We start from the raw sequence: 57,671 nt of genomic DNA on the forward strand, positions 1-57,671 counted from the left end.
TGAGTCGCCCGAGACGACCTTCGTCGTTTGCGAAGCGACCGGTGACTACGAACGAACTCTTGTCAGGGCACTGCAGAACGCCGGCATTTCCGTCTGCGTTGCCAATCCCTGCCAGGTGCGACAGTTCGGCAAGGGACTCGGCCTGCTGGAGAAGACCGATCCGATTGATGCAAGGCTGCTGCGGACATTCGGCGAAACCGTCGATCTCATGCCCACGCTTCCCAAAACAGAAGCTCAGGAGGCTCACGAAGCGCTGGTGCGTCGCCGCGAGCAACTGCTGCATCTGATCAATCAGGAAGAAAACCGCCGACAGCAGGCATGGGACAAGACCAGCCGCAGATCGATCGACAGCGTTATCAAAATGCTGAAAAAACAACAGGATATGATCGAACAGAAGATCCGCGAATTTCTGAAGCAGGAAGCCGAAACGAATCCGGCGGTTGAGATTATTCAAAGCGTTCCCGGAGTCGGTGTCGTCACAACGTCGACACTGCTGTGCGATCTGCCGGAACTCGGAACGCTCAATCGTCGTCAGATTTCGAAACTGGCCGGTGTTGCGCCGATCGTCAGACAGTCGGGGAATCAGGACAAACAGCGTTCCGTCTTCGGAGGCCGCAGAAATATCCGACGAGTCCTCTACATGGCTGCCCTGGTGGCAACACGGAGTAACCCCACCATCCAGACGTTCTACAAACGCCTTCTGGATCGCGGCAAAGCAAAGAAAGTTGCACTGGTGGCCTGCATGCGAAAACTGCTCACGATCCTCAACACCATGGTCCGAACAGGTCAGCCCTGGAGAATCAGTGAAAAGGTGGTAACCGGCACGCAAACGTAACCGGTTACCACGCGTGCTCGATGCATCCGTCGACACACCGGCGATTCGACTATCCCTCAGGAAGTTGCGTCCCCGCAGAGCTTCCGTCTGTTTCATCGAACTCTCTGACAATATCAACGTCACTACCCCAAAATCCATCGAACACCGGCGCCATGCCTCAGAAAATCCACACCCCGGAAGCCCCCGACTCGATTCACTATCGAGTCTCAGCATTTCAAAACGTTTCTCTCAACAAACCCTTGAACCATTTCAAGACCGTCGCTCCCGCTGTGCTGGAGGGTAAATTCTCATCTGCCGCTGACCTAAGGGCGTAGTGTTTTTGAAGCCGACGGAATCAGAGTTGGAAATTCTGCGAGTCCTGTGGACGAACGGACCGGCGACGGTGCGCGATGTTCATGAGGTGCTCCGCCGCACGCGATCGGCCGGCTATACGGGAACTCTGAAGCTGATGCAGATCATGGCTGAAAAGGGCCTGGTGACCCGTGATGAGTCGCAGCGGTCTCACGTCTACACAGCGGCGATCCGCGAACAGCAGACTCAAAAACAACTGGTGAAGGACCTGCTGAATTCGGCTTTCTCCGGGTCAGCGGACAAGCTGGTCATGCAGGCGTTGTCGGCAAAAAAAGTGACCGACGAGGAACTGGCGGAAATTCGCCGGATGCTGGACGAACTTGAAGCGAAACGAAAGTCGCCGCAATGACCGCTGAAATCCTGTTGATTCTGGAGTCCATCAATCCGGCGGCTGGTTCGTTGACATCCGCGCCTTTCGTGCCCGCCCGGTTCATTGCCTGGCTCCTGATCCAATTCGTCTGGCAGGGTGCGGCGACTGCAGGTCTCCTGTGGCTTCTGCTGAGAGCTGCGGGCAGGAATGCGAATCTGCGGTACATGCTGGCCTGTCTGGCAATGCTGGTGATGGCAGCATTTCCGATCATCACTGGCATCTCGGCACTGCCTGCGACGGCGGAATTGGTTTCGCAGTCTGCCGCGAACGAAACCGGGGCAGTCAGCACCGCTGATGATACAGTCGGTACCATTGGAGCGGTCCGTGTCGTTACCGATCAGGGCTTTCGATGGACATCGGCTCCGATGCGATCGTCTGCCGCATCCATCGTCGCGTCGGGTTCGGCACCAGGTCGTGCGGGACAGGTCAGGGTGCTGGCTGATCGCTTCGCAGTGCCGCTTTCGGCAGCGTGGCTGATCGGCGTCATTCTGTGTTCGCTGCGGCTTACGTTCGGTTTGTGGCGAGTCAGGTGTATTCGTCGGTCGGCGAGTGAGGTTCAGTCGACTGCACTTCGGCAACAGTTTGCGCAGGTCTGCCAGAGCCTGAAGCTGCGGCGAAGCGTCGGTTTCATGCAGACAGACTGCGTTGTTGTTCCGACGGTGGCAGGCTGGCTGAGACCAATTGTGCTGCTGCCGCTGACGGCGGCGTCCGGCCTCACGACCGCACAGATTCAGGCACTGCTCGCTCATGAACTGGCACACGTCAAACGAAGTGATTACCTGGTCAACCTGCTGCAGAGCGTTGTCGAAATCGTGCTGTTCTACCACCCGGCTGTTTGGTGGGTTTCACGCGTGATTCGCGAGGAACGCGAACACTGCTGCGATGACATCGCCGTGCAGGTTGTCGGCAATCGCGAGCACTACGCCCGGACGCTGCTGCACCTTGCTCAGTCGGCAAAACCACCTGCGACCGTGGCGGTGGCGGCTACGGGAGGGCGTCTGCCTGACCGAATTCGGCGAGTCCTGGTCATGGAATCCCCGGATATTCAGAGGCTTCGAGCCGGGACGATTCTGCCAACCGCCATCGCAGCGATGTGCGGCGCAGCAGTGTTGGCGCCGGCCATCGTTTCGGGGAATCCGTCACGCCTGGATGACGCGGTCGTCATTCATCACTCCGGTCAGGTTTCCGAACCGGATAACGCTGAAGCTGCATTGCGGATGAAACAGATCGGACAGATGCCGACTGTCCAGGACCGAATCGCAGCATTGCTTGGCATCGCGCGTGATCCGAAGACAATCAACCCGAAGCCGTATCTCCGCGAAGCCGTGAGGTTGCTCGATTTCTCCGAGGCGAACGAGTTTTCGGAACGCTCGATGCCGTTCGTTTCGAGAACTCCGCAGTTCCTGAAAGACCAGAGCTATTTCGAAACGGCCACGGTTGCCGCGTATCGAGACCAAATCGGGTTTGCGCGACAGATCGCGGAACGAATCGAGTCTCCCTACTACCGGGCCTGGTCACTGACTGAAACGGCTGCGGCCTTTCATCGCTGCGAGGATACTGAAACCGCGCGGGAACTTCTGACGGCGGCAGATGCCGCCGTCGCGCTGATTCCGGATCTGCCTCCGTCCGACGCGGAAAAGATGTATGCCGGCAAGGTGACCGACCGTCTGACAGTTGCCGAATTCGTCGCAACCGGCTGGGCGAAAATCGATGACATCGCGGCCGCCGAAAAGGCGGCAAAGGCTGTCGGCGTGAACTTTGAAGGTGCCGGACCGGGCTGCTGGTCAGCCATCGGCGAAGTGCTGGCGAAGTCCGCGTCCGATGCCGAGTTTGCATCATTCCTGGCTCGCGGCACGCCGGAACTGCCTCCGGAACGCGCCGGCGACATCCTTGTGGAAGTCTGGAAGGCGCGGACGTACGCGAAGATTGACGGCGGACGTTTTGACGAAGCCGGTGAAATTCTTGAAAGAGAAGAACTCTGGATTGAAGACGCCGTGCGAGTTTGCCTGGTGCGCGCGATGTGCCGAAAGGGTCTCGCTGCCCGGGCAGATCTGGTCGCCGGAAATATCGCCACTCCGGCGCATCGTGCGATGGCGAAGCTGTTCGTTGCACGCCTGTATCATGATTTCGGCAATCGGGACCGCGCGGACGCGATTCTGAATGAATGCCGCGAATTCATCGAATCGGAAGCAAAGACGGACGACTACGTGCCGCTTGGCGAAGTTCTGATCCTGACAGCGGAAACACAGGCTCTGTCCGGCGACACCGATGCCGCGATGCGGACTGCTGAGCAGATTCGCGGCGGAGCGTACTTCACGCCATTCATTCAGATCGGATCAGCATCGGATCTCTACGATCTGCCGTTTCAGTTGGTGGCAATGAAAGAGACGGCATGGCTGCTGATTTCGCGTGCCGGGTTGATGAACGGTGATGTCGAGGACGCAATCAGGACCGCCAGACGCATCGTCCCGCGAGACAACAGCGACGGGAACGTTGCCAGCGATGGGGCCAACACGTTTCTGATCGATCCGATCCGCAGCCATGCCTTTCGAATGATTGCACAGCACCTGGTGAAAGCCGGGCAACGGGAACGTGTCGAACAGCTCATCACCGAAGAATCGACAGAGTCAGCAAAAACGGCAATGCGAAATGTGCTGATCACCGCCGCCTTTGCGCAGCAGCGTGACGACGTGCCGCCACGTGCCGAGCCTCAAAACGATCGCAACTCGAACAGCAGCATCGCCGCGGACGCGAGTGAGGACGCTGCCAGGGATGCATCGCACGATGTTCCAAACCCGGTGCCGACACCAGACGTCACGTTCGTGACTACACGTCACGTGATTCTGCACGACGGGAAGATCGTCGACTGGGACAGCGTGGCACGGATCCTTCGCCAGGCTGCGGAACTCGGCAAGATCCATCCGGTGTTCTATTCGACGAACGGTGGGCTTCCGCGCGAGGAAGAGCTGCGTGAACACCGATGGAAGCTTTACAGGGAATTGTATGACGCGGGGAAGATCGATGGCATGACAGTCGGCAGTATCTCACCCCGCGCAGGTGAACGGCTCGACCGGATTCAAAAGCCCGAAGATCTGGTTCCCGATGAATCTCAAAGAATGGAAGGTACTGTCACCACGACGAATCGAGCGCCGGCAGCGGGTGTCGAAGTTTTCCTGCTCCCCGAAGAACACATCAACGGCGTGTATTTGAAGGACGGACGACTCCGAAACCCTCTTGAGGAACACATGACACAGACAGACTCAGACGGCCGATTTGTCATCTACCCTGAAGACGCGGAAAAACTGATCGTCGCGTGCCATCCGGGTGGCTTTGCAATTGCCACGCTTGATGAGTTTCGCAAATCGGGAAACCGGATTCAGCTTCGCTGGTGGGCGCGCGTTTCCGGTGACCGGCCGATCGAAGGTGATGACGCGAAACAAGACGTCAACTTCACCTGCAATCCGGTTAAAGGGATATCATTTGCCGTCTACGAAACTTCCATTCGTGACGACGGCTCATTCGATCAGAAGTATATTCCGCCGGGAACGATTGCGATTCAGCGGTCGATCGATACGGGCGATGGAATCAGAATTGGCCTGCCCGTGGCAACCATCGAACTGGCGCCGCGAGAATCATATACCGTGTCGCTCGGGACAATTCCGGATGCCGACAGGCAGCGCCTCGACAATTTGCGGTAAGGCATCCAGCGGCGGTTTCCATAGGCTTTGCTCAGATGCTGCGCAGGCTTCCTGCGGCAGGATTTTCCCGGTCCGGTGCCGATCCTGCGGTACACTCAGAACGGACAGCACTGTCGGGCCGCCCGCGTTCCGCTGCGAATACCGCGACCCGGACATCGAATGTCCCGTCTGGATATGCTTCTGCGGCGGGATTCGCTAGGCTTTCGTGTGTTGCGGACGCAACATCGATGTGGCATTGCCCGTGATGTCCAATGCAGGAGTGTTCGGGATAGTGCCGATGGATCGCCGACGATCATGACTTCCGGCTGCTGCTTCAGACCCCGAACGTACGGCAATCGACCGCGACAGGGTCCGGCGGCAGTTGTGGATTCCATCAACATCATCAATTGTGCGGGGCCCCGGATGATGAACGCGTCGTTGGTTTTTGTCGCTTGCCGGCAGCATCGGAGCCGGAACATTGATCGGGAAGAACTGTCGTCGGCATCGACGGCGGTGTGATTCAACTTCGCGTCCGGAACTGCTTGAGCAGCGGTTGATGCCCGCGACCGTGAACCTGCTGACTCAGGGGTTCGCCGCAGACTCGAAGTCCGACCTGACTCACGCCGGACGTGACACTCCATCCGGTCAGCAGTTGCTACCACTGGAAATCGCTCTGCCGGAAGGAACCGGACGCTGGGCGGAGTTTTCGAACGTTTCGGGAAGCCTGAAGGCCGGACCGGGCTGGCCCGTGGCAGGACCGGACGGCGGATCACAAAACGTCCCGGCGGGAACCTACGGGACGAACGTGTTCTCCGCCCGCGGAATCTCCGGCATTTTCGCGGACCGGTTTCTGTTTCTGGCGGGAGTCTTCATCACCGATGGAGTGCCGGTGGAAGGCACAGAACCCGAGCGGCTGGTGGTGGGACCGGTGATTCGTGAGTCCGAAACATTCTCGACATCCCTGCAGCAGTCGTTCTACATCGGCGATGGTATCGGGCAGCCGGGAGTCACGCAGCGTTTCCAGATTCCCGACAACGCGACGCGGATGTTTCTTGGCTATCTGGATGCGGACCGTTTCGGCTGGCCCATGGGCGGCTTGCCTCCGGGGGCCTACTTCGACAACACGGGCACGGTCGTCGGCACGGTTTCCATTTTCCGGGAAGAACAGACGGCAACTAATAACCGGCCGACCGTCGATCCGATCGACAACGTAACGGTCGCGGAAAACTCGGCCGGCGCCGTCATTGGCATTTCCGGAATCTCCGCCGGCGAATCGGAAACGCAGCCGATCAGTGTCACCGTGACCAGTCACAGCGATCTCATTCAGATCCCGCTGGTGTCGTACACGCAGGGCAGTGACACCGCCGCAGTGTCCATCGTCCCGGCTCCGGATTCTGACGGCGTCGGTACGGTGTCTGTGATGATTTCCGATGGAGGACTGGATAACGACCTGGAAACCGTTGCTGACAACCTGTTCGTTATCCGGACATTCAACGTCACAGTCACTCCGCTGCTGGACTTCGGTGATGCTCCGGCACCGTATGCAGTCACTGTCGCTGAAGACGGAGCTCGGCACGATAATCAGGGACCGTTTCTGGGCACACAACGTGACGTGGAAATCGACGGCCAGCATTCCGACGGCGCTGATTCCGACGGGGCAGACGAGGACGGAGTCAGCTTCGTGTCCGCGGCCACTCAGGGGCAGCCGCTGACCTTCGAAGTGACGGCTTCCGGGGCTGGATTCCTGAACGCGTGGTTTGACATGGACAGCGATGGAGTCTTCGACGGACCCGGTGAGCAGATCCTGACAAACGCGGCAGTCGTCGAAGGCGTCAACACGTTTGTGCAAAATGTTCCGCAGTCAGCCGTGATCGGCGATACGTATCTTCGCTTTCGTCTGACGTCGGAAGAAGTGGCGGAACCGTCACCAAAGGGCCTGCTGCCCGATGGTGAGGTGGAAGACTACCTGTATTCGGTCAACATCAGTCCCGCCAAGCTGGATCCGGATGGCAACGGCGTCGCGGAACTGTTCACCGACGGCATTCTGATTGCCCGTTATCTCGTCAACTTCCGGGGGAATGCTCTGACCAGAAATGCGATCGGTGCCGATGCCGGGCGGGCCGATCTGTCCGCCATTCTGCCGTTCCTGAACGAATCTCAGGATTTGCTGGATGTAGACGGCGATGACAACCGTGAACTTTTTACCGACGGCATCCTGATCGCGCGATTCCTGGCTGGCTTTCGGGGCGACCTCCTGATCAGAAACGCCGTCGGCCCGCAGGCGACGCGCGCGACCAGCGCGGAAATTGAGGCGCATTTGAATTCGTTCCTGCCAGCGACGCCTCAGTCACCAGCGTCTTCCTCAGCGGCACCCGGTGCCGTTGCTGCCGGTATCGGTGCTCCGTCAATCGGCAGTGCAGCGGGGCCGGCGCTGTGGAATCGGCAGGCGGAACCTCCGGCTGTTCCGCAGCAGACCGTTGAATCAGGCACCGATGGTCTGGTCGACGCGATGCCTTCCGAAAAGGACCCGGATTCGCGACTTTGGCTGTCGGCCATCAGTCCGGCCGGTGTTGAAGTCACCTACCCGGAACTGGATCACCTGGTTCCGCCGCGGCTGCTGGAAGATCTGCTGACCGAGTCCGAAGTGATCGGGCAATGAACGCCGACGACTGCCATCACGCGGACGCTATTGTTCCGGTCTGATCGGAGCGAACTTGATTCGACTGATAAACCGGATCATCTGACCGTTCTGAATCGTGCCGGACACGGCGCTGATGGAACTGATGACGTAGCGGTAGTCCAGGTTGAAATCCGGCTCGATTTCGACTTCCTGCTTGTCTGCCCCGGGGCCTGCCGCACGCAGTCGTTCGACCGATCGGCGGATCTCGTCGTTCAGTGTTCGAAACGCGTCGTCTCCGGTTCCCAGAGAACGGCCGTTGAACTGCAGGTCCGTCAACTGCCCGGTTGCCGGGTCGGCCAGCAGCCGAACCTTGAACGGCGGCAGGTCGGCGTCCGTCACGGATGCTTCGGCGGGAGCACCCAGCGGCATGTTGATGTCGAAATCGCCTTCCGGTTCGATGATTTTCAGCGTCAGCATGAAGAAGATCAGCAACTGGAACACGACGTCAATCATCGGTGCCATCTGCGTTTCGATCTTTTCGCCTTTGCTTTGATGACGAAATTTCATGTCGTATCCACGATCTGAAAACCTGTCATTTCACCGCGGGAATTGCGGACGAACCAAACGGCTTCCGGTTGTCGTCTGCAAAACCCCGATTGGCTGACGAATCGACATTGCCGGCCGGGTTCCGTGCCGGCGCTTTACTGTTCGACCTTCTGAGTCGCCTTTAACGCAAATCTTTGAAATTCAATTCCGTTTTCCTGACACATCTGAATCAGCTTCTGGACCAGTCCCGCTTTCACGGAAGCGTCCGCCCGGATCTCCACGGTCACGTCGGCCAGATCGACGTTGATTGTGCGATAGAACTGAGCTTCCTGCTGAAGTCGTTTTCGGGTCCGGGCATCTTCGACGGGAAGCTTTTCGTCGCCGAAGAAGATGTATTCCGTGGGGTCTCTGATGGTGCCGTCTTTATCGCGCTCGAATCCGATGTTCAGCACGAAGGAGTTTTCCCGCTTCACTTCGGGTGGTTTGGCGAGCTGATCCTTCGGCAGCGTGACTCGTTCGTCGGCCTGATTCTGTTCGAAGTTGGTAATCACCATGAAAAACGCGATCAACTGAAACACGATGTCGATCATCGGCGTCATGTCGACGGAAGGCGGATCGCTGTTGGACGAGTTGATTTTCATGAAACGTGTCGCTGTCAGCGAGGTATCGAATATCGGCCGGGGAACACAGATGCGTGAGTTTCAACGCAACCGCTTCGAGAAGAAAGATTCCCTGCTGAAGAATCGAGATTGCGAATTCCCCGTCACCAACTGGCCGCGGGGCTAGGCTGACGGTTTCTGAGTCTTGCCAACTGCGGCAAAGCGGCTCATCAGACCTTCACTGACCATGCCGATTTCCAATACCAGCCGCTGGATGCGGTTTTTCAGAATGCTGTAAAACACCATCGCCGGAATGGCGATCCCCAGACCCAGCAGGGTTGTGAACAGAGCCTTCGAGATGCCGTCCGCCAGTTCGCTGGGCTTCGGAGCCACCGTCGACGTGGAGATTGTTTCAAAGCTGTCGATCATGCCCTGAACCGTTCCCATCAGCCCCAGCATCGGCGCGACTGTGCCGATGAGAGCCAGGTAACTCAGGCGGTGTTCCAGAGCCATGTTTTCGTCTTCACCGGCTTCCTGCATGCCTTCGATGGCTTCCGGGTAGCCGCGGCTGAGCCTGCCCATCCCGGCCGCGAGGACTCGCGCGACAAAGGAATCGTCGTTGCGGGCAATTTCGTAGGCACCCTGAAAATCCTTGTTGTTCAGCTTGCCTTCGAAGTCTTCCACGAAGTCGTTCGGCAGCAGCACTTCCCGGCGGACCTGAAGCAGATTCATCATCAACAGAGCGACCATGACAAATGACAGCGCCGCGAACACGGCCATCCAGAACAGGCCGAGAGCTCCCAGCATCCACATCAGAAAGCTCTTCTTTTCGGCCACGGTCGTTTCCGATCCGCCGTCTGCCGCCACCGCGACGGCACCGTCCGCCGCGTCCTGAGCCATCACTGTGGCAGAATCGGACATGGGAAGGACGCAGAACGCCACCGTCAGAACGAGCAGGAATCCCACCAGATTCTGAATGGTCCGCCTGGAAATGCGTTGGGGCACCGTAAGCATACCGGGATATCTCCGTCTGACAGGGCAACGTCACAAAGAGAGGGGTTAAGAAGCGTGTGGGATTCAGGGATGCTGGAATGTACAAGGTGTTCGCGAGTCCGTCACCCGAATCCTGGTCATCCGGATTGATACGGCAGGAATTTCCCCGATTGATCCGATGAGGGAAGCACTGCTACTCGGCCGCATTGCTACAGAGATACGGCTATCCGCCGGCTCCGAGTTGTTTGGCGAACTGGCTGTTGGGATAGCGTTCTGACAGTCTTGCGGCGGCATCCTGAGCTCGGTCCTGATGTCCCGACGGACCCCACAGCCGCGAAAGATTCAGAAGTGCTTCGGCGTGCTGCGCGGTTTCGCCGGAGTACAGGACATCGACATGCAGATAGGCCATCAGCGCGGCTTTCGGTTCGTTTTTCTGACGCAGGCAGTCGCCTTTGCGAACCCACGCTTCCGCCAGGATGCGGCTTTCTGAATCCGATGCCTTTGCAATCACTTCGTCGAGCACGGCGATGGCCTGATCCGGTTGTGTCTGCTGTTTCAGACAAAGAGCCTTGCCGAGCTGTCCGTCATAGAAGGCCGCGGAGGCCGTTGCATCACCTTCGCTTTGACTAACGACCTGATTGAATGCGGCCAGGGCTCCATCCACGTCGCCGGCCGCCAGCAGCAGTCGCCCCAACTGCACGCCTGCCTGAAGCTGGTATCCCTTGACCGCGGACGCCTGCACTTCCTGCAGCAGACTCTTGCCGGTTGTGGTGTCGCCCTTTGCGGCCAGCAGCTCCGCCTGCAGCAGAGAGGCTTCCAGATAGCGAAAGTTGGTACCGTTAGCCGTTCGAAAGTTCTGCAACTGCTGGATTGCAGCGTCCAGATTCGACGGGTCGGTCAGAGCTTTGCGACCCTGCGTTCGAGCGATCAGAAATTCGATCTCCGTCTTCAGGCGGCTGTCAGTACCGTCATATTCGGACTGAATCGTGTTCAGCTTTTCCAGCGCCGAATCGAAGGCACCGCTGCGTTCGTTGCTGCGAGCCGCCAGCAGTTGCGACGGTTCCTGATCGAAGCGTACTTCCTTCAGATTGGCGACCGAGATGGTTTCCGATTCACCGCTGGACTTTTCAATCACGACATCTTCGCGTCCCATCGCGGTGAACTTTCCGCGAAAGGTCACTCCGTCACTGCGACGCGACACACTGTCCGCGGCATTTGCGACGGCAGCGGACAACGCGAACAGAAGGCATCCGGTTACGAGTCTGCGGTTAAACCGCGAGCGGGGCAGGATGAGACATTCGGGCTCGCGGGAGTAAGAAGAGCGAAAAGTAACGGCGTCCGCCGCGGCCAGCATAAACATCTTCGTGAGAATCCTGTTTCAAAAGTCTCTTGTGGTGTCTGGTGGTCGCTTTCGGTGACCGCACGGCAGCTCGCGCCGAAGTGTGCTGGTCCCTTCCGAAAGCCTCTTCGAACTCGCCCCGCCGCGAGATCCGGTGCAACGACGAAAACGCCGCCTGCCGACAGCGTCCTCAGGACCGCGCCGGTCCGCGTTTGATAACGTCACTTTTCATCCGATTGTTTTCGAGTCTTCTTCGGTTCACTGTCCGTCGAAGGCGGCTGTTCCGACGTCTGCTGTTTTCGGGCGGCGGCCTGCGCGGCCTTTCGCCGAGCCGCCTGTTCGGGCGTCAGAGCACGTTTCTTTGATGCATCAGGATTTGCCGGAGCAGTCTTTGTGCCGGCCTTTTTTCGGACAGCGGTTGCCGTTGCGGTTCCCGCGCCCACGGCTGTTCGGCGAACGGCAGGAGCCGGCGGCGGAACGAACTTGTCTCCGCCGGAGACGTAAGACGGGCGCGGCCGGCGACGCGGCTTGCTCATCAGCTTGAATACGGCTCCTGCTCCACCGGCGGCAAGCGCCAGCGCCAGGGTGATCATCAGCGGATTCGGGCCGGTGTCGGTTCCTGCCGACGCCAACTTCACCGGCGCCGGCGGGTACTCGGATGTCGCGGCGGCGTTCGCTGCCGAAGTCGTTGTCGAGTTGTTGGTCGGCTGAGCCACCGCTGCATGTTTCGGGCGTTCCAGCGGTCTGGCCGGCTGACCAAGCTGAGACTGAATGGACTGGTACAGCCGATCAAAGCGGCTCCACCACGCATCGTCGATGTCGCCGAAGACGTCCGCGAAGATCATGATCTCTGCCAGCCCGGCCTGCAGTTGTTCCTTAGCGTTCGGTGCATTTGTTTTTGCGTACCGCAGGCGGCTGTTGGTCAGTTCAAAGCGGGCTTCCAGGAAACGATCGCGCAGTTTTTCCCATTCCGGCTTGCCCATTTGCCGTTGCAGTCGGCGAGTAATCCCGGACCAGCCCCAGATCTTGTTGTCCCGGATGCCTTCAATCGATGTGAGCAGTTTGCCGGCCGAAGCACCGCCGGTTGCTCCCCAGTCCGCCAGGGTATTGGCCGCTTCAAATTGAACATCCAGATTCAGTTCATTGTCCTTCAGGATTTCCTGAGCCATGGCGATGGCCGCGTCGAACGCCTGCTGTTGCCGGCGGCAGCGCAGCAACCGCAGCTTGATCGCGGTCACCGTGTCGCCCGAGGCCAGGCTCGAATCCAGAATCTGCTGGTAGGCGTCAGACGCTCGCTGGTAATACGTGGACGAAGCATTCGGATCGCCGGAAATGCCCTGCCCGAGACCGAAGTACGTTTCTCCGATCCACAGCAGGGAGGTGAAGTCGCTGCTGTCTCGCTGCCGGTACACCTGTTCCAGAAACTGTTCGAACGATCGCCGAACGTCCGCCAGGCGGTCTGTCTGCCCGGACGATTTCAATTGCTGCAGTTCGTCCTGAAGTTCCTGACCGAGCTGTGTGTAAACCGCGGTTGTGTCCTGGCCGCCGACCCTCTTCAGTTGGTTCATTTCTTCAATGGCCAGGTTGATCTGCTGAGTGCCCACGTAGGCTCGCAGCAGCAACCGATGCAGCAGGCCGACAAACGCCTGCCCGTGAACGCCTTTGTCCGGAGAGTTGCCGGAACCTTCCAGCGACCGGACGACCGAAGTGTCACCGCCCGTTGTTAACCGTCGAATCGTTTCTTCGAACTGCCCGTCGAGATTCAGGATGCTGGCCAGAGAAACTTCCGCCGCGATGATTTCGTCGGACGGTTCGCTGAATTCGTCCATATCCTGCCGAGCGAGTCCGATGCCCTGTTCGAGCAAACTTCGGGCTTCACTCTTCCACTGCCGGATGACTTCCGAGTCGTGTTCGGCGCGGTCGCCGGTTTCAACGGCGGCCACGGTGGTCGCCCATGCCGCCCAGTAGGCCTGACCGGCTTCGATGCGAGCCGTTGCGTATTCCGCGTCCGTTTCGGGAACTGCCAGAAACGACTCCACGGCTTTCAGCGGATCATTCAACTGACGGTAGATCTTCCCCAGCCGAATGCGGGCTTCATTGCCTCGCCGCGACTGAGGATACCTGGCGATGATTTCCTCACACACGTCGCGGATCAGGTTCACTTCGAATTCACGGTCGTCCGGACGAGCTTCATTCCATGCCTGCACGGCCGCCGTGATGGCGATTTCCGTCGCATTCAATGCTGTGTCCTGATCGGCCTCGCCGTCCTTTTCCATGCAGTAGCGAGCCAGAATCAGTGCGTCGTAGCTCTTGCGCTGCCGGAGATAGATAAAGCTCAGCAGGTAGCGAGCCTGGGCGATGGCTTTGGGATCGGTGGTGCCTTCCCGCAGACCAAGAGCGAGCTGCAGCAACCGTCCGACTTCGTTCAGATGCAGCATCAGAGCCTGATTGGCTGACTGTCGATCGGCAGGACCGGACGCCTGGTCGACGGACTCCTTCAGTTTTTCGATCTGCCCGATCATTCCGCGAGCACGCTCAAACGCGGTGTCGAAATCCCGCGGCTCCTTGTCGGAATCACCAAGGACCGCCTTGATGCGGCGACCCATCGCGAGTGCCGGTTCGCGGTAGGCTCCCGGATATCGGCTGACCTGCTGAGCGTCGGCCATGGCCTGGCGAAGGAAGATGTCCCGCTGTGGTTCTTCCAGTTCACGATTCTCCGCCAGACGTTCTTCGGCGATTGCCTTTTCCCAGAGAATGCCCAGCCCGGTTTCGGTCAGCGATTCACGACGATGGGCCGTCAGCCATTCGTCGGCTTCCTTCAGAACCAGCTCGTGGCTGCTGCGTTCTTCGTGGTTCAGGCACATCAGCCGGTATTGCAGCGCGGTGTCCTTCAGTCGCAGCACGGCGGCGTTTTGCGACGGCTGGTCCTTTACTTCGTTGTAGATACCAAGCGCACGGCCGATGTCGTCCTGTTCCTGAAAGCATCGGCCCATCATCAGAAACGCCTGCAGGCCGGCGGGATTCTTGCGGTCCGTCTGATGGATTTCCTCATATTGCTTCGACGCTTCAATCAGAATCTCATGTCGCTCCTGACTGCCCGCGTCGTACGTCCTTCCCTTTTCGTAGGTGCAGCGAGCCAGTGTCAGCCATGCTCGCAGATACCGCCCGCGTGACAGCAGCCGTTCGGTGTAAAGTTCCGGTTCCCTGGTTTCATCAACGAACTGCGGATACGAATCGTACTGCTGTTTGTACTGGTCGTGAGCCTTCTGAAAGATGTCCTTCGCCTGGCCGATGAGTTCGCGGGCCTGTTGCTGCAGTTCCAGTTTGCGATCCGCGTTGGACGGCGCTTCCGTCTGCCACATCAGCGTCTGAGCTCGCTGGAACAGCAGTTCGCCGAGTTCCGAATTCGCAAACGCCGCCTGGTTGTGACCGGCATGTTCGGATGCGAATTTCTTCAGAAACACTTCCGCCTGGCCCAGGTACTGGTCGCGGTCTTCAGGAACCCGCGACGTCGTGCCCATTTCGCGGTACGTGATGCCGCGCTGCAGATCCAGAGTCTCCCGAAGTTCCGCCGGCACGTCTGATTGATTGGCGATGTCATCCAGATACTCCAGCGCCGAATCGAAATACTGCCGCTGCCGAAGTCCTTCCAGAAAATCCAGATGCCGGTCGTCCGCCCGCACGTGCACAGACATACCAATGGCAATACCGGCGGCCAACAGCATTCGGCAGGCCAACAGGACTCGGCCGTCAGACGGGACTCGATCCGTAAACAGCGACCGATCAAAAACGCAGCGGGGAGCGACGGGAATGAAAACGTTCATCGAGATCCGATCCGATCGGAAGACCACATGCCGCAGAAGATGTTGATCCTGGCCCCGGAGAAGAATGACTTTTGACAACTCGGCGCGTGACTGGCCACAAGGGGCTTCATTCCGTTCGCAGCAGGACGCGGCCGAAACGGAAATTAGGCTTGTCGCAGGGCGTACCGACGACTCGACGGCGTGTACCAAACGTGACGTCAGATGCGCGGCGGAATCATATCCGCAAATGGCACGAAAATCACAAAAAGCCGACTTGCGGTGAACGGCTCTGCCGACAGGTGCTGTCTGACATTCCACGCATACTGCCGAGCGCCGAATGCGGGCAAACACGCCCACCTGTGTTTATGTAAACCATGCCCGCCTGAGATGCAGGATAAATCTCCGCATCGGAAACCACAATGGCGACGCGGCGCGGCCGGTTTCCGAATCTGCCCCGCAGCCTTCCGTTTCGATTCGTCCCGCAGAGCCATCACGGGCGGCAGCGATCAACAGCGATCAGTGTCGAAGTCGGTTGGCGGGAAGGCTGCGGAAACCTCGCAGCAACAGCAGCAGAACCAGCAAAGTCACCCAGGCACCCGCCACCAGTCCGGCGACGGATGGCCAGTGACTGAAGATGTCCCGCAGCGTAAAGAAGTCGGCCCACAGCCATCGCCAGGTACACAGCACAATTACCGCCGATGCCGCCAGATACGGACCATACGCCACGAACGAGCGGCCGCTGACGATACGTGTCACCAGTCCCACGATCAGTCCCGCCAGCGGAGCGAAGCCCAGAACGCACAGCACCGGCTGCCAGCCAATGAAGGCTCCGATCATCGCCATCAGCGTCACGTCGCCAAACCCCAGCGCCGGGTAGCCGAGAACCAGGTGAGAACTGAACCGGATCAGCCACGTCAGCGTTGCTCCGACTACCAGACCCGCACTGCTCCAGGCAAGGCCGTGAAGATGCTGATGGTTCTTCATCCACTCCGGAAGATACGGTCCCTGAATTCCCGGAATCACATCGTCCCAGTTCACCCAGATATGAATGATCTGAAGCTCGCCCGTTGCGAAAGCTCCCGTAATCGCAACCAGAATCCCCGTAACAATGACCGCGTCGGGAATCACGTAGTCCAGGAAATCGGTCACGACGGCAACGGTCATCAGGAACAACAGCGCGAAGTGAAAAGGCAGCCGGTAGAACGACAGCGGCGCGGACGGCTGGACCTCATCAAGCCGCTGGCAGCCTCCGCCGCCGGCGTCCAGCAGCAGCCAGCAGTACGCCGCAAACAGCAGCCCCAGACTTAAACTGGTCAGCAGCGGCCAATAGAGTTTCGACGTCCGGCCGCAGTTCCGGCACCGGACCGAAGCCAGCGACGCCCACACCTGGACGGCCGACGTCGCTTCGCCGCAGGCCGAACACCGCACGAGTTCCGTCGGCGCGGAGTCGGCTACCATCAGCGCAGCCCACGCCGCGGCAATTCGGCCCAGCACGCATCCGGCGGCCAGCGATGTCAGGTAAAGCAGCATGGCGGGGAGTCTATCAGTCGTTTTCGCCAGCCGCGACAACTCACGCCAGGCTGCTCAACTTTCGGGCAGAGTGCTGTCGGTCGCAGCAGGTGAGCCGTCCAAAACGGCCCGCGCGGCGGGATTTGAGTGCTGGCACGTCAATTGCAACACAGACTCCGCAGGTTGTGCTACGCCCCGTCGAATCCTGAAACGCTGGTCTGAAAAGAGGAATCCATGAAGAAGCTCGAAGCTGTAATCCGTCACTACAAGCTGGAAGACGTGAAGACAGCTTTGACCGGAATCGGCGTTCAGGGCATGACGGTCTCTGAAGTGCGAGGCTTCGGCCGGCAGCGAGGCCACAAGGAAACCTATCGCGGAGCCGAATACACGGTGGACTTCATGCCGAAGGTCCGCGTGGAGGTTGTGGTCCCCGACGGTGAAATCGACGGCGCCATCACCGCGATGTGTGAAGCGGCCCGCACCGGTCAGGTCGGCGACGGAAAGATCTTCGTTTCCAGCCTGGAACAGATCGTTCGAATCCGCACCGGCGAAAGCGGCGAAGACGCCATCTGACTGGTCAGGAAGCACAACTCGTTCGGCCTCACAACCGTTCATTGCGTCCGCCCCGCATTGCCCCCTCTCCCGCGCAGCGGGAGAGGGAGATTTTTCTGCGTTCAGCAGAAAAATCGGGGTGAGGGCCGGCCGCGCAAACTACGCGCAGCAAGCGAGTCTCCCGCCCGCCCCGCCGCAACGCGACTGAACGAGCCACCGTCGCCGCTGACACGTCATTTCCGCGCCGTGGTCGCTGCGTCAGCAGTGAACCGCGCCGTCAGATTCTGCTAGATTGCCCGTGGGAAGATTCGTTCTGTCGCTCGCGCGCAAATCCGATGACCAAAGCCATCCTTCGCGAAGTGCAGCAGCTTCGCGCCGAACTGGAACGCCATAACCGGCTGTATTACGTCGATTCGCGACCGGAGATTTCCGACCGCGAATACGACCGGCTGATGGCACGGCTGCAGGAACTGGAAGCCGCTCACCCGGAATACGATTCTCCGAGCAGTCCGTCGCATAAAGTCGGCGGCGAACCGATTGAAGGCTTCACAACCGTCGAACATCGTGTTCCGATGCTGTCGATCGACAACGTGTTTGAAGAAAGCGTTCTGCTGAAGTGGGACGCGGAGCTTCGCCGGTCCTTCAATCGTGACGCGCTCGACTACAGCCTGGAATTCAAAATCGACGGCGTGGCTCTGGCACTGATCTACGAACGGGGGGAACTCGTCTGCGCGGTGACTCGCGGCGATGGTCGAGTCGGTGACGACATCACTCACAACGCACGCGTCGTTGCCGGTGTTCCGCTGCGGCTGATGACCGACGATCCTCCGCCGGTGCTGGAAGTTCGCGGCGAAGTCATGATTCACAACGAAGACTTCGCGGAATTCCAGGCGCGGCAGTCGGCAGCCGGCGAAGAACCGTTCCGGAATCCCCGCAACGCCGCCGCCGGAGCACTCAAGCTGCTCGACCCGAAACTCGCACGACAGCGCGGCCTGCGGTTTCTGGCGCATGGTGTTGGTTACGTCGAAGGAACTTCCGGGACACCTACATTCAGTTTCTTGATGACATTCGAAAGCTTGGAATCCCCGTGACTCCCGGTGTGCGCGAAGCGATCGGCATCGAGCAGCTTCAGTCGCAAATGGCCGCGATGATCGAAATGGTGCCGGAGCTGCCCTTCGAAGTCGATGGCATCGTCATCAAGCTCAACCAACTCGCGGACCGCGAAGAACTGGGAGTGACGTCAAAAAGCCCGCGCTGGGTCCGCGCCTACAAGTGGGAGCGGTACGAAGCCGAAACGAAAGTCGCCAACATCACGGTTCAGGTCGGCAAGACGGGAACGCTGACTCCCGTGGCGGAGCTGGAACCGGTCGAGATCGACAGCACGATTGTTTCGCGAGCCAGTCTGCATAACCGTGACGAACTGCAGCGGCTGGGTGTGAAGATCGGCGACACCGTTCTTGTCGAAAAGGCCGGAAAGATCATTCCGCATGTGCTGCGAGTGAACGAATCGGTCCGCACCGGCAGCGAGCAGGAGTTTTCGTTTCCAACAGCGTGCCCGGAATGCGGTGCCGCCGTGCAGCAGGACGAAGGCGGCGTCTATGTGCGCTGCCCGAACCCGTCCTGTCCGGCTCAGCTTCGCGAAACCCTCGTCTACTACGCATCGCGACCGGCGATGGATATCGATGGCCTCGGCGAAAAACTCATCGGCCGTTTGCTGGACGAAAAACTCGTCGACGGCATTCCTTCGCTGTACCGGCTGCGGGACCATCGGGAACAACTGCTGGCTCTTCGCGGCCTGAAGGAAAAGTCGGTCGACAATCTGTTCGCGGGAATGGAATCGTCGAAGACCCAGCCGCTGTGGCGACTGCTGACCGGGCTGAATATCCGTCACGTCGGGCAGAGCAACGCTCAGCGTCTGGAAGACGCGTTCGGCACGATCGACGAAATTTCCGCGCAGCCGGTGGAAGTTCTGGCCGCGGTCGACGATATCGGGCCCGTCATCGCGGCGTCGGTGCAGGGATTCTTTTCGTCGGACTTTGGCCGTTCGCTGATTGAGGAACTGCGGGGACTTGGTCTGAACTTCGGCACACCGATCGATCGCACAAAAACCGCTGCGGCCGGCGACGGAAAACTCAGCGGAAAAACGGTCGTCGTGACGGGAACGTTGTCCGGCATGACTCGCGACGAAGCCAAACAGCTCATCCGTGACCACGGTGGCAAAGCGGCGGGAAGCGTGTCAAAGAAAACCAACTTTGTCGTCGCCGGCGAAAACGCCGGCAGCAAACTGTCAAAGGCGGAAGAACTCGGCATCCAGGTGCTGACCGAAGACGAGTTCCGCAGGCTGCTTGAGAAGTAGCCCGAACGCATCTTCGTGGCAAGACTTCGCCTTCGCACGCCGTTCGCGCGGCCCGGTTTTTTGAAGAACCGGGCGACGACTGGAAAATTGTGACCGGCGCCTGCGCAGACACGCTGGCCTGAGGCGCGTTGTGCCGCCGAATCACCGCACCGTCGTTTCGTACTTGACGCCTTCGGGGACCGGCACCGGCACGGCCACGGTTGTGCCGAAATCGCCCGACGTCTTTGACATCGAATCGACAGCCACGAACGCTGTGAACGAACTCATCAGGTTGTAGTTCAGCGCTGTCTGAGTCACCAGTTGCTGCACTTCGGCGGCCTGTGATGGTTCGCCAGTCGCGTCCATCATCAGGTCTTTGATTTTCATCCGAGCCCAGACCGCCGCGATGCCGTTGTGCTTTTCGGTCGCGTCGTCTTCGTCCAGTGACACGGCAAACGATGTCGGTTCCATACCGACCAGACCGCCGACTTTCACCGTGCCCGGTTCACCCTTGAATCGTCCGGTGAGAATCACGGGCCGACCCACAATCAGATCCGGCAGTCGCTCTGGATATACGTCGGCGACTTTCATCGTGCCCCAGTCGATCGATAGGTCTGTCATCGCCGGGTGACTGATCCGCTGGTTGAAATGATCCATGATCGCGGCTGCATCGTCGTTCAGGCTCAGGTACGCGACGGCACCGCGGCCTTCCATCGCCATTCGATCCATCAGGTAACGATTCGGCGACTGGCCGACTCCGAAGCTGAAGACTCGCGACGGTCCCAGTTTGCTTCGCAGAGTTCCCAGAATCTGCTGTTCGTTGCCGATGTAGCCATCCGTCATGAACGACACCAGCCGGAACCGGCCTTCGTCATGAGGAAAATCGAGTGCCGCCTTAATGCCTTCGATCATCTGAGTTCCGCCGGAACCGCTCAGTCCGTTCAGATACCGCAGACCGCGGCCGATGTTTTCCGCCGTGGCGACAACAGGTTCGCTGCCAAGCTGCGACGAGTTGTTCGAGAACTGGATGATCTGAAACGTGTCTCGCGGTGTCAGCGATTGCAGCGCGTGGGCGATCGCGGTCTTCGCCTGTTCGATCGGCTTGCCGCTCATGCTTCCGGAACAGTCCAGCACGAACACCATTTCCATTGGGCTGCGCCGGACCGACTTCAGCTCAGCCGGAGGATACAGCATCATCGTGAAATACTTGCCCTGTTCGTCTTCGTGAGTCAGCAGTGCGGTCTTGATCTGATCGCCGGCGACTCGGTATCGAAGCACGAAATCCCTGTTCGGAATCGTGTCGTTCGAAGCCAGTTCGATCTTCCGCCGGCATTCTGAGATCGGCTGCGATTTGACCGCGTGATTGACGCTGTGAATGTCTTCGATGTCGACTCCCGCGTTGATGTTCAGCGTCAGAGAGATGTCGTGACCGCTGCGTTCGTGAGGTGCCAGGTACTGCACTTCGGTTGACTGTCCGCTGCTGCCGTGTGCTCCGCGAGCGACAGCGCCGACACCGTCCGTGGTGGCCGGAGGATTAAAGCGGGGACCGACAACCATCGGGAACACAAACTCGTAGGCTCCGTCGTCATAGCGCAGTGTGCTGAAGTATCGGATGTTGATGTCGATCTGTTTGCCCGGCTCGATGTTGGCAACCTTCTGAGTGAAGATATTGGGTCGCTCCTGAGTCAGCAGCGACGCGACGTGGCCCTGCCGGCGAGCGTTTGCATAAATCTGTTCGGCCTTTTCGCGTTCACGGATGATGCCGCGGATTTTTCGGTCGCCGACAGTCATCACAAACTCATTGACGGCCGCGTCCTCCGGCAGCGGGAATACGTACACCGCCTCAATCTTCGAACTGTAGGGATTGTGAAACTGCTGAGTGACGTCGACGCTGGCGATGTAGCCGTCGATGGTCCCTTCAACCGACGTGTGCTTCAGCGGAACGGGCACACGTTCTGCTGCGTTCGGCAGTTGTGCCATCAACGCACCACAGCCGGGAACTTCGGGATTCGGCATCGCAGGCTGAGGCGTGTCGACGGCCTTGGCGATAATCCACAGTTCTTCACCCGGCTGCAGGTCGAACGTCAGGGGCCGCTGGTTTCGTTGCTCTTTCTTCGACTTGTTCTCGAACGCGTCGAACCCGTCCATCAGCATGAAGCGATGGCCGGCTTGATAATCCCGCGAGTCGTCCGCCTCTGTTTGACCGCCCGCAAGTTCCGGTGCGTCGGCAGAAGTCGCCGGAGCCTCAACGGCCGAACGGCCTTCTTTCGCCGATCGCGATTCCTCCCGCCCGCGGCGCTTTGAAAGACCGGCATTGTCAGAACGGGCGGCTGAATCAGGCGCATATCCGCCGACTCCCGCCCCCCCTCTGCCGGCTACTGAGGAATCGCCGCCGGACACTCCGGGATAGCCGCCCATTGCGCCGGGGTATTTAGCCTTGTCGCCCATCTCCCCACCGTCAGTTGTCTGTGCGGTCCCAAACCGACTCCTGATTGCCTCCACGCTTTTTCCATCTGCATCGGAAAGCCCGTCGCCTGGTTCCGGTGACGCCTCGGTTGGCAACTTCTCCTCAGCGAATTCAGCTGCAGCCGGAAGTTCGATCTCAGGCTTGACTCGAGTGCCGTCCGGGCCCGCGGGGGTTTCAACGATGACTGCGGCGTCATTAGTCCGGTGGTCAGTTTCTCGGACTGTCTCCGACGCCGGGACCGGTGCGGCGATTGTGTCTTCCGCCGCCGCGTCGTCCCGCCACGTCTGGCTGAATGCCGGCGTGGTTTCCGGTCGGGCCGTCGGCGAAGACGCCACGTTGCCAACCTCTTCACCTTCCTGCCCGCAACCCGCGTGAATCACGCAAATCAGACCAGCCACGGTCGCTGCCAACAGCCAGCGGTTCTGAGTTTGTCGAAGTCTCATGATTTCAAACCTTCCTGTTCGGGATCGAGTTCGTATTTTCTGATCACCGGGTACCACGGATTGCCGTTCAGGCAAGCTGTGCGGCGCAGCCGTCGGAAACCCGCCTTGTGTTCGCTTCGTTTGGAGATCGTTGATCCCCGGTTTCAGTTCGCTTCGTCAGCAGTTTCCGACCGCTTCGCGGTGCACCCTGCCGGACGCAGGATGTGGTACCCGCAGCGCCGCTATGCTCTGGCCCGGGCAATCGAAATTTCAGCTGGGATCTTTTCGCCGTCCTTCGATGCCGAGACCTTCAATAGTGTTCGATATGCCTTCATTCCCGGACCGGTCAGCTGCACCTGAATCCGGGCAACTCGACTTCGCCCGGACGGCAGTTCATCCGCCGTGCTGAACGCCGCCAGAATGACGCGATTGCTTTGCATCGCTCTCACGTCGTAATACGGAGGCTCATGGAAGGCCGCGTGTTCACCGCCTTCGATGCCGACGATTTCCACGCCGGGCGTATCGCTTTTCAGTTCGAACTGATAGGCCGCCAGAGGCACATTGCCGGAATCCATGAACACGTCGATGGCTTCAAACCGAACATCTTCGTCGGCAACGTTGTCCGGTCCTTCGATTTGTGTCACGGCAACGCGGTCAGTCTGATCTGACGGGTTCGTCCGGTCCGTCTGCGCGTACGCCATGGCGACAAGACAGACGTCAAACAGGATCAACACCAGCCAGGCGACGGGAATACAGCAGGTTCGCTGCCGAGGACACGCCTGCGGATTTTCGAAATTCATCGTCATGGCTCATCGCCTTTCGTCGGCCAGGCGATATCGCCCGACCAGGATGCCATACAGCACTTCGTTCAATCACACACTGTTCATTCGGTTCGATCGATACCCGACAGGGATCCGTGCAGGCCTGGTTCCATGATGGCTTTCCTACAGCATCACAGCATTCCGGGCGATTTGGTCGACGTCTTCCTGATCCAACTGACCGTCGCCGTTCTGATCCCATGCCGGCTGCAAATCGCCACGCCGGATGTTTCGAGCCAGAGCGAAGGCGTCCAGGATGTCGACCTGCCCGTTTCTGTCGATGTCGTCCCGCAGAATCACCGCCGCCGTTTGGGCTTCTGCCCTGCCGGCTTCTGAAAACTCCGCGTCGGCGACCACGGGGGACGCAGGCATCAACGGATCCGCACTCTTCGGCAACAACACCAGCATGACCGCTGCCGCCAGACTGGTCGCCGCCAGCGTTCCCACCGCCCATCTTGAGGCGCTGCGGGAAGCTCGCCGCGGTTTTGAAATCGTTTTCAGGTAAGCACTTGCGTCCGCCAAAACCGCTTCATCGATGTGGCCCGGCACCGCAATTTCATCAGGCCCGTGCCGCTGCCGAATCGCATCGACCAGCGCCGAAGGAAGTTCGTCGCCGGAGTGCTGAGGTGTGTTGGTGTCCGTCATGGTTTTGACCTCCGCAGCATTCAGCGCGGGTGTTGTCCGGTTCGTTCAACAAAAAGGGAACTTTTTTGAAATCCCGTCGTCGGACACTCGGCACGCGGTCGTAGTCAGTGACGAAGGCGGGGAACGCGCATGAGGATGATGTCCGAAACTTCAACTGACCAGCAGTTGATCACGGCCATCAACAACGGCGATTCCGAAGCGTTCGCGATTCTGTACCACAGGCATCGAGACTGGGTTGTTCGGCTGGCCTTCCGCTTCACCGGTCATCACGATGATGCTCTGGACGTGATGCAGGAAACCTTCGCGTACCTGGTTCGCAAGTTCCCGGGCTTCGAACTGACGGCTCAGATGACCACGTTCCTGTACCCCGCCGTCCGCAACCTGTCCATCGCCGCCCGAAAGAAGCGACTTCGAGCGACCAGCGGCGACGAAGATCTTGCTCTGTTCGCCTGCAACAACAGCGGCGATTCCGCAACCGATCGCGACGATTTCTCCGACATGCTGTCCGCGCTGTCAGATGCTCACCGCGAAATCCTGCTGATGAGGTTTGTCGACGATATGACTCAGCCGGAAATCGCCGCCGCCCTGGATCTGCCGCTGGGAACTGTGAAGTCGCGTCTGCATCACGCAATACAGTCCGTCAGGGAAAGCCCGGCCGCGATGAAACTGCTGGAATGCGACCAACCGCGGGGATAGTCCGATATCGACACCGTAGCGAACCGCGCAATGCCCGCGCAGGCTTTGTTACAGGATCGCAATCGCCGACCATCGATGAGCAAGAGAACTCAACGGACCATGACACGGTCAGGTACGCCCTGCTCTGCACTCGGAACGAATCGTCCCGCATGTCTCGCACCGTTCCGAGCACTCTGCCGGTGGCCGCACTGAGGGAGTAGTCGTCCAGCCAATTCTTCCGCAACACCTCGCCGCCATCCGCTCCGTCGCCGGCGATGCCGATCTAATCCGCCACCCCCCGTCACCTCTCACTGTACCACACAAGTATATGGGTCGAAAAAAAAAGGGGGCGGGGGGTCAGGAGGGTGGTCCGAAGGTGTCCCAGGCGAGGGAGAAGCAGTGGAGGCGTTGCAGTCCGGTCCAGAGGGTTTGCGTGCCCGGGTGGGTTTTTGGGCGATCGACGTAGCCGCCGAGGGTGGCGATCATGCGGATCAGTTCGTTCAGGCGCGGAGGCTGTGACGGAAGCTTTCGGATGGATAAAAGGTGTCAGGAACCGTTTCTGTTGAGATGGATAAAAGGTGGCAGGAACCGTTTCTGTTGACACAGCGGGGCACTCTTCGTAGCTTCCGCGAATGGGACGACCAAAACGAGCGGCCGACGGCGGCCTGATTTACCATGTGCTGAACCGTGCCAACGCCCGGATGACGATCTTCGAAAAGGACGAAGACTATCAGGCGTTCGAACAGGTTCTGGAAGAAGCCGTCGCCAGAACGGGAACGCGACTGCTGTCCTATTGCGTCATGCCCAATCACTGGCACCTGGTTGTGTGGCCGCGGGAAGACGGCGAACTGTCGCGATTCACCGGCTGGCTGACGCTGACGCACACGCAGCGGTGGCATGCTCACCGGCAAAGTTCCGGCAGCGGCCATGTCTATCAGGGCCGCTTCAAGTCGTTTCCCGTGCAGGACGACGACCACTTCCTGACGGTCTGCCGGTACACGGAACGCAACGCGAAACGGGCGAACCTGGTGGCACGAGCCGAAGACTGGCGGTGGAGCAGCCTGTACCGTTGGCATTCCGGCACGGCGAAGGACAAGGCGTTGCTCAGCGCGTGGCCGCTGCCCCGTCGTCCGGGCTGGATCGAGCACGTGAACGCTCCGCAGACGGAAGCGGAACTGTCCGCCCTGAGGCGCAGCGTGACTCGCGGCTGTCCGTTCGGCGGGGAATCGTGGTGCGACCGTGTCGTCCGGCAACTTGGTCTGGAAACAACCCTGCGCCCCCGCGGCCGACCACGAAAGCCAAACAAAGATTCCTGACACCTTTTGTGATGCTCACCTTTTGCTGTCTTTTATCGCTCCCTGACCAAACGCCTTTCCTCGTGACAATTGCATTCGGAAATGGAACACTGTCGGGACTCTCGGCAGGGTTTTGAGAATCGCGAAATGGAAGACGTCACACGGATTCTGAATCGCATCGTGTCCGGCGACGGCCTGGCAACCGAGCAGTTGCTGCCGCTGGTTTATGACGAACTGCGCGGTCTGGCGTCACGGTTTCTGCACGATGAACGTGCTGAACACACGCTGCAGCCGACGGCGCTGGTACATGAGGCCTATGTGCGGCTGGTGCACGGAGAAACTGAGCAGGCGTGGAATCATCGCGGGCATTTCTTCGCGGCGGCAGCGGAAGCGATGCGGCGGATTCTGGTGGAGCATGCCCGATCCAGGCAGACTCTTAAACGCGGCGGCTCGGCCGGTCGCCGGCACATCGAACTGACCGAAGTTGTGCGTCCCGAACGGCGCGATGATCTGGTGGCACTCGACGAAGCGCTGACAAAACTGGAACGCACTGATCCCCGGAAGGCAACGCTGGTCAAGCTGAGATACTTCGCCGGTCTGACGATGGAACAGGCGGCCGAATCGCTGGGAATTTCCGTCGCAACGGCTGGCCGCGAATGGGCTTACAGCCGCGCATGGCTGTTGCGAGAACTGACTGACGACGGGTGATCCGGCGGATCCTGAACTTCCGGAGCGAATTCTGGAACTTTGATGAGCGAATCGGCGAACGAAAATCGCACGTTATCCGGAAGTGTTCTTTTTGCTGAGGGGCTGATCGCGGTCCCCGGCTGACGTTTCGCTTTCAGGTCGCTTGCCATGAGTGAAGAATCGATTTTCGCCGAAGCCGTCCGAATCGACTCGCCGCAGGAACGGGACAAATTTCTGACAGCCGCCTGTTCGAACGACGCTTCGATGCAGGCTCGCGTGCGACAGTTGTTGCGTCTGCACGAAGACGCGGGCAGTTTTCTGGAAAAATCACCCGCAGCCGCGGCCGGGGACGCCACAGTGGTCTGGCGCGACACCCATGACGATGGCATGAATTCCGGCGGGCCGTCGGCGGCCCGTGCTGCGTTCCCACACATCGATCTCAGCTTTCTGACGCCATCGGACAAGGAGGGTTGCCTTGGAACAATCGGTCAATACGAAGTCGTCGGGATCGTTGGCGAAGGAGGCATGGGGATTGTCTTCAAAGCGTTCGACACGCGATTGCATCGCACCGTCGCACTGAAGTTTCTGTCGCCACAGCTTGCAGCGAACGCCAACGCTCGTCGTCGGTTCCTGCGTGAAGCTCAGGCCGCAGCCGCGGTTGTGCATCCGCATGTGGTGACCATACATGCGGTCGATGATTCTTCACTGCCATTTCTGGTGATGGAATTTATTGGCGGGCTGTCGTTGAAGGATCTGCTGGAAAGAGACGGAGCGCTGCAGGTCAGAGAAATCCTGCGTATCGGATCGCAGCTGGCGTCCGGACTGGCAGCGGCTCATCATCAGGGACTGATTCACCGGGACATCAAGCCGGGAAACATTCTGCTGGAGAACGGCGTTCAGCGGGTCAAGATCACAGATTTCGGTCTCGCCCGGGCGGCCGACGATGTGAGTATGACACGAACCGGAGAAGTTGCCGGAACGCCCCAGTACATGTCACCGGAACAAGCTCGCGGCGAACAGATCGACCAGCGGAGCGATCTGTTCAGCATGGGCAGCGTGCTGTACGCAATGTGTACCGGCCGCGCGCCGTTCCGAGCGGACACGACAATGGGTGTGCTGAAGCGAGTCTGCGATGACGCCCCTCGGCCGATTCGCGAAGTCAACGCCGAAATTCCGGACTGGCTGGAAGCGTTCGTCGGCAGGCTCCTTGAAAAATCTCCGAAAAACCGCATCCAGACCGCCGCTGAAGCAGGTGACGTGCTGGCTCATTATCTGGCCTGCGTACAGCAGCCATCGCAGGTGGTTCGACCAATATCGCCGATCGCTCGACAGCAAAAGAATTCGAAGCGGTCGACCGCCTCTGGCTGGCTGACGGCGCTGCTTCTGATCTTTGTCCTGCTGCCGTGCATTGCTTTCTGGAAGTTGTATCCGGCCCCGAAAGTGCCAGGAGAAGCGGACGGGGCTGGCTCCAGCGGAGTTACTCTTCCGGTCGCCTCACCCGTTCCTCCGCTGCCGCCTGAGGGGCGCGCCGAGCCGGAAGAGATCGCACTGACGTCGACAGCTCCGCCGGTTGCCGTGCTGCCTTTCGATTCCGCAACCGCCCGGCACCATCAGCAGGTGTGGGCCGATTACCTTGGAGTTCCTGTCGAATACAATGTTTCGCTCGGGATGACGTTCCGGCTGATTCCGCCCGGTGACTTCATGATGGGTGAAGGTGCCGGCTACATCGATCGAAATCTGCAATTGGCTCCGACCGACCCGTATTGGCAATTCATCATTGGTGCAAGCGGCCCGGTTCATCGAGTTCGAATCACAAGACCGTTCTACATGGCGACAACCGAGGTCACCGTAGAGCAATACCGCCGCTTCGTCGAACAATCCGGCTATGTGACGGTGGGCGAGCAACTGCATCCGAACGATCGAAACTGGCGCAAGCTTTCGGAAACCAGTTCGGACAGAAATCCCGTCGGCTATCTCACCTGGAACGACTGCAAGGCTCTCTGTGACTGGCTCAGTCAGAAGGAAGTAGCCGAGTACGATCTGCCGACGGAAGCTCAGTGGGAGTTTGCCTGCCGTGCCGGCAGCAACAGCCGCTGGTGTTACGGCGACGAACCGTCAAAGCTGTCCGATTATGCGTGGTTCGGCAAGTCCATCGACACCCCCATTGCCGAAGTCGGCGGTCGCCGGCCGAACGCGTTCGGGCTGTTCGATATGCACGGCAACGTCAGTGAATGGTGCCGCGACTGGCATCAGCGCGACTTCTACACTCGCGGCCCGGCGGTCGATCCGTTCTGTTCCGATGAATGGAAGAGCCCGGATGTCCGCAGCCAGGTGCTGCGAGGCGGAGCCTGGGTGCATCAAGCGGAATTTGTATCCAGCGGCTGTCCGCGTCACTACGCGCCGGATGTCAACTTTTCTTATCCCGATCACGGGTTCCGACCGGTAATGATCGCTGATCTCAGCCGAGGTTCCCACTTCCCGGCGCGTGCAGAGGCGTCGGAAATGCTGCTTTCAGAGCCACTGGATTTCTTTGGTTCGACGCTGGATGCCGAGCTGGGCGTGCATGCTCTGCAGGTAACGCCGGATGGTTCTCAAGTCGTCACTGGACACTACGATGGGCAACTGGCCGTATGGGACATCGCTTCCCGCCGCGAAGAACGAGTGATTGATGCTCACGACGCCACCATTCAGGGCCTCATTCTGCTGGACGGAGGACGGAGAGCAGCGACTGCCGCGGAAGACGGCACCATTCGGCTGTGGGATTTGACGACAGGCGAGCGGCTGCAGGAATTCATTGGTCATCAGGCTCGGACGGACAGCCTGGCAGTACTCGCCGACGCCAGCGTGCTGATTTCGGGGAGTGCGGACCACACAGGTTTTTCTGAACACCTGATTCGCAAGTGGAATATCAACACCGGCGAACGACTCGGTGAATTCGGCGAGACGACGGGAGTGACCGTTGAGATGGCGGCGCTACACGAAAAGCTTGTGACGCTCGACAATCGTCCGGGACGACTGATGGAATGGGATGTGACGTCCGGTGAACCTCTGCACGTGGTGCGACTGGAGTCTCCCAGCTGTATGGCGGTCTCTGCATCGGGCAGATATGCCGTCGTGGGCCACGCCGTCGAATCGGCGGAAACGCAGGAGCGCTGGGATAACCCCGCCTGTGTGCTGACACTGATCGACCTGACTTCGTGGCAAACGGCCCATGTGTTTCAGGGACACCGCAGCCCCGTCGCGGGAGTTGCGTTCTCGCCGGACGAAACGCACATCGTTTCGATTTCGGGAGGCGGGTTCACGTCGACCGGCGAGTTTCTGGACGGCGCGGATTCGTCAATCAGAATGTGGAACGTCGTGACAAAGTCCGAGGTTGCGCGCGTCGACTGCGACGACCGATTGCTAAACGTCGCTTTTCACCCGAAAGGCAGCAGCTTCATCACCGGCGGCACCCACCATCTTCGCCAGTGGTCATTTCAGAACGTGCGATAACGGTTGTCCGACTGCCGGAACAGCGCGGTCGCCGGATCCATTCCTGACGACGCCAGGCGACCGCATCTTGGGGAGCGCAAACGGTTCTGACACCGTTTGCGCTCCCCCTACCTTTTGCGGTCACCTGTACGTCCTGATCATCCATGCCGGCAGACGAAACAAACGAACCCTGCGGCGGATTGGTTTGGGGCTCGGCGCGAATGATCACCATTGTTTGCCCGTAGACGCGGGAAGTCAGGATCAACAGGCCGGCAATCAGCAGCAATCGAGGCATTGGAATTGTTCTGTGGGTGACAAATCCCGGTTTAGCTGACGGAAACCACCGGCAGACTGACGGGGTCCTGCGGCCGGCGGCGCGGGCGCGGGGGCATCACGGCGCAGGCGTATTCCCAGATCTGTTCGGGAGTTTCGAACAGTTGCTCATGGGCTGCGTCGCTTTCGTATTCGCAGTCGTCGGTCGTGTACGATCGGCAGATGCGCGGCCGGGTTTCGTAGGCCCCGCAGAAGTTGTCCGGCTGCAGGTGCTGACACGCCGCGTGAACCATCAGATACCACGAACCGTCGTCGACGAAGATCGACACAGGGCCGTGCATCATGTACCAGCGGATGTGATCGAAGTCGTCCCAGTCTTCCGGCGTTTCGATCGGAAGAGCGAAGTAGCGGCAGCATTTTCCCGTGCAATACGCACACAGCACTTCGCCTTTCGGCAGTTCTTCTCGCTTCATGGTGACTCATGGCAGCAAAGGGATGGCGGAATGGCACGGCACAACACGGCGGCGTCAAAGCACGAAAGGCATCGTAGCGAATCGGGGACGATCGGGAATCTGTCCGGCCAGCCGAGTCCGCTGGGTCGGAAACAACGGCGTCAGACGCGCAGTTCCAGTCAGCGGTTTCCTTAGGCCATCGCATTTCGGCGAAACCTGCCGGTCCGGTTGTAGTGGTTATCCCTGTTCTGCGGATGCAGCAAAGTTTGGCACATATTGTGACGATACCGATTATGACGGCTTCTGTGGTCGGCGAGTACAGCGGGCTGTCGGTGCGCGGACCCGCCGGGAAGCGGACTTTTCCGGGAACGTGACACTCAATGCGTCGGCAGATCATCGCAGAAGTCGGCCACGCCATCGGTTTGGGGGAGTAACTGCTCGTGCAGAAAACCCGCGTCAATTGGACGTCCGCGCTGCTGCTGTGCACAGTTGTGCTGCAGGGGTGCGCGGGCCCTGATGCGCGGCTGCAGTATCTCTGGGGCGAAGAACACAAAGCGCTGTCATATTACCGCGACTACGCGTCGGCCGTTGAGTACCCGACGTTTCAGGAATCGGAGCCGACGGACCAGTCGCTGTTCAACGCCCCGCGCGGCATCAACAGCTTCGACAAGCTGACCGACCGTGAAGTCTATCTGAATGAATGCATTCGGATGGCACTCGAACAGGCGACCATTCTGCGTGACGACGGCAGCTTCGGGTCACCTGGGAATCCGCTGATGTCGCGACCCAATCAGGTCGCATCCACGTACGACCAGGCCATTCAGAACACGGGATTTCTGTTCGGCAATCGCGGCTATGAAGCGGCTCTGTCGGACTTTGACGCGCTGCTGACAACCAGCATGACGTGGGGCCGTTCGGAAGAAATTCAGAACGCGATCAACTCCGGCGTACCCGCGGGTGCCACGCTGGTGGGCGAGACCGCCGCGTATTCCACTCGCATTGAAAAGCCGCTGGCGAACTCCGGTCAAATTGCCGTCCAGAATGACTGGAACTACAGCGGCAGCAACAGTTCGCTGCTGCGGTTTCCATCGGTCTATACGGGATTCCTGCAGGCCGAATACCGCCAGCCGTTCCTTGCCGGTTCCGGAACCGAGGTGACGCGGATCGCCGGGCCGCTGAGTCAGAATCTGCGCGGCGTTTCGGGAGTTTCCCAGGGCGTGCTGATCTCCCGGATCAACTCCGACATTTCATTGACGGACTTCGAACAGTCCGTCACGTCGATGGTTCGCGATGTCGAGCGGCTCTACTGGGATCTGTATCTGAGCCTGCGGCTTTACGATTCCGAAATCGACGCGTTCAAGGATCTGCTTCGATACTACAACGATCTGAGAGATCGCGATGAATCCGGGGATGCTCAGACGCTGGCGCTGTCGCGCATCTACGAAGCGGAAGCACGCATCAAGGGTTCGCTGGCGGACATGATGAACTTTGAAGCCCGGCTGCGACGTCTGATCGGACTGCCGCTGAACGATGGCACGTTTCTGTATCCGGTGGACACACCGTCCGAAGCTCAGCTAAAGCCCGACTGGGAAGCTTCGCTGACGGAAGCTCTGTCAAATCGCCTGGAGCTGCGGCGCCAGAAATGGGAGATTCGCAGTCTGGAACTTCAGCTCAGCGCCGCCCGAAACCTGGCCCGGCCGCGATTCGACTTTGTATCGCAGTACCGCGTGAATGGTTTCGGCGACAACCTGGACGGCGGCAAGGAAGGCATCGGGAATGCTTTGGATACGCTGACCGGCGGAAATCAGACGTCGTGGAATCTGGGATTCCAGTTTTCGATGCCGCTGGGCCTGCGACTGGCCCAGGTCCAGGTGCGCAACTACGAACTGCGTCTTCAGAAAGCTCGCGCCGCCCTGTCACAGCAGGAACGGGAAATCGCGTACGAACTTTCAAATGCCATGCTGGAAATGGATCGCTGGTACAACCTGGCCGACAGCACGACACGACGAATTCGAGCCGCCGACGACGCCGTTGTGCTGACGGAAGAACGGTATGAGATTGACGGCCGCCCCGTTCAGGCACTCGACCTGCTGCTGCAGAGAAAGATTCAGCAGCGCGACGCTCAGCAGGCCTACGTCCGCAGCGTTGTCGAATACAACAAGGCCATCACGGACATGAATTTCCGCAAGGGCGTGTTGCTGACCAACAACGCTGTCTATCTGGCCGAAGGCAACTGGCATCCGGCCGCCTCGCCGTTTGCGAAACAGCGGGCGGTTGACCGGACTCACGCTCAGGACAACCACAGACTGCAGACGGAACCGATCGACTTTGTCGCCGGCCCTGCTGCGGTAAGCTGGGAGTCGCTGAATACCGAAACACGTCCATCGTACCCCGGTGCGGACGGCACGGCGTCGAGTCCCGAGGCGGCGCCGGCACACGTGCCGGACGTTCCGGATACGCTGGAACTCCCGCCGGACGATGCGGACAAAATCCCTGCCGAAGATCTGCGGCTCAATCCTCCGCGGCCGGACCGGAATCCGAAAACACCAAAACCGAACGGTTCGCCCGATGTCGCGAAGTCTCGGTCGAAGTCAGCGCCGAAGACCAGCGGAATTCTGCGGGGACACAATCAGGTCCTGAAGCGAGTGACCGGCGTCGCATCGGAAATCCAGAGCGATGCCTCGACAATCCGCAAGGCGATTTTCGACGGACGGCCCGGCAAGGCACGCTTCAATTAAGCGACAGCAGCGTGTCGCTGAGAACGCTGGCCGTTGACTGCAGTCCGAAGTGGCTCTCCACGGCCGTCGCCAGCACCTGCGGCAGTTCGCGACCGGCTGAGGCAGACATCGTGTCACTTGCCGCGCGGAGAGCCTTTTCCAGCGACGACGGGTCGTCGTCCGAAACCAGCGTGCCGTGACCAAGCCTGGCAATCAGTTCCGGAAACGCGCCGTGTTCGGGAACGACGGCGGGAATTCCAAGCAACCCCGCTTCCAGAACGTAAAGCCCTTTCGGTTCGCGGTACACGGTCGGCACGCAAAGCACGTCCATCATCGACAGAATTTCAAACTTCTGCTGCCGAGTCGACGGACTGCCCAGCCATTGGATTCGGTCGGCACCGGCCTTCGTCTGAGCTCGCTGCAGCAGTGTTTGAAACCAGCTCTTCTGCAATTCGCCAAGGTATCCAGCGATCAGCACCTGAACACCGGGCATCGACGGCAGCAGACGTTCTGCCGCCTGCAACAGTCGATGGACGCCCTTCTCCGGGCAAATGCGGGCGAAATATCCAATCGTAAACCGGCTGGTGTCCGTTGCCCCGATCCGTCGTTCGCGCAATTCGGACAGGAACGCTTCATCGGTATCAATGCTGAGCGGGATGGTGCGAAACCGATCAACGTCCAGCGACAGGTAGTCGCTCATGTGATTTCGATAGTACAGACTGTGTGTCAGAAACCCGTCGAACGCGATGCAGTTGCTTCCGATCAGAGCAATCGCGTCGCGCTTCCAGCGATCACTGAGAGCGTCCAGAAAGATGTCGTCGCCCTGAAACAGACACAGGATCCTGCCGGAGAACTTCGGTCGCAGCGCGCTCAGGACGCCGGACAGCAGCGCATTGCTGAACAGAATCATGTCCGGCTGCAGTTCACCGCAGAGGTAGCTGACCAGTTCGTCGATTTCGCGATGCTGCGGCCCGTGACTGCCGGCCAGCATGTCCAGCGTCAACGGGCCAAGCTTCGACGCGTCCGTGGATCCCGCTCGCCGAGTCAGTTGACGCAGAATCGACGGACGGTTCAGCCAGTGAATCATCCAGCCGGGCAGGCGTCCCCACCCCGGCAACAGGGAATCCAGGTACACGTTGATCCCGCCCAGAAACACACGGCGAGTGCTGACGTTTTCTTCGTCAACGCGAATGGGCGTGTAGGTGGGCACCAGCACGGCGTCATGGCCCGCAAGTCGCAGCGATCTCGCGAGCGTGTTGTCCTGCATGCACGAGCCGCAGAACATTCCCGCGCCACCGGCAGTAATGATGGCGATCTTCATGGAACGATGCTGTTCGCCACCTCAGCTCAACATGGCCAGTTCACGGTCTTCACGCACGGAACTGAGATACAGCGGCTGTGGACCGGTCCCTTCGGGAATCGGCGCGGGAAAGTACCGCTGAACGGCTCGAAGCAGGTCGCTGCGGCTGATCTGGCCGACCAGAGTTCGGTGATCCAGCACAGGCAGCTGCCGAGCCTGCGAGTGAATGAACATCTGCGCGATCGTCAGGACGTCAACCGCCGGACTGATCGAAGGGACATCCCGATTCATCCACGTTTCCACGTCAGCCTTCAGCGCCGCGTGACCGGAATTTGCCGGATTCCTGGTTGCCTTCAGCGGCGTTCGGCTGCATTCCACGGCAGCCACCAGAGCATCGCGCCGACTGACTTCACCCACCAGTCGCCCTTCCCGCACGACCATCAGGCGGCGAAGTGTCGAATGCTGAAAACGATCCAGAATTTCGATCATCGTGGTGCCTTCCGCGATGCAGCGATCCGAACCGTCTTCCATCCAGGCCGTGACTTTTGATGACGGCATCTGTTCCCAGCACAGTCCGATGAAGACCTGCATGGCGGACTTTTCGGAGAACACGCCCAGCAGAGTTCCACCGGGTGTCACAACGGGAGCTCCCGATGCCCTGCCGCGAAGCAACATGGCAACGGAATCGAAAACATCCTGATCCGGTTTCAGGACCAGCGTCGGCGGCTGCATCACGTCAGCCGCAACCAGCAGTCTCAGACAGGTTTTCGCGTCCAGCGGACCGTCGTCGCTGTTGGCATCCGCCAGATCCATCGCCGCGATGGCCGTCCTTTCGGAAAACTGCCCGACGAAATGTCCGCGACTGGTCAATACCGGCATGCAGGAGACTCTTCTTGCCACCATGCAGTCGATGGCGTCCAGCACATGCTGCGCCGGGCCGGCGGTGGCAAGCTGCCGAGTCATGATTTCCGAGGCAACAATCGTTGATGTGTCCATGCGACCGCCTCACAAGGTTTTGATGCGGAAATGCGGTCATCGCTGACCGAAACGGGCCGCCGGCCGCGCGCATGACGTTCACGAACAGTCACATCGCACGCCGATCGATCCAACCCATTATGGTCGCAGGCCGAAGCCCGATGCTCAATCGGCTTTCGCCTGCTTTGCGGTCACTTCGGCCGTTTGTCCGTTTCTGCGGATTCCGGAATTGCAGTGACGGCCGCGGGTGATCCGAGGCGGTTGTCGTCAAACGGACTGGTCTCAGGCGCTCCGGCTCGTGGCACAGGGCGGGCGCACCAGCAATAGGCACGCCAGCGTTCGCCGCGGACCGGTCTTTCAGGCCAGTCCCGCCAGCTTTCGTCCGGTCCAGAAGACGCCGAGCAGCACGACCAGAAGTCCTCCCCACGCGGGATGACTCCACAACCGCACGCGGCGCACTTCGCCGTCGGGTTCCGGCATCTCGGCGATCTGGTCGACCAGCGACTGAACGTCCTCCAGTTTTGTTAACTGCCCGCGACTGATTTCCGAAACTTCCTTCAGCACGTCCGGACGAGTCGGCTGGCCGACGCGTTCACGTTCCTGTCCCTGCACGGAGATGTTCGTTTCAAGACGCGACCCCGTTTCCGCGCAGGTTGTGACCAGTTGATACGTGCCGCCTTCCTTTGGCGTGAAGGTGCCGGTAAACAGACCCCACGCATCGTCACCGGCGGTCGCCAGCCGAACAGAATCCGTCTGGCCCGACGGCGTGATGACCTGGACAACAACCGTCCCGTCGCGCAGCGGTTCCCCGGTGGAACTCATCACATTGGCGTTCAGCGTCAGCACGTTGTCGGCTTCCGGCCGGTCGGGCGAATAGAACAGTCGCATCGATTCGCCCTGTGACATATTTCGCTGGTACGCCATCCAGCGAACAACCTGCCCCCAGAATCTGTAGTGGTACAGATCTTCGACTCCGCGGCGCCAGCGCCAGGCACCGTCGGTTCCCATGAACAGCACCTTTCCCGTGCCGAATGTCCGCGTGGCGATCAGCGGGACTCGGCCGAACCGTGTCGATTCTGAATCGTGAGTCGCCAGCACTTCGCTGCCGATCTTTGCCCGCTGTGAAGCCGCGTACCATTGATAACCGGGCAGGTTGCGCCAGACCTGTTCGTTTTCTTCGTCACCGGGTTCCAGTCGGGTCAGCAGACTGCGTCGGCCGGATTCGGTCAGCGAGTAGCGAGCCGGTCGCGTCAGCCCCACACCGCGCGGCTGAGCGGTGTCCGGCACCACGGGATACAGTTCTTCCAGCACAGTTGTCAGCAGCGTTGCCTGACGCCCGCGCAGGCCCGGCAGAAACACCAGACCTCCGGCGTGGCTGCGGACAAGCTGCCGCAGGTGTTCGCAGTTTTCGACGGATAACTGCGTTGATTCGACGCCAACGTCTCCCAGAAACACGACGTCGAAATCGAACAACTCCTGTTCACCGGGAAACGCGTCCAGATAGTTGCGACCGCCGCCCACGGATTCAATATCCGGATGAAACAGCAGGCAATAAACGTCGGCACCGGGATCGCGTTCCAGAGCATTTCGCAGGTAGCGATATTCCCATCGCGGATACGATTCCACGATCAGCACCTTCAGTTCTTCGTTGCGAATCGTGATGGGAAACGTCAGCGAATTGTTGTCGGTGATCGTTTCCGCGTCGTCGACGGGAATACTGATTGTGATTTCGTAGTCGCCGGTTTTCGCGGGCTGCCATTCCAGCGTGTCCTGAAGCTGACCCATGCCCGAAACGCGAATGGTCTTTTCAACGTTATCGCCGCGAGTGCCGGTCATGGTGACGGCGATGTCGCGATCGCGCGGCAGCCAACTGACAATTCGAAACGGGATTCGCAGCGTCTTGCCGACAACGCCGAACGTAGGAGCGTCGGAGCTGACAAGTTCGACGTCGGGAAGTCGGTCTTCGCTGCCGATCGAAACGGAGAACACGGGAACATTCTGCATTCGCAGCCGTGTCGCGGCCGCGTTCGGAGCGACGCCTGTGTTCCAGTCACCGTCAGACAACAGCACGATTCCGCGCAGATTGGTGTGGCGATCGGCCGTGTTCTGCAGCGCCGCGTTCAGGTCCGTTCCCTTGTCCGCCGCAGCCAGATCGGAAGAAAACGGTTCCACGACAACATCCATTCGCTGTGCCACCGGCCCCCAGAACTCCGGAGCAATCAGGGGCGTCACCGCGTCAAGTCGCGTCGACGGCTGTTGAGCGGCCTTCGCGGAATCCAGCACGTCGCGCGTCGTCATGCTGCCCGATGTGTCGTGCAGCACGACAAGAGTCGGCTGTTGTTCCGGACGAATCTCCCGCACGAATTCCGGCTGATTCAGCGTGAACAGCACCAGTGCAATCAGTCCGAACCGCAGACATTCCAGCAGCCCCATGGACCGCGCGAAGTTGCTGCGTCGCCAACTGACGAAACAGCACACCGCCGCCGCCGCGAGGACAAGCACGGAAACGACAAGAGTTGTGGCGGTCCAGTAGAAAGTCATTGGGGGAGTAAACAGTAAACCGGGAATAGTAAATAGAACCGAGGTTCCGGCGAGCCGCGAGACGTCAGTCCGCAGTCACCGGCGTCGATCGCGGACTGACGTCGCGCGGCTTGCCAAAAGTTTCATGCCGCCGATGTCTTCTCCTGTGTCATTTGGGAAAACGGCCAGCCGCGACGATTTCTGCGAACCTGCCGGTCTTCTTCCGCGGCCTCGATTTTCTCCGGAACACAAAGCACCGCTTCGGCCATCAGAGCAACAATCATCAGGATCAGAAACGTCCTCCACACTTCACTGGCCAGCGCCAAAGCGCTTCCTGCGTCGTCGTCGATGCGAGTGTAGTCCAGTCCTTCCAGCGCCTTCTTCAGCGGTTCCTCACCGACCACTTCCGTTAAGTCTTCCGCAGACGGACGGTTGACGGCCAGCAGTGCATCGTCCGTTTCGTACAACCCGGTTGTCAGCCCGCGGCGGGATAGCAGGGTTTCGGCGGAATTCTTATCAAGTGGCTTCCACTGTCCGCTGTCTTCGGAGGCGAACTGTCCGGCGACAAGCTGCCGAGCCGCTCCCAGTGAAGCCGCACCGCGAGCCAGTGCTCGCTGAATCAGCACATAGAAAACGATGCCGTTGTCGACCAGGTTGGAATGCTCCGCGGTTGGCAGTGTGGCACAGAAGTAGGCCGCTCCGTGATCCGAAAACGCTCGCAGCAGCAGCGGCCCGGCGCCTTCCAGTTGAGCCAGCACCGTCGACTGAACGGATTCCATCCCGCAGTGCCGGTCGACCAGAACCTGCCCGACGGGAAGCGGTGATCCGCTTTGCGTGTTGGCAAGCAGATCCGCGTCGGTCCGCCACCGCGATACGGTCACGTGCTGACCGGCTTCGGCCTGTTGCCAATTCGTCCACGACGCTTCGAAAAGTACGTTGCCGCCCGGAGCCTGCGGCGGGAAGAACAATACTGTCCGGCCGGATGCCACGAAGTCCTGCAACTGCTGAGCGAGCACTCCGTCGGGAATGGCGGCCTGCCAGATCACCAGAGCCGTTTCGTTCCACGGAATCGCCGCGGCCTGCGATGTCGTCATCACTTCGGCGTCGTAAATCAAATTGCGGTCCGAAGGTGTTCCCGCGGCAATCCGCAGCAGCTCGGCGACATCAGGCTCGTCCGAAACGACGACTGCCTTCTGCACTGCCGGTTCCGCGTAAACGAAGCCGCATGAGTTGTCCGCGGCGTTGGCATCGCGCGGCAGTTCGATCCGTCCCCAGCCTCGTTTCGATTCCCGATCGATGGGAATTGCATGACCGTTGCGGATGAATTGATTCCCCGTCATTTCGACGTCCAGTGTCGAGCGTGCTCCGTCAATTACAAACGTCAGCGGAACGACCTTCACCGCATCCCCCGACTCGGCCGCCGGCAGGGTCCGCGTGATCTGCAGGTCCATCACGACTTCCGCTCCTTCGATGGTTTCACGGCGATGCACTCCCTGCACGCTGACCGCCAGATTGTCTTCAGCAACGTCCGGATAGGTCAGCAGATATAACTTGACGCCTTCCCGTTCGGAAAGCTGACTGCGGATGGCTTCCCAGCGACCGCCGGTCGGATTCCAGTCATTCTGCCTCAGGTCGGAGCAGACCCAGACATCGGTGCGGCCGGTTTCGTTGTCGACAATATACTCCGCCACAGCCTGCATCAGTGAAGGAATGTCAGCGGCGGTCGACGTCGGCTGCGTTTCCGGCAGGTCGATCAGATCCGCTGCCGACGGGATCTTCAGTGGTTCGGTACCCGCGCTGTCGAACAGCAGCAGTTGAGTATTCCGTCCGGTGTTTTGAATCAACTCGGACAGCTTCAGCAGTGCTGCTTCGCGTTTGGAACGATTGGTCCGAAAGTTTTGTTCTTCCATGCTGACCGATCGGTCGAGCACCACGATCGTCGTGTCCGGTGCGCCTCCGGCAGTCAGCCCCAGCCAGCCTCCGGCCATCGGACGGCTGACCGCAAAGATCAGCCCGGCAATGGCCAGCATGCGAGCCAGCATGATCAACAGATAGCGCAGTCTGGCCATGCCGCGAGCCATTCGTTTGGCCTGCAGCAGAAACATCGTTGCCGCCCAGTTGATCGTGCGATGCCGGTTCTGATTGATGAGATGAATCAGAATCGGCAGCCCGAGCAGCGGCAGAGCAAACAGGATGAAAGGCTGAAGAAATGTCATGGAACGTGTTTCACAGGAAAGGCATTGCCGCAGCGTTTGGGAGGGCGAGGCTCCCGCCGAGCCGCGAGCGCGCCAGGGGCGAACGGTTTACTCCCATCGAAATTCAAAAACAGTGCCCTGATGTGGCCAGTCATCCGGGTGCCCGACAAGCCTGTGCCGCACCGGATTCCATCGTACGTATTCCCATTTCTCGTCGTACTGCTGCCACGTTCGCAACCGCCTGTCCCAGTCGTTGCTTTGCCAGCGATGGGTCGAAATCTGATGCCGCTTCGTGAATTGTGATTTCCAGAAGCGCACCCAGTTCTCGTATTCGATCGCTGAGCCGGTGTACGCAGCGAAAAAGTGAATGTGATCCGGCATGATCATGTAGCGGCCCATGAGCCAGGCATCAGCGTCCTCCCATATGTCGTGAAGAATCTGATGAACGGAATGATCGGCGAGCCAGCGGCCCCGTTTCTTAGTGCATACCGTGTCGTAGACGATGGTGGGCGTTCCCTCAATCAACAGGACACCGCTGGCCGGACGACGACGGTAGTGCAAACCGCTCTCACGTGCGTCGTGCTTTGTGCAGCCGTCCTGAGGGGCACGGCTGGACTCCCGACGAACCAGACTTCCGCGTTCGAACACGTCTTTGTCTTTCATGATACCGGTCTTCCTGGTCAAAACACTTCCAGCAATGTTGCAAGACAGCCGATCCGTCATAGAACCCGGGTTGCCCGGCAGTTCAGCGGAAATTCGAAACCGCGAAGCTCCCGCAGAGCGGCGGCCGTGTATGACATCCGTTGGCACACGCGGCTCAGCAGGAGCTTCGCCCTCCCAATGATACGTGAATCCAGCGACCTGTATTCATCGTGCGCGAGCCAGCAGGAATCTTGCCAGGACGTCGGCGTAATCTTCTTCGATACTGACGCGGTGGTAATCGACGGCTGAGTCGCGAACGACGCCTTTCAGTTGTTCCAGGTATTCCTGAACGGCGGCTCGATATTGCTTCGCCATCATGGTCGGGTCGACCAGCAGCGGAGCTCCGCCTTCCAGATCCACGAATCGCATCGGCCGGTCGAATTCGAAATCGATTTCGTTCTGTTCCAGCAAATGGAACACGGCCACATCATGTTTGCGAAACCGCAGATGCTGAAACGCACTTTTCAGCGTTTCCGGATCCATGAACAGGTCGGAAATGATGACCACCAGTGCTCGCTGAGCCACTTTTTCGGCCGCGCGGTGCAGAGCGTCGGGCAGGCCCGTTTCGCCGTCGGCTTCCATGGCTCCGAGTTCATCGAGCACGTATTTCAGATGAGCACCGCTGCGCTTGGCTGGAATCTCCCGGCGAAAATCTTCACCGGCGCAATACAGGCCAACGGCGTCACCCTGGCTGGCGGCGACATAGGCCAGAGTTCCGGCGAGCCGGCGCGCATAATCCAGTTTTGTGGTGCCGGGCTCAGCGGTTCCGTTCGGGCCGAATTTCATGGAACCGCTGACGTCGATAATAAGACAAAGGCGCAGATTGGTGTCGGCTTCGTATTCCTTGATATAGAACCGATCGCTGCGTCCCCATGCTCGCCAGTCCAGTCGCCGTGTGTCGTCGCCGGGGACGTATTTGCGATATTCGGAGAATTCCAGGCTGGAACCCCGCGTGGGACTGCGATGCCGCCCGGACACGCTGCCCACCATCGGCAGGCGAGCATCCAGCGGCAGCCCGCCCAATCGTGACACAACATGTGGGTCGATGAAATCACGCATCCGTTATGCCGTCAATAGATTTGGTGGTACCAGCGAGGCACCCAATTTGTTGTTTGCCGCGAAGCGGCTGTAGCGCGTAGTCGTGGGCGTCAGCCCACGGATCAGATTCAGCCAACACCGCCAAGCCGCGAATGCGGCGACAGCGTCTAACCGTGGTGCTCCTGCTCAAACAGATAGCGTGGGTCAAAAATAATTTCGTGACGATTCAAAAACGACACGTATTCCTGCTCAAATGATTTCCGACGATGGTGTTCCTGTTGGTTTCGAACGTAATCCTGAACAGAATCCGACTGCGAATAGCTCACGGTGAATGCTGAGTATCCCTTCTGCCACTCGAATCTGTCACGTGCCTCCGGCAGTTCGTTAATCCATTTCGAGGCGCTGGCCTTGATGTCGCGGATCGTGTCCGACACAGCCCTGGTGGGGTGAATGTCTGATAAGACGTGAAGGTGATCCTCAATCTCGCCAATTTCGACTAGATGCCCATTCTGTTCCCGGATGATGCCTCCAATGTATTGGTACAGTCGCTCCTAGAACTCGGGTCTGATCGTCTTTCGGCGGTATTTGGTTCCGAAGATGACGTGGTATCTGAGTTTTGTGAAGGAGCTCATTTCCGTGCCGCCCTGGCTTTCGCCGCATTCGCGGCTGCATGTTGTAGACGATTCGTTTCCGTGGGCTCGCGCCCACGGCTACGCGCTGCCACCGCTTCGCGGCTGAACTGCACGCATCAGCCGGTTGTCTCCGCATTCAGTTCGTCCACCAGTCGCTGAACGACGTGTTCGCTGCGGATTCCTTCGGATTCGGCGTTGAAGGTGGTCAGAACACGGTGACTTAAGACCGGACGGGCAACGGCCAGGATGTCTTCCAGGCGAGCCATATAGCTTCCGGTCAGAGCCGCGCGGGATTTGGCTCCCAGAATCAGATACTGCACGGCTCGCGGACCGGCTCCCCACGACACCAGCGGTTTCAGCCAGTCGGGAGACTCATCGGTTTTGGGTCGGGTTCGACGGACCAGATCCACCGCGAATTCGTAAATGTGCTGCGGTACGGGAACGCGTCGAACCAGTTCCTGAAACCGGATCACGGACTTCGCGTCCAGAATGTGAGCCAGTGCGGGCAGAGACGCGCCGGTTGTGGTACGCGCAATCTCGATTTCCTCCTGTCGCGTCGGGTAGTCGACGTTGATGAGGAACATGAAGCGGTCCAGTTGTGCTTCCGGAAGCGGGTACGTGCCTTCCTGTTCGACCGGGTTTTGAGTCGCCAGCACAAAAAACGGAGGCTCCAGCGTGTATGGCCGGCCGACAACCGTGACGCGATGCTCCTGCATGGCCTCCAGCATCGCGGCCTGAGTCTTCGAGGGCGCTCGGTTGATTTCGTCCGCCAGCACGATGTTGGCAAACACCGGGCCTTTGACGAATTCAAACTCGCGGCGGCCTTCCTGAGTTTCCTGCAGAATATCCGTGCCGGTAATGTCCATCGGCATCAGGTCGGGCGTGAACTGAATGCGGCTGAACTGCAGCGACATGGTTTCCGCCAGCCGGCTGACCAGCAGAGTCTTCGCCAGACCCGGCACTCCCATGAGCAGCGAGTGGCCCCGCGCGAACAGGCAGATGGCCAGTTGTTCGATGACGTCGTCCTGACCGACGATAATCTTTGCCAGTTCGGATTTCAGCCGTCGGTAGAGGTCGCGCAGTTCATCGATCGCCGCAACATCATCGGAGTGCATTTCGGTCGCGGCGGGAGTGGTTGTTGACATGTGGTGTCCGGTTCATTGGAAGGAATTCGGTGCAGGCTGAGACGGTCGTGCGACGTGAGCCCTATTGCGGCAGGTTGAATCCGATCTGACCTCCGCCTTGGATCGTCAGCATGACGGTATTGCCCGCAACCTGGAACTGAGTCTGAAGATTCTTCCAGGCGGCTTTCTGCGGTTCTGTCAGAACGGCGGCAAGATCGTCGTCCGAAATCCGGAACAGCGGAACGACCAGAAGTTCCATGTCCCCGAAATACGGCTGAGTCACCTTCACGGTCGCCGGCAGAGACTTGTCGACCAGCACCTTCAGGTCTGCCCGCTGATCCGCGGACAGCCAGAGTTCTCTGTCCAGCATTCCGGTCACGTGGCCCACCAGCGCGTCACGGCGAAACTCAGTCCGTTCGCTGCGAACGCCGGACGAATCCAGCTTTTCGACCGCGTGCAGCCACAACTTGTTTTCGTCCAGCTTGTCGACGTCCGGCAGATTCATGGCGAACGAAAAATCCTGCCCGGCGAACTGTTGAACGAACTGCTTTTCCCATTCCTTCAATTGAACGCGGGTCTGTTTCTTCCATTCGGCGATGCACTGAGACGCTGCGCCCTTTCCGGCGATTTCCAGGTGCCGCGCCTGATCGGGCGTGAGCTTCAGGATCTGCTCCAGCCAGGAGACTCGCACGGCGATCGCGCGGGCAAACCGGTCCTGCTGTCCCGCAACGGCGTCGTCGAGCTGCTTGTTCCAGGCTTCGAAGCCGGCGCTGGTGGAAATCATCAGGTATTGTTCGTTCCCGTTCGTCTGAACGACGTCGGCAAGCCGCTGCCGCTGCACTTCCGACAGAAGTGTCTTCGGCAGCCGTGTCACGATGTCGTTCAGGGACGCCATGGGCAGGTAATATGGCGTAGCGTTGAAGGCAAACTGCCCGTCGAACGCAGCGATACCGTCTTCGATCGCAGCGGACAAATCGTCGCGCTGATCGGGAGTCAGAAACAGTTCGTGATCAAACAGGGTGATGGCGTACTTCAGGTCCATCACATCGATCGCCAGCCTGCGATCTCTGAACACGTTCCGGCGTTTTTCGCTGGTCAGCACGCCGGTCAGAAAGGTGGGGACACCGCGACTGTTAAGAAATTCCGCAGCGCCGTCCTGCGTCGTGAAAATGATTGGTGTGTAATCCGAAACGGGCTGACCACTGTTCGGCTTCCAGTTTTTTCCCAGCTGCTGCAACTGGTCCTGCAGAGCCGTGTGCAGTCCCGACTGCTCGCTTTCAGTCAGTTCCAGCGTGCGAGCTGCCCAGTCCTGAAACGCATCGGCGTACGTTTTCAGGCGTTCACGGCGGGCAGCAACTTCGGCCTCGGTCGGTTCGAAGGCAGCTTCTTCCGGAGGCGCGAACTCCATCAGGATTGCATCGTGAATGTGGTCGTGATCATCGCCCGTGACCTCACCGACGATCTCTCCCACAAGTTCCGCCAGCTTTTCCAGTGCGCTGTCCTGAGCGGCGCGGACGCTGCCCGCAAGACACACCGATAATATCACGACGGCTTTCAGCAGTTGCTGCATGCGCTGGTTCCGATACATGCGATGAAATCCTGTCCTGCCAGGCGGCTTCGAGACGAACGAAGCCCTTACGTGACACAATCCGCGGCAAGTTTCCGCGTGTTTGGCCCGTTTCACAATTCTGACCTGCCCCGGCGGCAAATTCGTCTGCAAAAGCTTACGGCGGCAGGGCAAAATGAAACTGGTTCCCGTTTTGCGTATCCATCAGCACAGTTCTTCCGTTGACCTGAAACTGGTTTCTGATCTCCTGCCACGCGGCCTGTTGAGACTTCGTCAGCACTTGCGAGACATCGTCATCTGCGATTCCGAACAGCGGGATCACCAGTAGCTCGACCTCCTTCAAGTACGTCTGACGCGGTCGAAAGGACTCCGGCAGCGATTCACGAACCAGCGCCTCCAGCGGCTCGCGCTGATCCGCCGTCAGCCAGAGTTCCTTGTCCAGCATGGCCGTCAGGTAGCGAGCGACCGCGTCGCGCTGGAACCTTGAGCGTTCCTGCTGCACACCTGCGGTGTCGAATTTCTGCACGGTGTGCTGCCACAGATTGTTCTGGTCAAGTTGTTCCGTGCGTGGAAGACTCAGACCATAGCGGACATTCCTCCCGGCAAACTGTTGCGCGGCACGGTCCTTCCACCGATCGAGACTTCGACGAGTCTGCTCCTTCCACTTCGCCACACATTGCGTGGCCGCTCCCTTGCCGGCCACTGTCAGATGCCGTGTCTGCTCCGGTTTCAGGTCAAGCGTCTGTTGCAGCCAGGAAGTTCGCAGCTCCGACGCCAGAATGAACCGGTCGCGTTGTTCGTCGACAGCCTCGTCCAGAACGCTGTTCCACTGGTCCATGCCGTCGCTGGTGGAAAAATACAGATTTCCTGCCGCGATTCCGCCAGCAGAGAGTCATCATGAAGCTGCCGCTGAACGTCCGTCAGGATCGAATCGGAGATCAAATTCAGCGAGTACGCCAGCGACCTGAACTTGAAGTAACTCGTCGAACCCGGACTGAAGGCAAACAGCCCTTCTTCCAGAGTGTCGGCTTCAATCCTGTTGCTCAATTCGTCGCGAATTTCCGTCCGCTGTTCGGAAGTCAGGAACAGCTCTTCATCGATGAGGCTGATGGCGTAGTCCATGACCATTGACCGAACCCACTCACCGCGTTCCTCAAGAGCGGCCGCCAGCGATATCTGATGATCCTTCGCAAGATCGTCGTTCAGCATTGTTCCCACACGACTACGGTGGAGAAACTCCGCCGCTCCGGCGGACGACGTAAACGCCACGGGAACGAAATCGGTAATCGGTCCGTTTCGACGATTTGCGTTTCTCGTCCACACATCCTGAGCCCGCCGGATCTTGTCACTCAGGACATCGCGCAGCCGGGCCTGTTCGTCATCGGATAGTTCACCGACCTGAACCGTCCAGTCCAGAAACGCGGCGGCGTGAGCTTCCAGGCGTTTGCGTCGAGCGTCGACTTCCTGAACCGGCGGAGGCGGAGCGACTTCTCTCATGACAGCCGGCGCCATTCGGACGGCCGGACGAACAGGAGGGCGCTGCCGGTTGACTCCGTCGACGACCTCGCCAATCAGGTCCGCCAGCTTTTCGAGAGCGCTGTCCTCCGGCGCGGCCTGCGCGTCGGAGGTCGTGGAAATGCCAGCCACGGCCGCCAGCAGCAGTGTCAGCACACGCTTCATTCCGAAACTCCGGTCAGAGGGGATGGCTGTCGTTTTGAATGATTGTCGCCACGCGGTTCCGTACTGCACCGAGGCCTCGCAGGCCCGACCCCTGCCCGGCGATGCCCTGCAGGGTTCCGCGATTGTCGGACTGACGCGGGACAAAGGCAATCCGCTGCCGCAGCAATTTCGCTGTCGTCATCGGTCAGGCAGCGTCAGCGTGACGTCGTGAGAGTCATTCGTTCTCAGGGAAACGTTATTTCCTTCGCGTTCGAACTGATCCTGAAGTGTTTTCCAGACAACCTGCTGCGGCTCCGTCAGCACGGCGGACAGTTTGTCGTCGGGTATCCGAAACAGCGGCACGACCAGCAGCTCCAATTCCCGGACCGGCGGCTGACGAATGGTGATGACGTCCGGAAACGCGGCATCCACGAGCGTCCGCAGCGGCTCCCGCTGATCCGGCGTCAGCCAGAGTTCCCTGTCCAGCATCGCCGTGACGTAGCTGACGGCGGCCTGCCGCTGAAAAGGACGAGGATTCCGAACCGCAGCCGTCCGGGCGACCACTGCCACGGTGTGCTGCCAGAGTTTCTGATCGTCGACGGCATCAAGCGAAGGGCCGCGAATGTGAAGAGTGTGTACCGCAAACCAAAATGAATCGCCACAAATCCAAAGGTCCTCTGTTCCCGAGTAAACCCATGATGTTCAAGAAGTCCTGACTTCCAATCTGCCAGACATTTCTCGGTCGCTCCTTTCCCCGCCACAACGAGTTTTCTCCTGGCCTGCGGGGACAGATCCCATCTTGCTTCCAGTGCGGCGACCTTCCTTTGAACGTCGGCATCAAACTGTTCGCGAAGTTCAGGTAAGGCACCAATGATTTGAACCTCCAGCCGCCGCATGCCCTTATCGAAATCTGTCGGGGGATCACTATCGATGTTGAGCCGAACGCGAGTTTGCCTGGCACCGTCTTCTTTCGGTCGTGGCGCAAGGTAGTTCAGAACGCCCTGCTGTCCGGGTGTCAAGACGTCGCCGGCAAGATTGTTCAGCAGCAGGTCCAGTGAGCGCTGCCCGAGCGGTGCCTGTTCACCGTGAAAGACGAACAGTCCCGCGTCCAGATCCGCCAGACGGTGATGCACGTGCCCGATGCGGTCGCGAAGCGCTTCGGAAAACGGACCGTATTGTTCCGGCGTCAGACGGATTTCTTCGTCCACCAGGCTGACGATGTACTGCAGATTCGCGGCTCGAATGAAGTCCCGGCGTTCGTCCAGCAGGGTGACAAAATCCGTGTGCTGTTTCTCCGTCAGCACACCCCGGGTGATCTGTGTCACGCGACTGCGAACCAGGCAGTTCCAGGTCGTCGCATCCTGAGTGAACATCAATGGAGCACAATCCGGAAGCAGCCGCGCAGGACCATTGCGGTTTTCTGCGACATTCTCGCGAAGGGACTCCAGCTTCTCCTTCAGGATCTCGTCCACACGGTCACGCTGCACGGGCGACCAGCCACACAACTGGTCAGTCCACTGCCGAAAGGCCGCCGCATGCACCTGCAAGCGGTCGCGACAACCGTCGACGTCCGGCGTCACCGGCTCTACGTCAGCCGGTGCGGCACCAAACCGATCCGGCGGCTTCAGGATCTCAGACCACCGCCTGACAACGATCCCCTGCCGGCGAAGCTGCATCACTTGCTGCATTGCGGCCAGGCGCGCCGCTGCTGCCTGCTCTTGCCTCTCCTGCAGTTCTTTCTGCAATCTTTCGCGAGCTTCACGCAGGTCGGCCTCAGCGTCTTCGGCCTGCGGCTGATCATCCTGCGCGAACGCCGTGCCGGGCGTTGTCGCATTGATAAACGTAAGCAACAGCAGTCCCAGGAGTGGTTTCATCGGAAGACTCCCTGACGAACACGGCATGCCTTTCCTGTCACGGACCCGAAGCGCGTCGGGACGGAGGGTGACTCACGGCGGATGCCCGAATAACGTGCCAGGACGCGAACTTCCCGCGGTCCGGCAACCGATCGACGACCACTTTCCAGACAGAATGCTAGACAAAATGTCATTAAACCAGGCAAAATGTCAACCGACAACTGTCCGTTGGGAGTTCAGTCGTCGCGAGAGTGTTTTGCTGTGCCGGCGATTTCGCGAAGTTTTGCCACTGCTGATTCCGGCGTCCCGCGAATATACTACGCTGTTCTGCGCCCTGCCTGCGGTAACCACCGAATTCGGAGACCATGCTGATGAGCGTCCACGAACTGCGGCTGCCTGAAACCACGACGCGGCGGCTGATTGAATTCCGCAGGAAAGTCCGGGCGATCAAGATCGCTGAAGGAGTCCTGGCCGGATTGTTTGGACTCGCGGTTTCGTACATCGCGGTATTCACGCTTGACCGCTTCGTGGACACGCCGGCCCTGCTGAGGGGCATGATTCTGGTTGCCGGCAGCGTCGGCATGGGAATCTTCTTCCCGCTGAAGTGTCATCGCTGGGTCTGGAAGACTCGCCGGATGGAGCAGGTGGCGACGCTGCTGAAGCATCGCTTTCCGTCGCTGGGCGACCAGTTGCTGGGCGTCGTCGAACTGGCTCGCGGAGACGGACCGCGGGACAGCAGTGCCACGCTGGCTCACGCGGCCATCAACCAGGTCGACAGTATCGTCCGGGACCGGGACTTTTCCGATGCCGTCCCGAAGCCTCGTCATCGATCCTGGGCCGTGATCGCGGGAGTTCCCCTGGCTCTGATGCTGCTGGCTCTGCTGATCGTGCCCGCCGCCGGAACCAATGCGCTGGCTCGCTGGCTGACTCCGTGGAGAAACGTGGAACGGTACACGTTTACTCAACTGCAGCCGCTGCCGGAAAGTATCGTTGTGCCTCACGGCGAAGAGTTCTCGCTGGAAGCGGAACTGGCAAAGTCCACCGAATGGACTCCGTCGGCAGGCACGGTCCACGTCAGCGGTCAGGTGCCGGTTCGAAGCGAGCGGAAAGACAATCGTTACGACTTCCTTGTTCCGCCACAAACCGAAAACACGGCGCTGAATCTGCGGATCGGTGATGTTCGCGAGTCGATTGAAGTGCAGCCGGCGACTCGGCCGGAACTGAAGGCCATGCAGGCTACGGTAAAGCTGCCCGCCTATCTGCAGCGAACCAGCGACGTGACCACCGACGTTCGCGGCGGCGTGATTTCGCTTGTAAAGGGCGCGGTTGCCAGCTTCGAAGCGGAAGTCAGCCGAAAGCTCACCGAGGCGACCGCCAAAACTTCTCACGACGACAGCAACGCCGACAACGGTGATGCAATCTCGCCGGAAACTGAGCAGCGGGATCAGAGTCCCGTCGTGCAGCAAGTCCGTGAGAACCGCATCGTGACAAATCCCATCGCCGTCGCTGATTCGGCGGCCGTGTCGTTTGAGTGGAAGGACGAACTTGGACTCGAATCGAAATCGCCCTTCATCCTGCGAATCAAGGCGATCGAAGACACGAATCCCATGATCGCCTGCGTGCAGAAGGACCCGCAGCAGGTGGTGCTTTCCACCGATACCATTACCTTCGACCTGCACGCCGACGACGATTTCGGTGTGAAGCAGATCGGCCTGGAATGGAACGGCATTGAAGATCCGCTGAGAAATCCGAATCCCGATGCCGGCGGGAAAGTCGTGTCCGGCGGCAGCCCCGAAGCCACCGCTCTGCAGGCCGTGGCGACCTTCTGCGCGGACACCGATAACGTTCCCGCTCAAACGCTGGAAGTGCGAGCGTACGCGGACGACTACAAGCCGGAAGGCGGTCGAGCGTACTCGCCCACATACGTGCTGCATGTGATGACGCCGGCGGACCATGCCGTCTGGATGGCCGCTCAGTTGCGCCGCTGGGCAAGCCGCGCGGATGACGTCTATGAAGAGGAAATGAGGCTGCACGACGCGAACCGCGAACTGCGAAGGATGGACCAGGACGAACTGCAGCAGCCGGAAACTCGCCGCCGCATCGAGCAACAGGCCGCGGCCGAACGCGCGAATGCCAATCGACTCGGCGGAGTCACCATTCAGGGCAACCAACTCATCGAACAGGCGCTGCGTAATCCGGAGATGATGGTCGGACATCTGGAAACATGGGCTCAGGCGCTGAAAAAGCTGGAAGAGATCGCCGACAACCGCATGCCCTCCGTCGCCGATCTGCTGGACGAAGCTGCAAAGAACACCGTCAAGTCCGCGGCCAAACCAAACACGCCAGCCGGTCCCCGATCCGCGTCCATGAAGAAGTCCAGCCCTGCTGTCGGAAACAACCGAAGCGAACAGTCACCAAAACCTGGTGGTTCGCCCGACGAAAACGATCAGCAGAAACCGTCCGTCCCGCAGATCGTCGACGTCGAATCCGGATTCAATGAAACCGACGACAAGGACAAAGACGAGAACGATCAACCGCCATCCAAAGGCGGAAGCAAACTCGGACTGCCGTCGACCGTTCTGCAGGGCGGTCCGAAGCCAAAGAAGGAGGACGGTCAGCAATGTCCGGCTCAGGAACAGGTCGACGAGGCGGTTGAAGAACAGACCGATCTGCTGGCGGACTTTGAAAAGATCCGCGAGGAGCTGCAGGGAATTCTGGACGACCTGGAAAACAGCACGTTCGTCAAACGGTTCAAGTCCGCGTCACGCAAGCAACTGGAAGTGGCGGCCGACCTGAACCGCACACTGTTTAAGGGTTTCGGCGTGGACTCCATGAAACTCGACGAGCGTCAGCAGGAACAATCCGGCAGGATTGCCGAACGTGAAGAGTTGCAGAGTCGCCATGTGTGGACGATTCAATCGGATCTGGAAGCCTATTTTGGACGAAAGCGAGACAAGAAACTCGGACGCATCCTGGAAGAGATGGAAGGCACAGAAGTCGTTCGCAGGATCGGCGAACTTGGCGGCCGGGTCCGTGCCAACATGAGCGGCGAGTCGATCTCGCGAGCGGAGTTCTGGGCCGATACGCTCGATCGCTGGGGGGAAGAACTTGTCTCCCCGTCGCCGGGCGGTACCTGACCAGGCGGAAAAGGCGACAGTTTGCCGCCATCAATCATTCTGGAAGTGATGCGAATTCTGGAAGGCGAAATGGATCTTCGCGACGAAACCCGTTCCCTGGAACAGGCTCGCGCGGCGATCGAACCGGATCAGTTTCACGATCGGGCCAACGGACAGTCGAAGACTCAGGACGACCTGCACTCCCGAACGCAAAACGTCATCAGGGACATCCGGGCGATTCCCGACGGCGATCAGAAATTCGTCAAGGAAATCAACATCATCACGCAGGCCGCCGCGGCGATGAATGACGCGACGGGCATTCTGAAACGACCGGACACCGGACCGGAAGCCATTGCCGCCGAAACAGAAGCCATCGAACTGCTGCTGCAGGCCAAGCGCAGCAATCCCAACGGCGGCGGTGGCGGCGGCGGAGCGACTCCCGGCGGCGGGGGCGGCGGCACGACGGACGAAGCGGCTCTGGCACTACTGGGACCGGGGTCGAACAGGAACGCCACGATCGAAGAACGCGGAGTCCGCCAGATGACCGGCAAGACTCAGGACGCCCTGCCCGCCGAATTCCGCGACGGCCTGGACGCATTTTTCAACGCAGTTGAAAGCAGACGTTGACACCAGCACGGCGGCTCGCATGTCTTGCCGTCGAGGCAAGTGCCAACCGGGGGTATGTTGATGAGAAGTCTGACGCTGTTGGTCTCAATCGCCGCACTGCTTCCCGCCGCCACTGTGGCGCAGGATCCGGAACTTCGGTTCGGAGACGACGTTCCGCGTGATGTCGAGTTGATTTATGAACGCGGACTGCAGTGGCTGATCGACAATCAACTGGAAAACGGTGGCTGGGACGGTGCCGAGTATGGTCGCGGCGGAGGAGGATCCGGGAACAGCGGCATCACCGGCATGTGCGTCATGGTGTTTCTTGCCAGCGGCGAGGATCCCAACTACGGCAAATACAGCACCTACATTCGCAAAGCCCTGCGGAACATCATTCGCGGCCAGGACAGCAGTACCGGATATCTGCCGGCCAGCATGTACCACCACGGTTTCGGGATGCTGGGATTGTCTGAAGCGTACGGTGCCGTTGACGATGAGCTGCTGTGGCAGGGTGAGCCGGATGCCGAAAACCAGCGCAGCATTGGTGAAGCTCTGGAGCTTGCGGTCCGGTGTTCGATCACGGCACAGAAGCAAAACCAATGGGGTGGCTGGCGCTATTCGCCAACATCGCGCGATGCGGATACTTCTGTTTCCGGAGCCGTCATGATGGGACTGCTGGCGGCTCGCAATGCCGGCATCAGAATTCCGGACGAGGCCATGGACAAGGGCCTGGACTATTTTCGCAAGATGACATCGGATCGGGGCGGCGTCGGCTATTCCGGAGGAGTCGGAGGGCTGGGCGGATCAAAAAACCTGCAGGCGATCGCAACGCTTGTGTACGCCATCGGTCATCGCAAGGATCTGAAGGAATACAAGGGCGTATTGAATCAGGTGATGCTGAATATTGAGCACGACGAACCCAGCTACCCGTTCTATTTCCGCTACTACATGGCTCAGGCGCTGTTTCAGGGGGATTTCGAATCGTGGCAAAAATGGAACCAGCGCACGATTCGTCAGCTAAAGGACCTGCAGTCGGACGACGGCAGCTTCACCAGCCAGCACGGGCAGGCTTACGGGACTTCCATGTCACTGCTGGCTCTGGCCCTGAATTATCGATTTCTGCCGATCTACGAACGATAGACAAGACCGAAAGATTCGCGAGCAGGTACGCTCGCGTTCGCCTCAGCGCGGTCGGCAGATCAGAAACCGGCAAGGAATAAAGGAAGCGACTTCATTCGCTCGCACAGCGTGAAGCCGGATTCCGCGACGCAACAGGCAGTGACACGTACGTTGTGAGCGGCAGGTCGTGTTGCCTGCCTGCTCACGGTCACGAGATACAAGACGAATTGGCAGAATTTCCATGCACAGACATGTTCCCGCACTACTGTTGCTGCTGTGGTTTCTCACAGTTCCGGCGTCCGCTGTCGACAAGCCCATCCTTTTCTGGGCCAGCGGCGACAGCCTTGAAGGTCAGTTGTTGTCAGCGGATTCCAAATCGCTGACATGGCAGACTCCGCTGTTTGCCGATCCGTTGAACATCCGTCTGCCGGTCCTGGCGGCCATTCGGTTCCCGGACGACGAGTCGCAGCCGATTGACGATCTGTTCCGCATTGTCCTGCGCAACGGTGACGTGCTGAGCGGGACGCTGACGGCGGTCAGTGACACGGCCTTTGGTTTCGAGAGCCGGCGACACGGACAGTTTCGTCTGCACCGCGATCAGATTCGCAATTTGCGAAGAATCAATACACCCGGACTGTTCTATCTGGGACCGCAGGGGCTGGACGGCTGGACTCGGCCCGGCTCAACAGATTCGCCCGAAAACTGGCGTGAGGAACTGGGCGGCCACCTGGCCACATCGAAATCCGAAGCCGCGATCTTCCGGGCGCTGAAGCTGCCGGAAACGTGCGAGATTGAAGTCGTGCTGCAGTCAACCGGGCAGCCTTCGTTCATGATGGCGTTTAACACGGATGAGACGAATTCGCTGCGGCTGGAAACGTGGGCCAACGTGCTGGTTGTTCTCAGCGGACTGGAATTCAACGAAATCGACACACTGACGGACGAGCAGCGAAAGGTTCATCTGCATCTGTTTCTGGATCGCCGCGCGGGAACCCTGTCGGTGTACCGGGACAACGGGCAGAAACTGGCTCAGATGCAGGGCAGCCCGGAACGATCCCCCGAGACCGGGCTGCTGTTCCGCAACGGCGACGGCAATCTGACGCTGACGCATTTGCGCGTCAGCCAGTGGGACGGCAATCCTCCCCAGGAACTGAAGGCCGGTGAAAGCCGCGTTCACCTTCCGGACGGCACGATTCAATACGGCCGGCTGAGCGGCGTTTCGGACGATGGCAGTCGCCTGAAGTTTGCCGCCGGTGACGACGTCACGGAACTGGCAATCAGCGAATTGTCGACCATCATTGTCAACGACGACCCGGAGATTGTCCCTGGCCAATCTGCTGCACGTGTCGTGTGGGAAGATGGTTCGATTGTCTCCGGCAAGATCAGCGAAATTCGCGGAAACATGATTTCCGTGTCGACCGACTATTCGGACACACCGATCACCTCCGCGATGAACGGCGTCCGGCGAATTAGTCTGCCGGCAACCGAAATGCCGTCCGACGAACCGGACCAGCTTTTCTTTGACGGCGGTGCGCTGAAAGGAAACCTGATTGTTCAGGATGGTCAGGAATCTCCGATCCGCTGGAAACCGCTGGGCGGGATCAACGCTTCGGCTCTGGCAGGAGGCGGCGACGCCCGCTTTCTGCGAGGCGCGGCGGCGACGGAAATAACGTTCGACCAGCAGTCATTCCCGGATGTGATCTATCTGGTAAACGATGACGTACTGCCGTGCCGGCTGGAATCGTCATCCGAAGACAGCGTCACGATTTCCACTCCGCTTTCAGAAGTCAGGCAGATTGCGGCGGAACACGTGAAGGCCGTTGAACTGCTGTCCGGAGGCCGATCGGGACAGACCGGCTTTGATACGGACGGCTGGAAGCGTATCAACGGCTCGGCAAAGATCACGAAGGACACGATCGAGTTCGCGACCACGGGTGGCGTCGGGCATCCGTCGGTCCTGTCCGGAGACACGGTTCAGTTTCGGTTGAAATGGAATTCTGAACAGATTTCGACATTGTCGCTGATGTTGTTCGCCGATCGGCTGGGAATGAATACCGAGACGGCCACTTCGATCGGCCTGGTATGTGCCGGCGATCAGCTTCAGATTTCGGATGGCAAGAGGAACGCAGATCCTCAAATGGCGTTCATGATGATGCAGGGAGTCGCCCAGGGCGGCAACAGTATTTCCGTCAAGGATCAGACAGCGAACATCGTGCTGACAATCGTCAGCGGCGAACTGCACATCGCCGTCGACGGGACCGAAGTTCGCAGCGTGAAACTGAATCCTGATGGAATCGGCCAATCGGGAATGCTGATTCAGGCGCAGGCAATTGGCGGCCCGGCACGAGTCCGGGGATTTCAGGGCCGCGTCGGCAGCAGCGGCGGCGGAATGGAGATTTCCAATTTTCGCGTCGGCAGCAGGGCCGGTGCTTCGATTCGAGCGTTCATCAACGACGAGGTCCGCGAATTGACGCTGACCGTTCCGCGATTTCGACGCAATGACCCGCCGACTCATGTGCTGATTGCTCCCAACGGCGACCTGCTTCGCGGCCGGCTGGTCGCCGTAAGTGATAGCGAAATCACGTTTGAGTCACGCCTGGAACAGTTCCGATTCGAACGTAACCGCGTCGCCGCCATCATCTGGCTGGGACCGCTTCCGGAATCGACCGACACCGCTGGCAGCGACGATCACGACGACGCGGCAAATGCAGCGATCGCGGATGCAGGCCCGGCAAACGAACGTGCGGGCGATCCGGACGAAACCGGTTTCGTTGAAGTCACCGATGCCCCCGCCGACAACCCACGGAAGGACGCGGATCAGCGGCCTGCTCTGCCGGGCGGAATTCAGGCGATTCTGGATGGCGGTTTCAATCTGACGATGACTCCCGCGATTGCCGTCGACGGAAAACTGATCGGTCATTCGCCGGAACTGGGACAATGTACTGTCCCGGCGTCCGCGATTTCTGAACTGTTTGTGGGTCATCCGGAAAGTCGTCAGAAGATCGTGACGTACACGCGGTGGGTGCCGAAACGCGGGCTGGAACCGGACTGGGATATCCCGGACGCCGGAGCCGCACAGGTCTCACCGCTGATCGGGCAGGAAGTCGCCGACTTCGAACTGCCGACGCTCGATGGCGAGACGTTCCGGTTGTCCGATCATGCCGACAAGGTCATCGTGCTGGACTTCTGGGCCACATGGTGCGGACCGTGCGTGATGGCTCTGCCTCAATATGTCGACGCCACGTCGGAGTTCCACGATTCGAAAGTGATCTTTGTGGCGGTGAACCTGCAGGAAGAATCCAATCGCATTCGCGAGTTCCTGGAAAAGCAGAATCTGTCGCCGGTTGTGGCGCTGGATCGCGGGTCCGTGGTGGCTCAACAGTTCGGAGTCAGCGGGATCCCGCACTCGGTGATTCTCGGACCGGGAAACGTTGTGGAGTACGTTCACGTCGGCTATCGCGAAGGCATCGCAGCGGAAGTCAAGGATACGATCCAGAAGATTCTGGACGGTCGATGGGAACGACCAGCGAAGGAATGACGTCCCCGCGTCATTGACCGCAACATCGGTGCTGCCAGGCAGGCCGAGAATTCTGACCGATCGTTTCAAAGTCTTGACCGAATTCGCACGGACGGCCCGAAACGCATCGCCCTGCCCCGGAGGCGGCTATTCGGTGGTCGTCCCCATCCACGCGATAACGGCCGGCACGACAGCAGCCGCGCACACGGCCAGTGGCAGCCCGATCCTCAGCGCCGCGGCCTTCGCTGCCGTCAGTTGCGACAGGGGACGGACCGCCGCGATCCACAACGCCAGCGGGGC

General features: G+C 59.6%; 38 protein-coding genes and 1 pseudogene (2 of these 39 only partly in view). 15 read left to right on the forward strand and 24 right to left on the reverse strand.

Going from position 1 to position 57,671, the window contains the following annotated elements; genetic code table 11:
* The 4 genes from R3C19_09190 to R3C19_09205 form a co-directional block, all read left to right on the forward strand.
* On the forward strand, positions 1-835 hold the 3' portion of the coding sequence (locus R3C19_09190) for an IS110 family transposase (protein MEZ6060523.1). Its footprint begins 143 nt before the window's first position; the window shows 835 of its 978 coding nt (coding positions 144-978); its start codon lies off the left edge, out of view; the stop codon is at positions 833-835.
* A 340-nt stretch (positions 836-1,175) separates the two neighbouring features.
* A complete protein-coding gene (locus R3C19_09195; protein ID MEZ6060524.1) occupies positions 1,176-1,535 on the forward strand; it encodes a BlaI/MecI/CopY family transcriptional regulator in 360 nt (119 codons plus the stop codon).
* Positions 1,532-5,254 (forward strand): M56 family metallopeptidase, encoded by a 3,723-nt coding sequence (locus R3C19_09200; GenBank protein MEZ6060525.1) that lies wholly within the window; start codon positions 1,532-1,534, stop codon positions 5,252-5,254. Before R3C19_09195 ends, R3C19_09200 begins: the two co-directional genes overlap by 4 nt.
* 535 nt (positions 5,255-5,789) lie before the next feature.
* Positions 5,790-7,892, forward strand: coding sequence for a GEVED domain-containing protein (locus R3C19_09205; GenBank protein MEZ6060526.1), 2,103 nt, complete (start codon positions 5,790-5,792; stop codon positions 7,890-7,892).
* A gap of 27 nt (positions 7,893-7,919) precedes the next feature.
* On the opposite strand, the gene R3C19_09210 is transcribed toward R3C19_09205, so the two are convergent.
* The 6 genes from R3C19_09210 to R3C19_09235 form a co-directional block, all read right to left on the reverse strand.
* Positions 7,920-8,420 (reverse strand): biopolymer transporter ExbD, encoded by a 501-nt coding sequence (locus R3C19_09210; GenBank protein ID MEZ6060527.1) that lies wholly within the window; start codon positions 8,418-8,420, stop codon positions 7,920-7,922.
* Positions 8,421-8,554: 134 nt separating this feature from the next.
* The gene (locus tag R3C19_09215; GenBank protein ID MEZ6060528.1) at positions 8,555-9,040 is read right to left on the reverse strand and encodes a biopolymer transporter ExbD; all 486 of its coding nucleotides are present in this window, start codon (positions 9,038-9,040) and stop codon (positions 8,555-8,557) included.
* A 141-nt stretch (positions 9,041-9,181) separates the two neighbouring features.
* Positions 9,182-10,012 (reverse strand): MotA/TolQ/ExbB proton channel family protein, encoded by an 831-nt coding sequence (locus tag R3C19_09220; GenBank protein ID MEZ6060529.1) that lies wholly within the window; start codon positions 10,010-10,012, stop codon positions 9,182-9,184.
* 202 nt (positions 10,013-10,214) lie between these two features.
* On the reverse strand, positions 10,215-11,171 hold the full coding sequence (locus R3C19_09225) for a tetratricopeptide repeat protein (protein ID MEZ6060530.1): 957 nt from the start codon (positions 11,169-11,171) through the stop codon (positions 10,215-10,217).
* Between the two features lie 380 nt (positions 11,172-11,551).
* Positions 11,552-15,154, reverse strand: coding sequence for a hypothetical protein (locus tag R3C19_09230; protein MEZ6060531.1), 3,603 nt, complete (start codon positions 15,152-15,154; stop codon positions 11,552-11,554).
* Between the two features lie 495 nt (positions 15,155-15,649).
* Positions 15,650-16,663, reverse strand: a complete 1,014-nt coding sequence (locus R3C19_09235) for an A24 family peptidase (GenBank protein ID MEZ6060532.1) — start codon at positions 16,661-16,663, stop codon at positions 15,650-15,652.
* A gap of 213 nt (positions 16,664-16,876) precedes the next feature.
* On the opposite strand from R3C19_09235, the gene R3C19_09240 reads away from it, so the two are divergent.
* Together R3C19_09240 and ligA are read left to right on the forward strand one after the other, a co-directional pair.
* Entirely contained in the window at positions 16,877-17,215 is a 339-nt protein-coding gene (locus tag R3C19_09240) for a P-II family nitrogen regulator (GenBank protein ID MEZ6060533.1), read from the forward strand.
* Between the two features lie 314 nt (positions 17,216-17,529).
* Positions 17,530-19,550 (forward strand): annotated as a pseudogene (ligA, locus tag R3C19_09245) (NAD-dependent DNA ligase LigA).
* 141 nt (positions 19,551-19,691) lie between these two features.
* On the opposite strand, the gene R3C19_09250 reads toward ligA, so the two are convergent.
* From R3C19_09250 to R3C19_09260, 3 genes are all read right to left on the reverse strand, one after another.
* On the reverse strand, positions 19,692-22,439 hold the full coding sequence (locus R3C19_09250; GenBank protein ID MEZ6060534.1) for a VIT domain-containing protein: 2,748 nt from the start codon (positions 22,437-22,439) through the stop codon (positions 19,692-19,694).
* A gap of 221 nt (positions 22,440-22,660) precedes the next feature.
* Positions 22,661-23,224 (reverse strand): hypothetical protein, encoded by a 564-nt coding sequence (locus tag R3C19_09255; protein MEZ6060535.1) that lies wholly within the window; start codon positions 23,222-23,224, stop codon positions 22,661-22,663.
* A gap of 138 nt (positions 23,225-23,362) precedes the next feature.
* Positions 23,363-23,881: a hypothetical protein gene (locus R3C19_09260; GenBank protein MEZ6060536.1), complete on the reverse strand. Its 519-nt coding sequence runs from the start codon at positions 23,879-23,881 to the stop codon at positions 23,363-23,365.
* A 135-nt stretch (positions 23,882-24,016) separates the two neighbouring features.
* Between R3C19_09260 and R3C19_09265 the strand changes: the two genes are divergently transcribed.
* The 4 genes from R3C19_09265 to R3C19_09280 all read left to right on the forward strand — a co-directional run bounded on the left by R3C19_09265 (position 24,017) and on the right by R3C19_09280 (position 30,030).
* Positions 24,017-24,577 (forward strand): sigma-70 family RNA polymerase sigma factor, encoded by a 561-nt coding sequence (locus R3C19_09265; GenBank protein MEZ6060537.1) that lies wholly within the window; start codon positions 24,017-24,019, stop codon positions 24,575-24,577.
* A gap of 611 nt (positions 24,578-25,188) precedes the next feature.
* A complete protein-coding gene (locus R3C19_09270; protein ID MEZ6060538.1) occupies positions 25,189-25,872 on the forward strand; it encodes a transposase in 684 nt (227 codons plus the stop codon).
* A 126-nt stretch (positions 25,873-25,998) separates the two neighbouring features.
* Positions 25,999-26,559, forward strand: a complete 561-nt coding sequence (locus R3C19_09275) for a sigma-70 family RNA polymerase sigma factor (protein ID MEZ6060539.1) — start codon at positions 25,999-26,001, stop codon at positions 26,557-26,559.
* Positions 26,560-26,706: 147 nt separating this feature from the next.
* On the forward strand, positions 26,707-30,030 hold the full coding sequence (locus tag R3C19_09280) for an SUMF1/EgtB/PvdO family nonheme iron enzyme (GenBank protein ID MEZ6060540.1): 3,324 nt from the start codon (positions 26,707-26,709) through the stop codon (positions 30,028-30,030).
* A 305-nt stretch (positions 30,031-30,335) separates the two neighbouring features.
* Here the strand turns inward: R3C19_09280 and R3C19_09285 are convergent, their stop codons facing one another.
* Positions 30,336-30,755, reverse strand: a complete 420-nt coding sequence (locus tag R3C19_09285) for a YkgJ family cysteine cluster protein (protein ID MEZ6060541.1) — start codon at positions 30,753-30,755, stop codon at positions 30,336-30,338.
* Between the two features lie 419 nt (positions 30,756-31,174).
* Between R3C19_09285 and R3C19_09290 the strand changes: the two genes are divergently transcribed.
* Entirely contained in the window at positions 31,175-33,472 is a 2,298-nt protein-coding gene (locus R3C19_09290; protein ID MEZ6060542.1) for a TolC family protein, read from the forward strand.
* On the opposite strand, the gene R3C19_09295 is transcribed toward R3C19_09290, so the two are convergent.
* From R3C19_09295 to R3C19_09355, 13 genes are all read right to left on the reverse strand, one after another.
* A complete protein-coding gene (locus R3C19_09295; GenBank protein ID MEZ6060543.1) occupies positions 33,465-34,772 on the reverse strand; it encodes a glycosyltransferase family 4 protein in 1,308 nt (435 codons plus the stop codon). The genes R3C19_09290 and R3C19_09295 overlap by 8 nt on opposite strands.
* A gap of 21 nt (positions 34,773-34,793) precedes the next feature.
* Positions 34,794-35,747: a CBS domain-containing protein gene (locus R3C19_09300; protein ID MEZ6060544.1), complete on the reverse strand. Its 954-nt coding sequence runs from the start codon at positions 35,745-35,747 to the stop codon at positions 34,794-34,796.
* 336 nt (positions 35,748-36,083) lie between these two features.
* Positions 36,084-38,267 carry a vWA domain-containing protein gene (locus R3C19_09305; protein MEZ6060545.1) on the reverse strand — a complete coding sequence of 728 codons (2,184 nt, stop codon included), beginning with the start codon at positions 38,265-38,267 and terminating at the stop codon, positions 36,084-36,086.
* Between the two features lie 122 nt (positions 38,268-38,389).
* Positions 38,390-40,462, reverse strand: a complete 2,073-nt coding sequence (locus R3C19_09310; protein ID MEZ6060546.1) for a BatA domain-containing protein — start codon at positions 40,460-40,462, stop codon at positions 38,390-38,392.
* A gap of 87 nt (positions 40,463-40,549) precedes the next feature.
* Positions 40,550-41,104, reverse strand: a complete 555-nt coding sequence (locus R3C19_09315; protein ID MEZ6060547.1) for a hypothetical protein — start codon at positions 41,102-41,104, stop codon at positions 40,550-40,552.
* 204 nt (positions 41,105-41,308) lie between these two features.
* The gene (locus R3C19_09320) at positions 41,309-42,202 is read right to left on the reverse strand and encodes a DUF58 domain-containing protein (protein ID MEZ6060548.1); all 894 of its coding nucleotides are present in this window, start codon (positions 42,200-42,202) and stop codon (positions 41,309-41,311) included.
* Between the two features lie 146 nt (positions 42,203-42,348).
* Positions 42,349-42,726, reverse strand: a complete 378-nt coding sequence (locus R3C19_09325) for a transposase (GenBank protein ID MEZ6060549.1) — start codon at positions 42,724-42,726, stop codon at positions 42,349-42,351.
* Positions 42,727-42,929: 203 nt separating this feature from the next.
* A complete protein-coding gene (locus R3C19_09330; protein ID MEZ6060550.1) occupies positions 42,930-43,958 on the reverse strand; it encodes a MoxR family ATPase in 1,029 nt (342 codons plus the stop codon).
* A 61-nt stretch (positions 43,959-44,019) separates the two neighbouring features.
* A complete protein-coding gene (locus tag R3C19_09335) occupies positions 44,020-45,525 on the reverse strand; it encodes a hypothetical protein (GenBank protein ID MEZ6060551.1) in 1,506 nt (501 codons plus the stop codon).
* Between the two features lie 136 nt (positions 45,526-45,661).
* Positions 45,662-46,342 carry a hypothetical protein gene (locus tag R3C19_09340; protein MEZ6060552.1) on the reverse strand — a complete coding sequence of 227 codons (681 nt, stop codon included), beginning with the start codon at positions 46,340-46,342 and terminating at the stop codon, positions 45,662-45,664.
* Entirely contained in the window at positions 46,234-47,184 is a 951-nt protein-coding gene (locus R3C19_09345) for a hypothetical protein (protein MEZ6060553.1), read from the reverse strand. The genes R3C19_09340 and R3C19_09345 overlap by 109 nt, the downstream gene beginning before the upstream one ends.
* 177 nt (positions 47,185-47,361) lie before the next feature.
* The gene (locus tag R3C19_09350; GenBank protein MEZ6060554.1) at positions 47,362-47,652 is read right to left on the reverse strand and encodes a hypothetical protein; all 291 of its coding nucleotides are present in this window, start codon (positions 47,650-47,652) and stop codon (positions 47,362-47,364) included.
* Entirely contained in the window at positions 47,628-49,037 is a 1,410-nt protein-coding gene (locus R3C19_09355) for a hypothetical protein (GenBank protein MEZ6060555.1), read from the reverse strand. The genes R3C19_09350 and R3C19_09355 overlap by 25 nt, the downstream gene beginning before the upstream one ends.
* Positions 49,038-49,387: 350 nt before the next feature.
* Between R3C19_09355 and R3C19_09360 the strand changes: the two genes are divergently transcribed.
* From R3C19_09360 to R3C19_09375, 4 genes are all read left to right on the forward strand, one after another.
* Positions 49,388-52,153: a hypothetical protein gene (locus tag R3C19_09360; GenBank protein ID MEZ6060556.1), complete on the forward strand. Its 2,766-nt coding sequence runs from the start codon at positions 49,388-49,390 to the stop codon at positions 52,151-52,153.
* Between the two features lie 21 nt (positions 52,154-52,174).
* The gene (locus tag R3C19_09365) at positions 52,175-52,759 is read left to right on the forward strand and encodes a hypothetical protein (GenBank protein ID MEZ6060557.1); all 585 of its coding nucleotides are present in this window, start codon (positions 52,175-52,177) and stop codon (positions 52,757-52,759) included.
* 60 nt (positions 52,760-52,819) lie between these two features.
* Positions 52,820-53,878 (forward strand): squalene--hopene cyclase, encoded by a 1,059-nt coding sequence (locus R3C19_09370; protein ID MEZ6060558.1) that lies wholly within the window; start codon positions 52,820-52,822, stop codon positions 53,876-53,878.
* 220 nt (positions 53,879-54,098) lie between these two features.
* Positions 54,099-57,392: a TlpA disulfide reductase family protein gene (locus R3C19_09375; GenBank protein ID MEZ6060559.1), complete on the forward strand. Its 3,294-nt coding sequence runs from the start codon at positions 54,099-54,101 to the stop codon at positions 57,390-57,392.
* A 126-nt stretch (positions 57,393-57,518) separates the two neighbouring features.
* Here the strand turns inward: R3C19_09375 and R3C19_09380 are convergent, their stop codons facing one another.
* Positions 57,519-57,671, reverse strand: the final stretch of a protein-coding gene (locus tag R3C19_09380) for a hypothetical protein (GenBank protein ID MEZ6060560.1). It continues 696 nt past the right edge of the window; 153 of the gene's 849 nt are visible here — the last part of the coding sequence; its start codon lies off the right edge, out of view; it ends in the stop codon at positions 57,519-57,521.

The organism is Planctomycetaceae bacterium, from assembly GCA_041398785.1.
Classification (GTDB): domain Bacteria; phylum Planctomycetota; class Planctomycetia; order Planctomycetales; family Planctomycetaceae; genus JAWKUA01.

What these genes read in the sequence shown, in the direction of transcription:
- R3C19_09235 (MEZ6060532.1), bottom strand. Translation starts at nt 16,663, where the DNA reads ATGCTGCTTTACCTGACATCGCTGGCCGCCGGATGCGTGCTGGGCCGA.
- R3C19_09200 (MEZ6060525.1), top strand. Translation starts at nt 1,532, where the DNA reads ATGACCGCTGAAATCCTGTTGATTCTGGAGTCCATCAATCCGGCGGCT.
- R3C19_09375 (MEZ6060559.1), top strand. Translation starts at nt 54,099, where the DNA reads ATGCACAGACATGTTCCCGCACTACTGTTGCTGCTGTGGTTTCTCACA.
- R3C19_09240 (MEZ6060533.1), top strand. Translation starts at nt 16,877, where the DNA reads ATGAAGAAGCTCGAAGCTGTAATCCGTCACTACAAGCTGGAAGACGTG.
- R3C19_09295 (MEZ6060543.1), bottom strand. Translation starts at nt 34,772, where the DNA reads ATGAAGATCGCCATCATTACTGCCGGTGGCGCGGGAATGTTCTGCGGC.
- R3C19_09270 (MEZ6060538.1), top strand. Translation starts at nt 25,189, where the DNA reads ATGGGACGACCAAAACGAGCGGCCGACGGCGGCCTGATTTACCATGTG.
- R3C19_09330 (MEZ6060550.1), bottom strand. Translation starts at nt 43,958, where the DNA reads ATGTCAACAACCACTCCCGCCGCGACCGAAATGCACTCCGATGATGTT.
- R3C19_09315 (MEZ6060547.1), bottom strand. Translation starts at nt 41,104, where the DNA reads ATGAAAGACAAAGACGTGTTCGAACGCGGAAGTCTGGTTCGTCGGGAG.
- R3C19_09345 (MEZ6060553.1), bottom strand. Translation starts at nt 47,184, where the DNA reads ATGAAGCGTGTGCTGACACTGCTGCTGGCGGCCGTGGCTGGCATTTCC.
- R3C19_09250 (MEZ6060534.1), bottom strand. Translation starts at nt 22,439, where the DNA reads ATGAGACTTCGACAAACTCAGAACCGCTGGCTGTTGGCAGCGACCGTG.
- R3C19_09275 (MEZ6060539.1), top strand. Translation starts at nt 25,999, where the DNA reads ATGGAAGACGTCACACGGATTCTGAATCGCATCGTGTCCGGCGACGGC.
- R3C19_09340 (MEZ6060552.1), bottom strand. Translation starts at nt 46,342, where the DNA reads ATGGACCAGTGGAACAGCGTTCTGGACGAGGCTGTCGACGAACAACGC.
- R3C19_09335 (MEZ6060551.1), bottom strand. Translation starts at nt 45,525, where the DNA reads ATGTATCGGAACCAGCGCATGCAGCAACTGCTGAAAGCCGTCGTGATA.
- R3C19_09230 (MEZ6060531.1), bottom strand. Translation starts at nt 15,154, where the DNA reads ATGAACGTTTTCATTCCCGTCGCTCCCCGCTGCGTTTTTGATCGGTCG.
- R3C19_09310 (MEZ6060546.1), bottom strand. Translation starts at nt 40,462, where the DNA reads ATGACATTTCTTCAGCCTTTCATCCTGTTTGCTCTGCCGCTGCTCGGG.
- R3C19_09205 (MEZ6060526.1), top strand. Translation starts at nt 5,790, where the DNA reads ATGCCCGCGACCGTGAACCTGCTGACTCAGGGGTTCGCCGCAGACTCG.
- R3C19_09285 (MEZ6060541.1), bottom strand. Translation starts at nt 30,755, where the DNA reads ATGAAGCGAGAAGAACTGCCGAAAGGCGAAGTGCTGTGTGCGTATTGC.
- R3C19_09280 (MEZ6060540.1), top strand. Translation starts at nt 26,707, where the DNA reads ATGAGTGAAGAATCGATTTTCGCCGAAGCCGTCCGAATCGACTCGCCG.
- R3C19_09255 (MEZ6060535.1), bottom strand. Translation starts at nt 23,224, where the DNA reads ATGACGATGAATTTCGAAAATCCGCAGGCGTGTCCTCGGCAGCGAACC.
- R3C19_09220 (MEZ6060529.1), bottom strand. Translation starts at nt 10,012, where the DNA reads ATGCTTACGGTGCCCCAACGCATTTCCAGGCGGACCATTCAGAATCTG.
- R3C19_09215 (MEZ6060528.1), bottom strand. Translation starts at nt 9,040, where the DNA reads ATGAAAATCAACTCGTCCAACAGCGATCCGCCTTCCGTCGACATGACG.
- R3C19_09210 (MEZ6060527.1), bottom strand. Translation starts at nt 8,420, where the DNA reads ATGAAATTTCGTCATCAAAGCAAAGGCGAAAAGATCGAAACGCAGATG.
- R3C19_09300 (MEZ6060544.1), bottom strand. Translation starts at nt 35,747, where the DNA reads ATGGACACATCAACGATTGTTGCCTCGGAAATCATGACTCGGCAGCTT.
- R3C19_09355 (MEZ6060555.1), bottom strand. Translation starts at nt 49,037, where the DNA reads ATGAAACCACTCCTGGGACTGCTGTTGCTTACGTTTATCAATGCGACA.
- R3C19_09305 (MEZ6060545.1), bottom strand. Translation starts at nt 38,267, where the DNA reads ATGACTTTCTACTGGACCGCCACAACTCTTGTCGTTTCCGTGCTTGTC.
- R3C19_09360 (MEZ6060556.1), top strand. Translation starts at nt 49,388, where the DNA reads ATGAGCGTCCACGAACTGCGGCTGCCTGAAACCACGACGCGGCGGCTG.
- R3C19_09370 (MEZ6060558.1), top strand. Translation starts at nt 52,820, where the DNA reads ATGAGAAGTCTGACGCTGTTGGTCTCAATCGCCGCACTGCTTCCCGCC.
- R3C19_09265 (MEZ6060537.1), top strand. Translation starts at nt 24,017, where the DNA reads ATGATGTCCGAAACTTCAACTGACCAGCAGTTGATCACGGCCATCAAC.
- R3C19_09260 (MEZ6060536.1), bottom strand. Translation starts at nt 23,881, where the DNA reads ATGACGGACACCAACACACCTCAGCACTCCGGCGACGAACTTCCTTCG.
- R3C19_09320 (MEZ6060548.1), bottom strand. Translation starts at nt 42,202, where the DNA reads ATGCGTGATTTCATCGACCCACATGTTGTGTCACGATTGGGCGGGCTG.
- R3C19_09350 (MEZ6060554.1), bottom strand. Translation starts at nt 47,652, where the DNA reads ATGCTGGACAGGGAACTCTGGCTGACGCCGGATCAGCGGGAGCCGCTG.